The sequence below is a fragment of the Pseudodesulfovibrio karagichevae genome, from assembly GCF_041414475.1.
GTDB classification, from domain to species: Bacteria; Desulfobacterota; Desulfovibrionia; order Desulfovibrionales; family Desulfovibrionaceae; genus Pseudodesulfovibrio; species Pseudodesulfovibrio karagichevae.
Window position 1 is genome coordinate 1 of the sequence record NZ_JBGLYH010000026.1, and the last position, 49,396, is coordinate 49,396.

Annotated in this window: 48 protein-coding genes; 30 read left to right on the forward strand and 18 right to left on the reverse strand. The window is 65.2% G+C overall.

The genetic code is table 11. The annotated features are described in order from the left end of the window. Window positions 1-62: 62 nt before the first annotated feature. Genes AB6M95_RS10370 through AB6M95_RS10420 form a run of 11 tightly spaced genes read right to left on the reverse strand, consistent with a single transcriptional unit; the run spans window position 63 to window position 8,943 of the window. Window positions 63-518 carry an amphi-Trp domain-containing protein gene (locus AB6M95_RS10370; RefSeq protein ID WP_371386674.1) on the reverse strand — a complete coding sequence of 152 codons (456 nt, stop codon included), beginning with the start codon at window positions 516-518 and terminating at the stop codon, window positions 63-65. Then, window positions 515-1,270 (reverse strand): ParA family protein, encoded by a 756-nt coding sequence (locus tag AB6M95_RS10375; RefSeq protein ID WP_371386675.1) that lies wholly within the window; start codon window positions 1,268-1,270, stop codon window positions 515-517. The genes AB6M95_RS10370 and AB6M95_RS10375 overlap by 4 nt, the downstream gene beginning before the upstream one ends. Window positions 1,271-1,286: 16 nt before the next feature. Beyond that, window positions 1,287-1,472, reverse strand: coding sequence for a hypothetical protein (locus tag AB6M95_RS10380; protein ID WP_371386676.1), 186 nt, complete (start codon window positions 1,470-1,472; stop codon window positions 1,287-1,289). Window positions 1,473-1,507: 35 nt separating this feature from the next. Further along, entirely contained in the window at window positions 1,508-2,083 is a 576-nt protein-coding gene (locus AB6M95_RS10385; protein WP_371386677.1) for an amphi-Trp domain-containing protein, read from the reverse strand. Between the two features lie 26 nt (window positions 2,084-2,109). Then, complete coding sequence (locus AB6M95_RS10390; RefSeq protein ID WP_371386678.1) at window positions 2,110-3,294, reverse strand: GAK system CofD-like protein; 1,185 nt, start codon at window positions 3,292-3,294, stop codon at window positions 2,110-2,112. A gap of 11 nt (window positions 3,295-3,305) precedes the next feature. After that, complete coding sequence (locus tag AB6M95_RS10395; RefSeq protein WP_371386679.1) at window positions 3,306-4,403, reverse strand: HprK-related kinase B; 1,098 nt, start codon at window positions 4,401-4,403, stop codon at window positions 3,306-3,308. After that, window positions 4,400-5,272, reverse strand: coding sequence for a GAK system ATP-grasp enzyme (locus AB6M95_RS10400; protein ID WP_371386680.1), 873 nt, complete (start codon window positions 5,270-5,272; stop codon window positions 4,400-4,402). The genes AB6M95_RS10395 and AB6M95_RS10400 overlap by 4 nt, the downstream gene beginning before the upstream one ends. 19 nt (window positions 5,273-5,291) lie before the next feature. After that, window positions 5,292-6,944: a phosphate signaling complex PhoU family protein gene (locus AB6M95_RS10405; protein ID WP_371386681.1), complete on the reverse strand. Its 1,653-nt coding sequence runs from the start codon at window positions 6,942-6,944 to the stop codon at window positions 5,292-5,294. A 4-nt stretch (window positions 6,945-6,948) separates the two neighbouring features. After that, on the reverse strand, window positions 6,949-7,215 hold the full coding sequence (locus AB6M95_RS10410) for an amphi-Trp domain-containing protein (protein WP_371386682.1): 267 nt from the start codon (window positions 7,213-7,215) through the stop codon (window positions 6,949-6,951). A gap of 18 nt (window positions 7,216-7,233) precedes the next feature. Continuing rightward, complete coding sequence (locus AB6M95_RS10415) at window positions 7,234-8,394, reverse strand: hypothetical protein (RefSeq protein ID WP_371386683.1); 1,161 nt, start codon at window positions 8,392-8,394, stop codon at window positions 7,234-7,236. Window positions 8,395-8,418: 24 nt separating this feature from the next. Further along, on the reverse strand, window positions 8,419-8,943 hold the full coding sequence (locus AB6M95_RS10420) for a GAK system XXXCH domain-containing protein (protein WP_371386684.1): 525 nt from the start codon (window positions 8,941-8,943) through the stop codon (window positions 8,419-8,421). Window positions 8,944-9,136: 193 nt separating this feature from the next. Between AB6M95_RS10420 and AB6M95_RS10425 the strand changes: the two genes are divergently transcribed. Next, window positions 9,137-10,864 carry a bifunctional metallophosphatase/5'-nucleotidase gene (locus tag AB6M95_RS10425; protein WP_371386685.1) on the forward strand — a complete coding sequence of 576 codons (1,728 nt, stop codon included), beginning with the start codon at window positions 9,137-9,139 and terminating at the stop codon, window positions 10,862-10,864. Window positions 10,865-11,361: 497 nt separating this feature from the next. Here AB6M95_RS10425 and AB6M95_RS10430 read toward each other — a convergent pair whose 3' ends face one another. Continuing rightward, on the reverse strand, window positions 11,362-12,351 hold the full coding sequence (locus tag AB6M95_RS10430; protein WP_371386686.1) for a Gfo/Idh/MocA family protein: 990 nt from the start codon (window positions 12,349-12,351) through the stop codon (window positions 11,362-11,364). Between the two features lie 108 nt (window positions 12,352-12,459). Between AB6M95_RS10430 and ppnP the strand changes: the two genes are divergently transcribed. The 11 genes from ppnP to AB6M95_RS10485 all read left to right on the forward strand — a co-directional run bounded on the left by ppnP (window position 12,460) and on the right by AB6M95_RS10485 (window position 23,132). After that, on the forward strand, window positions 12,460-12,774 hold the full coding sequence (gene ppnP, locus AB6M95_RS10435) for a pyrimidine/purine nucleoside phosphorylase (RefSeq protein ID WP_371386687.1): 315 nt from the start codon (window positions 12,460-12,462) through the stop codon (window positions 12,772-12,774). Window positions 12,775-12,783: 9 nt separating this feature from the next. Next, a complete protein-coding gene (locus tag AB6M95_RS10440) occupies window positions 12,784-13,194 on the forward strand; it encodes a hypothetical protein (protein WP_371386688.1) in 411 nt (136 codons plus the stop codon). 60 nt (window positions 13,195-13,254) lie between these two features. Next, window positions 13,255-14,004 (forward strand): substrate-binding periplasmic protein, encoded by a 750-nt coding sequence (locus AB6M95_RS10445; protein WP_371386689.1) that lies wholly within the window; start codon window positions 13,255-13,257, stop codon window positions 14,002-14,004. 194 nt (window positions 14,005-14,198) lie between these two features. Beyond that, window positions 14,199-15,263: a UDP-glucose--hexose-1-phosphate uridylyltransferase gene (locus AB6M95_RS10450; protein WP_371386690.1), complete on the forward strand. Its 1,065-nt coding sequence runs from the start codon at window positions 14,199-14,201 to the stop codon at window positions 15,261-15,263. After that, the gene (locus AB6M95_RS10455) at window positions 15,263-16,573 is read left to right on the forward strand and encodes a galactokinase (RefSeq protein WP_371386691.1); all 1,311 of its coding nucleotides are present in this window, start codon (window positions 15,263-15,265) and stop codon (window positions 16,571-16,573) included. The genes AB6M95_RS10450 and AB6M95_RS10455 overlap by 1 nt, the downstream gene beginning before the upstream one ends. Continuing rightward, complete coding sequence (locus AB6M95_RS10460) at window positions 16,570-17,598, forward strand: LacI family DNA-binding transcriptional regulator (RefSeq protein WP_371386692.1); 1,029 nt, start codon at window positions 16,570-16,572, stop codon at window positions 17,596-17,598. Before AB6M95_RS10455 ends, AB6M95_RS10460 begins: the two co-directional genes overlap by 4 nt. Then, window positions 17,589-18,641 carry an aldose epimerase family protein gene (locus AB6M95_RS10465; protein WP_371386693.1) on the forward strand — a complete coding sequence of 351 codons (1,053 nt, stop codon included), beginning with the start codon at window positions 17,589-17,591 and terminating at the stop codon, window positions 18,639-18,641. The genes AB6M95_RS10460 and AB6M95_RS10465 overlap by 10 nt, the downstream gene beginning before the upstream one ends. Before the next feature lie 35 nt (window positions 18,642-18,676). Then, window positions 18,677-19,774 carry an ABC transporter ATP-binding protein gene (locus AB6M95_RS10470; protein WP_371386694.1) on the forward strand — a complete coding sequence of 366 codons (1,098 nt, stop codon included), beginning with the start codon at window positions 18,677-18,679 and terminating at the stop codon, window positions 19,772-19,774. Between the two features lie 79 nt (window positions 19,775-19,853). After that, window positions 19,854-21,110 (forward strand): ABC transporter substrate-binding protein, encoded by a 1,257-nt coding sequence (locus AB6M95_RS10475; RefSeq protein WP_371386695.1) that lies wholly within the window; start codon window positions 19,854-19,856, stop codon window positions 21,108-21,110. A gap of 75 nt (window positions 21,111-21,185) precedes the next feature. After that, entirely contained in the window at window positions 21,186-22,304 is a 1,119-nt protein-coding gene (locus AB6M95_RS10480; protein WP_371386696.1) for a carbohydrate ABC transporter permease, read from the forward strand. After that, window positions 22,305-23,132, forward strand: a complete 828-nt coding sequence (locus AB6M95_RS10485) for a carbohydrate ABC transporter permease (protein WP_371386697.1) — start codon at window positions 22,305-22,307, stop codon at window positions 23,130-23,132. It abuts the gene before it with no gap. A gap of 436 nt (window positions 23,133-23,568) precedes the next feature. On the opposite strand, the gene AB6M95_RS10490 is transcribed toward AB6M95_RS10485, so the two are convergent. The 5 genes from AB6M95_RS10490 to AB6M95_RS10510 all read right to left on the reverse strand — a co-directional run bounded on the left by AB6M95_RS10490 (window position 23,569) and on the right by AB6M95_RS10510 (window position 26,844). Beyond that, window positions 23,569-23,697, reverse strand: a complete 129-nt coding sequence (locus AB6M95_RS10490; RefSeq protein ID WP_371386698.1) for a hypothetical protein — start codon at window positions 23,695-23,697, stop codon at window positions 23,569-23,571. A 143-nt stretch (window positions 23,698-23,840) separates the two neighbouring features. Then, entirely contained in the window at window positions 23,841-24,533 is a 693-nt protein-coding gene (locus AB6M95_RS10495; RefSeq protein WP_371386699.1) for a tetratricopeptide repeat protein, read from the reverse strand. 193 nt (window positions 24,534-24,726) lie between these two features. Then, window positions 24,727-25,194 (reverse strand): TadE family protein, encoded by a 468-nt coding sequence (locus AB6M95_RS10500; RefSeq protein WP_371386700.1) that lies wholly within the window; start codon window positions 25,192-25,194, stop codon window positions 24,727-24,729. 14 nt (window positions 25,195-25,208) lie between these two features. After that, a complete protein-coding gene (locus AB6M95_RS10505; RefSeq protein ID WP_371386701.1) occupies window positions 25,209-26,516 on the reverse strand; it encodes a pilus assembly protein TadG-related protein in 1,308 nt (435 codons plus the stop codon). Further along, the gene (locus AB6M95_RS10510) at window positions 26,443-26,844 is read right to left on the reverse strand and encodes a TadE family protein (RefSeq protein WP_371386702.1); all 402 of its coding nucleotides are present in this window, start codon (window positions 26,842-26,844) and stop codon (window positions 26,443-26,445) included. Before AB6M95_RS10510 ends, AB6M95_RS10505 begins: the two co-directional genes overlap by 74 nt. Window positions 26,845-27,107: 263 nt before the next feature. Here AB6M95_RS10510 and AB6M95_RS10515 point away from each other — a divergent pair, with 263 nt between their 5' ends. The 17 genes from AB6M95_RS10515 to AB6M95_RS10595 all read left to right on the forward strand — a co-directional run bounded on the left by AB6M95_RS10515 (window position 27,108) and on the right by AB6M95_RS10595 (window position 47,085). Beyond that, on the forward strand, window positions 27,108-28,493 hold the full coding sequence (locus AB6M95_RS10515) for a sigma-54-dependent transcriptional regulator (protein ID WP_371386703.1): 1,386 nt from the start codon (window positions 27,108-27,110) through the stop codon (window positions 28,491-28,493). 464 nt (window positions 28,494-28,957) lie between these two features. Then, window positions 28,958-29,140, forward strand: coding sequence for a Flp family type IVb pilin (locus AB6M95_RS10520; RefSeq protein WP_371386704.1), 183 nt, complete (start codon window positions 28,958-28,960; stop codon window positions 29,138-29,140). 141 nt (window positions 29,141-29,281) lie between these two features. After that, on the forward strand, window positions 29,282-29,830 hold the full coding sequence (locus AB6M95_RS10525; protein WP_371386705.1) for an A24 family peptidase: 549 nt from the start codon (window positions 29,282-29,284) through the stop codon (window positions 29,828-29,830). A 12-nt stretch (window positions 29,831-29,842) separates the two neighbouring features. Beyond that, a complete protein-coding gene (gene cpaB, locus AB6M95_RS10530; protein WP_371386706.1) occupies window positions 29,843-30,655 on the forward strand; it encodes a Flp pilus assembly protein CpaB in 813 nt (270 codons plus the stop codon). Window positions 30,656-30,666: 11 nt separating this feature from the next. Beyond that, a complete protein-coding gene (locus AB6M95_RS10535; RefSeq protein WP_371386707.1) occupies window positions 30,667-32,097 on the forward strand; it encodes a type II and III secretion system protein family protein in 1,431 nt (476 codons plus the stop codon). Between the two features lie 21 nt (window positions 32,098-32,118). Beyond that, window positions 32,119-32,403 carry a hypothetical protein gene (locus AB6M95_RS10540; RefSeq protein WP_371386708.1) on the forward strand — a complete coding sequence of 95 codons (285 nt, stop codon included), beginning with the start codon at window positions 32,119-32,121 and terminating at the stop codon, window positions 32,401-32,403. 175 nt (window positions 32,404-32,578) lie between these two features. Then, window positions 32,579-33,772, forward strand: coding sequence for a CpaE/TadZ family protein (locus AB6M95_RS10545; RefSeq protein WP_371386709.1), 1,194 nt, complete (start codon window positions 32,579-32,581; stop codon window positions 33,770-33,772). Continuing rightward, the gene (locus tag AB6M95_RS10550) at window positions 33,769-35,193 is read left to right on the forward strand and encodes a TadA family conjugal transfer-associated ATPase (protein WP_371386710.1); all 1,425 of its coding nucleotides are present in this window, start codon (window positions 33,769-33,771) and stop codon (window positions 35,191-35,193) included. The genes AB6M95_RS10545 and AB6M95_RS10550 overlap by 4 nt, the downstream gene beginning before the upstream one ends. A gap of 3 nt (window positions 35,194-35,196) precedes the next feature. Then, a complete protein-coding gene (locus tag AB6M95_RS10555; protein ID WP_371386711.1) occupies window positions 35,197-36,171 on the forward strand; it encodes a type II secretion system F family protein in 975 nt (324 codons plus the stop codon). A 10-nt stretch (window positions 36,172-36,181) separates the two neighbouring features. After that, window positions 36,182-37,138, forward strand: coding sequence for a type II secretion system F family protein (locus AB6M95_RS10560; RefSeq protein ID WP_371386712.1), 957 nt, complete (start codon window positions 36,182-36,184; stop codon window positions 37,136-37,138). Between the two features lie 22 nt (window positions 37,139-37,160). Further along, entirely contained in the window at window positions 37,161-38,525 is a 1,365-nt protein-coding gene (locus AB6M95_RS10565) for an SPOR domain-containing protein (protein WP_371386713.1), read from the forward strand. A 181-nt stretch (window positions 38,526-38,706) separates the two neighbouring features. Next, window positions 38,707-40,854, forward strand: a complete 2,148-nt coding sequence (locus AB6M95_RS10570) for a hybrid sensor histidine kinase/response regulator (protein ID WP_371386714.1) — start codon at window positions 38,707-38,709, stop codon at window positions 40,852-40,854. Window positions 40,855-40,986: 132 nt separating this feature from the next. Next, entirely contained in the window at window positions 40,987-42,225 is a 1,239-nt protein-coding gene (locus tag AB6M95_RS10575; protein ID WP_371386715.1) for a glycerophosphodiester phosphodiesterase family protein, read from the forward strand. A 201-nt stretch (window positions 42,226-42,426) separates the two neighbouring features. After that, window positions 42,427-43,233: a protein phosphatase 2C domain-containing protein gene (locus tag AB6M95_RS10580; RefSeq protein ID WP_371386716.1), complete on the forward strand. Its 807-nt coding sequence runs from the start codon at window positions 42,427-42,429 to the stop codon at window positions 43,231-43,233. 52 nt (window positions 43,234-43,285) lie between these two features. Continuing rightward, entirely contained in the window at window positions 43,286-44,314 is a 1,029-nt protein-coding gene (locus AB6M95_RS10585; RefSeq protein WP_371386717.1) for an extracellular solute-binding protein, read from the forward strand. A gap of 7 nt (window positions 44,315-44,321) precedes the next feature. After that, window positions 44,322-45,377, forward strand: a complete 1,056-nt coding sequence (locus AB6M95_RS10590) for an ABC transporter ATP-binding protein (protein ID WP_371386718.1) — start codon at window positions 44,322-44,324, stop codon at window positions 45,375-45,377. Window positions 45,378-45,384: 7 nt separating this feature from the next. Beyond that, complete coding sequence (locus AB6M95_RS10595; RefSeq protein ID WP_371386719.1) at window positions 45,385-47,085, forward strand: ABC transporter permease; 1,701 nt, start codon at window positions 45,385-45,387, stop codon at window positions 47,083-47,085. On the opposite strand, the gene AB6M95_RS10600 is transcribed toward AB6M95_RS10595, so the two are convergent. After that, window positions 47,082-48,344, reverse strand: coding sequence for a cyclic di-GMP phosphodiesterase (locus AB6M95_RS10600; RefSeq protein WP_371386720.1), 1,263 nt, complete (start codon window positions 48,342-48,344; stop codon window positions 47,082-47,084). The two genes, AB6M95_RS10595 and AB6M95_RS10600, sit on opposite strands and share 4 nt — an antisense overlap. Before the next feature lie 281 nt (window positions 48,345-48,625). Here AB6M95_RS10600 and AB6M95_RS10605 point away from each other — a divergent pair, with 281 nt between their 5' ends. Next, window positions 48,626-49,114 carry a hypothetical protein gene (locus AB6M95_RS10605; RefSeq protein ID WP_371386721.1) on the forward strand — a complete coding sequence of 163 codons (489 nt, stop codon included), beginning with the start codon at window positions 48,626-48,628 and terminating at the stop codon, window positions 49,112-49,114. Window positions 49,115-49,396: the final 282 nt, after the last annotated feature.

The window sequence follows — 49,396 nt, forward strand, 5'->3', positions numbered from 1 at the left end:
GGGAGGAAAGAACCCTTTTCAAAGGGTTTTTCCTCCCCTTCCCCCGGCCGCCGGAGGCGAAACTAGTCGCCGGATATTTTGAGGGATTCGGCCTGGGAGCCGTCGTCGAGCCATTCAAGCTCGATTTCGCATTTGGCCTTGTCCTTTTTGCGGGCGAGCTTGAGTTCCACCTGCATGGTGTCGGGCACGCCGAGGACCAGGGTGCCTTCCTCGTTTTCGGCGCGGATGACGCCGGATTCCAGGGAGTCGGCCAGGTCCCTGAGATAGGCGACGACCTGATAGGTGTCCATGGTCTTTTCAATTTTGATCTTGCCTTTACCCATTGTCGTTTCCTCGTTGCTCCCGGCGGCCGCGAACAGGGGGGTGCGCGGGGCGGTTGTCCCGGCGTCCTTCGCGGCGTCGGCCGGGGCGGGTTGCGTGGTTTCGCCGGACGGGCGGTTCGCCGTCATCACGGGGGCCGGGGCCGCGTCGGGGGTGACCCAGTCCAGGGGGTTGGCCCCGAGTCTCTCGTCGCTCATGGAGCACCTCTGCGGAGCAGCTCCAGGGCCAGGTTCCGGTAGTCGGCGGCCCCGTGGCTGCGGGGTTTGTAGGTGAAGATGTCCTGGCCGAAACTGGGGGCCTCGGCCAGGGAAATGTTGTCGCGGATGGTCGTTTCCAGCAGGGCGTCGCCGAAGTAGTCCCTGATCTTGCGCCGGATCTCCCGGTTGAGCTTGCGGGTCTTCTGGTAGCGGGTCATGAGGATGCCGGACAGGGCCAGGCCGGGGTTCCAGCCCTCGCGGATGGCCTTGACCGTCTCCATGAGCTTGCCCAGGGATTGCAGGGCCAGGAATTCCGGCTGCACCGGCACGAGCAGTTCGCCCGCCGCGACCATGGCGTTCAGGGTCAGCATGCCGAGGTTGGGCGGGCAGTCGATGATGGCGAAGTCATGGTCCGAAGCCTGGGAAAGGGCGTCGCGCAACCGCGTCTCGCGGCCCTGGACCGAGGCCAGGTCGACCTCGGTCCCGGCCAGGGCCACGGAGGCGGGCACCACGTTCAGGGGGCCGACCTCCATGGTCACGGCGTCGAGCGGGCATTCGCGCATCAGGACCGCGCCCATGGTCCGGGGCAGTTGGTGGGCCATGATGCCCAGGGAATAGGTCAGGTGCGCCTGGGGGTCGAGGTCCAGCAGCAGGACGCGCCGGTCCTGGCGGGCCAGGGCGGCCCCCAGGTTCACGGCCGTGGACGTCTTGCCCACGCCTCCCTTCTGGTTCAGTACGGCGATGATGCGCATGGGGCTCCGTGCCGGTCTAGTGCGTGGTCTGCAGGGTGATCTTCTTGATGACGTACTCCCGGCCGTAGCGGCTGGTCAGGGCGTTGATCCGTTCGAGTATCCTGTCGCGCTCGGCATCGAGCATCTCGGGATTCTCCTCTTCGATGCCGAACAGGTCGGCAACCTCGGTCCATTCGAAACACTGGTCCTGAGTTTCAGTCATTGTCGTTTCTCCACAATGCGCCTGGGCGCCGTGTGTTATTTGTTCCCGGCGGTTTTGGCCGGTGCTTTCTTGGCGGCGGGCTTCTTGGCCGCGCCTTTCTTGGCGGGCGCCTTCTTGATCGCGGTCTTTTTGGCGGCGGTCTTGGGGGCTGCCGCCTTCTTGGACGCGGCGTCCTTGGTTTCGGGTTTGGGGCTGGCCTCGGCCTTGGCCGGGACTTCGGAGGCGTTCTTGGCGGGCGTCCTGGCCGCTTCGGTCCTGGCGGGAGCCATGGCGGGCGTCTTGGTCGCCGGGGCCTTGGCTTCGGGCTGCACCGCGGGCGCGCCGCCCTCGGGCTGGACAGCGGGCACGGTTTCGGGCCGGGTGTCGCCGATCTTCAGGTCCCCGCCCGAGGCCTCGCTCCAGCTCAGTTCGAAGGCGATCTTCTGCTTGTCGTTCTTGACCTTGGCCTCCACCTTGATGCCCACCTGGGCCGAAGGTTTCATGACCACGTGCTCCTCGCCGCTCTCGAGCACGATGGTGCCGGACCGGAAGCTCTTGGCCAGGTCCTCGATGTAGGACACCGCGTCCTTGTACTCCAGGACCTTCTTGACACTGATCTTCTGCTTTTCCACGTTCGCAACCTCCTTTCGGTTGGCCGTCAGCAAAGCGACAGCAAAAATTCGCTCAAGACGCGCCCGTCGATGTCCGGGGCGCTCCGTTCCGTGACGAGCGGGCCGTCTATCACCGTGAAGCCTCGCTGTTCGAGGCGTTTTCTGTCGATGCCGCCCGCGTATTCGCCGCGTTTGGCGTCCACCAGGACGTAGCCCAGGACCTCGCCGTCCCCGGCCCCGGCGTCGGCCCGGAGGTGGCGGCACAGGACGTCGGCCCGGTCGGCCACGGACATGCCCGGAGTCTCGGGGTCCGCGCCCGTGGACGGAACGAACACCTTGGGGCAGGTATTGGCGGCCACGGCCCGGCCCACGCCGTCGGCCAGCAGGTTGGCCACCACGCTGGAATAGAAGCTCCCCGGCGGGTAGCAGATCAGGTCCGCCTTGCCGATCCATTCCTTGACCTTGTTGCGGATGGCCGTGTGCACGAGCTCCGTCGAGTCGAGGTCGGAGGTCAGCCAGATGTCCTCGATGGGCGAGGCGAGCGCGGCGGACTCCTTGCCGGTGATCAGGTGCTGGCCCACGATGGTCTGGCCGTCCTGAAGGCGTACGGCCAGGTGCAGGTCCCGGTTCACGGTCGGGCGAACCACGCCGCAGACCTGGACCAGCTTGGAGAAGAGATAGATGACCGGGTCGAGCTGGCGGCGGTTGGACAGGTATCCGGCGGTCAGAACCAGGTTGCCGATGGACGCGCCCCTGAGGTTGAAGTCGACGGGCATGCGCTCCAGGAATTCGTAGAAATGGTTGCGGATGATCTTGCGCATGGGGTCCGGAATGCGCCGGACCAGGGGGTGCACCCCGGCGGCCATGGCGTCCAGCTCGCCGCGCAGGGCGTCGCGGTCCCCGTCCTTGGGCAGCCGGTGGGTGAACAGGTTGTAGATCTCGGGGTTGCCCTTGATGGACTGGTCGGCCAGGGCCATGAGCCGGTTGCGGATGTCGCCCACGGCGGGCATGGCGAAGGCCTTGCGGATGATGGCCGAACTGCCGCCCGAGTCGAACGGGGTGATCAGGTGGATGGAGTTGTGGGTGTAGCGGATGAGCGCCCGGGAGGTGTCGCGCAAGGCCGTGCCGCCGCTGAAGAAGAGCACGGACGGCCCGAGTTCGGGGGCCCGCCTGAACTGCTCCAGCTTGCGGGGGTCCGGGATGGTGACGTCCCTGGTGACTCGAATGCGCACTGTCGGCTCCGTCAGTCGGCCGGTAGACGGCCGGTTTCCATGAAATGCAAGCATACATCGGAAGCGCGGTCAAAGTCCACGCCTCCGGAGATTTCGATGAGATTCGTCAGGCCCAGCAGGTCGGCGTAGGCCTCGATGGACGGGGCGGCCCGGCGGGCCGGATCGTCGGGCAGGTAGAACAGCCCGGTTGACTTCATGAACGCGGGCAAAAGGTCCGTGCGGTCCCTGGGGTCCACCAGGCGTGCGCGCATGGGCGAGCCGTCCCGCCGCCAGTTGAGGATGACCAGCGCGTCCATGGGGCAGCGCAGCTCGAACCGGCCCGGTCCGTAGCACTCGTCGATGAGCGCGTCGTACTTGTGTTCCAGCTGCCACAGCTCGTCCTGCGGCATGGCCAGGAACTTCTCGCGCAGGCCCGGCTCCACGATGCAGTGCAGGTCCGGGTTGTTCAGGGCCGTGCCGGGGTTGATGCGCGGCTGCTTGGCCACCCCGTACATGACCAGCCCCGCGCCGTTCCGCTCGACCATGACCCGGTCGTTGGAGATGAAGGTCGTGCCCCGGCTCATCAGATGCAGGGCCAGGGTGGACTTGCCCGCGCCCGAGAACCCGGCCAGGGAGATGCCCCGTCCGCCCGAGCGCACGCCTGCGGCGTGGCCCAGGAACCCGCCCTGGTTGAGCTTCCACTCGATGAACCGGTTGTTGATGAAATTGATGACCTGGTTGGAGTTCGCCAGGCACGGCCCCACGGCCACGTTCTCGCCCTGGCCGAAGAGGAAGTGCATGCCGGTCAGCCGCTTGCGGACCACGCGCCCGTCGGGCAGGTCGATCCACTCCTCCTTGATCTTGGTCTTGCCGGGGTCGGGCCGCTTGGCGGTGAAGGCCAGGTCGCACTCCGGGGCCGGGTCCTCGTGGGCCGAGACGACGATCTGCGCGTCGCCCGGTTCGGCCAGGAATTCCTTGAAATAGTCGGCCAGGGCGTCGTTCAACTCGTCCGTGGAACTCAGGACCCGGATGCGGCAGCCGCCGAGGTCCAGGAAGAGTTCGCGGTCGGCCGGACAGGCCGTCTTCACGGCCTCGGCCAGCTCCCTGCGGGTCGTGCCGGTCAGCTTCATTTCAGTTTCTCCATGACGTAGTCCACGTAGCGCGCGGCGGCGTCGATGCCGCTGGTCTCCTGGATGCCCCTGAAGCCCCCGAACACAGAGACCTCGAAAACGTACGGGCCGTCGTCGGTGATGGCCACGTCCACGCAGGTGAAGTCGAGATTGAAGTCGGCCTGGGCCCTGCGGGCCAGTTCGATGATCTCGGGCGCGGGTTCGTAGGCCCGGTACTTGCCGCCCGAGGCCGTGGTCGTGTTCCACGCCCCGTTGGTCTTGCACCGGGCGTAGGTGGTCAGGTACTCGCCGCCCAGAAAGGCGATGCCCAGGTCCAGGTCGCCCAGGTCGATGGTCTTCTGGATGTACATGATCGGGTTTTCTGCCCGGTATTCCTCGATGGCCGCCCGGGCGTCGGGCCCGTTTTTCAGCACGGACATGCCGCGCGCCTTGGAGGTGTAGAGCGGCTTGAACACGGCCTCGCCGTAATTTTCAAGGGCCACCAGGGCCTGGTCCACGGACTCCGTGACGGTCGTGGGCGGCATGGGGATGTCCTTGAGCTGGAGCGAGATGGTGCAGGACAGCCGGTCCAGGGCGCGCAGGATGGCGTAGGGCGAACTGAATATCTTCAGCCCCTTCTCGTGCAGGTAGCGCAGGATCTCCAGCCGGTCCAGGAGGTCCGGGGAGTAGCGCGCGCCGATCTTCTTGATGATCAGGGCGTCGAAGTCCCGCAGGTTACGCCCGTCGTAGAAGGCGTCGCCCGAAGGCAGGTCCAGGCGCACGTCCTCCATGTTGATGAGCACGCGCTCACCGCCGGTCTTTTCGGCCACGGTGTCCGCCAGTTTCTCGGAGGACCAGCCGCCCTCGATGCCAATGACTCCTATCTTCACGAAACGGCTCCTTGCTTGCCTAGTAGTAGAGGATGTCTTCGGGCAGGGAGAACTGCTCCCAGGCCCCGCCCCGGTATTGGTCGATTTTTTCCAGCAGGAACATGGACCGGTTGTACATCTCCTTGGCGAACTTGAAGTTCAGCTCGAACCGGGTGGAGGTGTAGAAGCTGCGCGCCAGGGCGAAGGCCAGTCTGGCCTGGACCGTGCGGTCGCCGTGCCGCTGGGCGAATTCCCGGATGAACCCGTAGAAATGCTTGATCACCGAGTTGATCCGCTGCCGGTGGTAGCTGTCGAAGATGGGCATGCGGAAGTTGGAGACCATGAACACCGAGGCGTCCTGGATGTAGTCGAAGTCCCGCGAGCGGTACAGGTCGATGTAGTGCACCTGCTGGGCCTCGTGGTTGTAGACCACGTTGTTGATGTTGAAATCGCCGTGGATGAAGACCGAGAAGGGCGCTTCCAGTTCGTCCTCGGCCTCGGCGCAGGCCGAGAGCAGGGCCTCGGTGGAGCGGACCTCGGAGGGGCCCAGGGACTTGGGGGTGCGCCAGAACTCGGGGTGCGTCTGGAGCACGCCCTCCAGCCGGGACTGGATCTGCCACATGTAGTTGGTCTTGATGGGCAGCTCGACCATGGTCTTGGTCCAGGTCTCGAGCACCGTGTTTTCCAGGATGAACAGGGCGTTGCGGATCAGTTCGTCGTCGCCGGACAGGACGACCTCGTCCAGGGTGCAGCCGTTTAAAAACTCCACCAGCATGGACCCCTTGTCCGCGTCCTCGTGGAAGCCGTAGATATCGGCCACCAGGTCCGGGAAGAGCTGCTTCCAGCGCTGGATGGACTCCCGCTCCTTGCGGATCTTCTCCAGGTTGCCCTCCTTGTAGATGGACCCCTGCTTCTTCTCCTCCGAGGTCAGCTCGGCCTCGCGCTGCTCCACCTTGCCGATGCGGCAGCCAGAGCGCGTGCCCCAGATGGCGCTGAAGTCGATGTCGGAAAAGGAATCGCTGAACCCGGACTTGGACAGGGTCTGCTGCAATGCCTCGAACTGCTCGATCTTGATGCGCTCGCCGAGCAGGGAGAAGATGACCGCCTCGCCGATGTTCAGCAGCGCGTCGCCCACCCGCTCGAAATAGCGGAAGATGAACAGCACCGTGACCAGGCTTTGGGCGTCGCGGCCCATGCCCATCTCGTTCATGACCCGGTCGAAGCGGACCTTGTACACGTCGTCGAGCATGGGCTCGGCCTTGCAGATGTACAGGGCCTTGGACATGTCCTCGTCGTGGAAGGCGTCCAGGATGGCCCCCAGCCGGGAGAGCATGATCTCGAAGACCTCGGTGTAGTCGTAGCGCTGCACGAAGGACTGGTCGTCGAGATACTGCATCTGTTTGACGATGTTGACGAAATAGTCGGCGATCTTCTCGAGGTTCACGCAGATGACCTGGATGGCGCGGATCTTGTTGAGCTGGCGCTTGTCCAGGGACTGGTCCGAGTGGATGCGCGAGTAGCACTTGTTCTCGATGATCGTCTTGAGGTTGTCGATGTAGTCGTCGCGCGAGGTGATCTTGGCGTACCGCTTGCGCGACGGGGCATCCATGAACTTCTGCGTGGAGCGGGCCTGGTTTTCCACCTCGAAGACGATGAACTTGAAGTTCTCGTCCAGTCCTTCGAATGTCATCATGGGCTCAGCGTACCTTGAGGAAGGCGTCTTCGGCCGGTTGGATGGAGGGGGCGTCCTTCCAGGACACCTTGATGGAGAGCTTGTTCTCCGCCCCCTTCTTCCTGGCCTTGACCGTGAAGTTGAGCAGTCCCTGCGGCGCGAGGTGGATCTCATCGCCGTTGGTGGACAGGTCGATGGAGTGCTTCTCGAAGCCCTCGATCAGGGATTCGAGGAATTCCTTGATGGACTCGCAGTCCTGGAGCGAATCGAATACGAATTTTTCTTCCGACATGGGGGTGTCCTTGCCTGCCTATCCCGCCAGGCGGGCTTTGTACTCCTTGATCACAGAGCGTCTGGAGATGTTGTTGACGATGAGCTTCTTGCGGATGCGCAGGTCCTCCCAGGCAGGTTGGTAGCCAATCTCGCGGATCGTCTTTTCCGGGTCCTGCTGGTCCTCGGGCTTGGTCTTCTCGCCCATGTGGCAGTCATCGCCCATGAAGATGAGCTTGTCTCTGCCCGACGTGCGCCGTTCGTTCTGTTCGTTGACCACGGAGATCAGAAACTCCGTGTATTCCCGCGACTGGGGATTCCAGACCTCGATGCCGTCCACGTCGTAGTTGCGCAGCAGGATGGGCCAGAACTGTTCGGGGTGGGGGATGACGATGCAGCCGCCCAAGGACCGGACCTCCTCGATGACCTCGCTGGCCCGATAGAAAAAGGAGAGGTCGAACCCTTCCTTGACCAGCTGCTTGACCGCCTTGAGATACGCCTGGACACGGTCGGCCACGGTGTCGCCGAGATCATTGCGCATGGTGTCGAACCAGTTGCGCAAGAGCTTGTTCTTGACCGACAGCCGGGGCACGTCGGTCCAGTGCTTGTCCAACAATTGCTCTATCTTGGAGACGTTGATGCGCACGAAATCGATAAGTTCCCGGTCGGCGCCCGTGGACTTGGCCGCGCGTTCGATGCGCGCCGCGTCCGGCTTGGTGATGGTGTGCATGAATTCGAACAGCTGGCCCGAGCGGTACTTGAAGGTGTGGGCCAGCATGGACTTGAGCACGCCCGCGTCCTTCACCCGCTCGTTGGCGAAGTGGAGCAGCAGCTGCACCTTGCGGTTGAAGCCGGACGAGAAGCAGTCCACCTCCACCCCGGTGTAGCCGTCCCAGCTCATGAGCTGGTTGTGCTGGGTGGGTATGAGCAGTTCGTCCGTGCGGTTGGGGAACAGGGCGTCCACCCGGGCGCGGATGTGCTCCATGGGCACGAACTCGGGGTGCCAGTGGGCGGCCAGGACCACCTCCTGGCGCACGTACACGTTCTTGGGCGCGATGATCTGCTCCACCTGCCACGGTTCGAGGTCCGTGGAGACCACCTCGAAGAACCGCTTTTCGTCGGCTTCGGTGATCTCCTCGGTGACCTCCACCGGGATGGTCCGGCAGTCGCACGCCTTGGGTTCGGTCTTGATCAGTTTCATGGGTGTGATTCGGGGTCGGGTGTTTCAATCGTACTTGGCGTGGCAGCGGCTCTTCTCGTGAACCAGCGCGTCCACGGCCGCGTGCATCCTCTCCAGGTCGCCGGATTCGAAGGCGGCCTTGAACTGCGCGCACACGTTGGTGAAGCTCTCGTAATACTCGTCCCCGTAGCCGGGGTAGGTGACCATCAGGTCCGCGTCGGCCAGGAAGGCGTCCACCGCCTCCTTGGGCGGCACGCTGCCGTCGTGGATCATCTTGACCAGTATCTTGAAGCTGCCGCGCATGCGTTTCTTGAGGTCCTTGTACTTGGGCAGGACCAGCTTGCCGTCCTCGCCCACGACGTCGGGGGCGCACGGCTTGGCCGCCTTGAACTTGGCCTTGAGGCTGATCTGCCCGAACTCGTTCTTCACGCCGATCTTGATCTTGCGGAAGTCGTCCACGCAGGCGAACTCGTCGTGGCCGCCGTTCTCCACGGCGTCGGCCAGTTCGCGGAAGAAGGCGGCCAACTCCTTGGGATCGAGATACCTGCTGATGCTCATGTCGTTGCTCATGGAAAATCTCCCTTTGGAAATGAGTGTTACGACCATACCGGGAAAACGCGGCGCAATTCAATGCGCGTCGCGGAATTGTCACAATTGTTCACACAGGGGACCACACCCCGGCAGGGGAGCCGCCAGCCCGTCCCCCGGCCATTCCAATTTGCCGGAAATACTGGTACCCAAAACGGAATAGCCGGAGGTTTCCATGATACGCCTTATTGCCCGACTTGTCCTGGCCGCCGCCATTTTCTGCTGCCCGGTCACGGCCCGCGCCCTTGACGTCACCCTGCTGCACGTCAACGACTCCCACTCCTACCTGGACGCCACCGCCGACAAGATCGCCCCGCAGGGCGTATCCACCTACGCCTCCCTCGGCGGCTGGACGCGCCTCACCCGCGCGGTGGCCGCCGTCCGCGCCGAACAGGCCAACGTCATCCTGCTCCACGCGGGCGACGCGGTGCAGGGCGGCCTCTACTACATGAAGTACGGCGGCAAGCCCGAGATGGAGTTCCTGGACCGGCTCGGCTTCGACGCGCTTGCGCCGGGCAACCACGAGTTCGACCGGGGCCCGGCCTACCTGGCCGGGGTTCTCGGCTACACCAGGGTCCCGGTGGTCTGCGCCAACCTGGACGCTTCGGCGGTCCCGTCCCTGGCCGCGCGGGTCAGGCCCTACGTGATCGTCAAGCGGGGCGGGGGCCGGGTCGGAGTCATCGGCCTGATCACCCCGGAGACCAAGCTCCTCTCCAGCCCCGGCGACGTGCGTTTTTCCGACGTGGTCCACGCGGCCACCCTCATCGTGCGCGAACTCGAGGCGCGCGGGGTGAACAAGATCGTGCTCCTGACCCACGTGGGCTATGACGAGGACATGCGGCTGGCCGCGACCATACCGGGCGTGGACGTCATCGTCGGCGGCCACTCCCATACCCTGCTCGGCAACCCCGACGGCATCGAAGCCATGGGGCTGCGTCCGGCCGGGGCCTACCCCACGGTGGTCAAGGGCGCGGACGGCAACGACGTGTACGTGGTCACGGCCTGGAAATGGGGCCGCGTGCTCGGCCGCCTGGACCTGACCTTCGACGACGCCGGCCGCGTCACCAAGGCCGAGGGCAAGCCCACCCTGATCCTGGCCGACAGCTTCAAACGCAAGAACGACGCAGGGCAGAAGATCGAGGTCCAAGGCGCGGACCGCGACGCGCTGCTCGCCTTCATCGCGGCCAACCCCGAGGCCGCCGTGGTGCCCGCCGACCCGGCCGCGCGCAAGTTCCTCGGCCCGTTCAGCGAGGGCGTGGAAGCCATGCGCACCGAGGTCATCGGCGAGGCCGTCCTGCCCCTGCCGCACATCCGCGTGCCCGGCGTGACCGACTCCGGCGAATCCCTGCCCCGGGGCAGCCTGATCGCGCCCCTGGTCTGCCAGTCCATGCTCGCCCGGCTCAAGGCCACCGGCGAACCCGCCGACATCGCCCTGCAGAACGCGGGCGGCGTGCGCGAGTCCGTGGACCAGGGCGACATCACCGTGGGCATCGCCTATACCCTTATGCCCTTCAGCAACACCCTGGTCCTGCTCCGCCTCACCGGCGTGCAGGTCCGCCAGGCCCTGGAAACCGGCGTGGACCGCGGCGAGGGCGCCTTTCCCTACGTGGGCGGGGCGCGCTACACCGCCGACATGCGCCAGCCCGAAGGCCGCCGCGTGCTGTCCATCGACACCCTGGACCACCAGGGCAACTGGACCCCGCTCGATCCGGCGCGCACCTACCGCCTGGTGACCAACTCCTACCTCGCCTCGGGCGGCGACGGCTACACGGTCCTCAAAGACGCCGCGTCCAGCTGCGACACCGGCTTCGTCGATGCCCAGGCCTTCATCGAGTACGTCCGGCAACAACGCATGCTCAAACCCCTGCCCACCACCGGCGTGACCTACATCCCTGCGAAGTAGGAAGATGCCTCCGGCGGCTGGGGGAAGGGGAAGGAAAACCCTTTGACGCAGGCCGTCCATGGCCTGCGCCCCTTCGGGGTCGCGCCTTATCAGGCGCGGTCCAAATCTGCTGTCCTGCAGATTTGTGAAAAGGGCTTTTCCTTCCCCTTCCCCCAGACCCCCATCCCCATCCTTTCCTAAACTTCTTGTGTGCCTTCGGCAGGGACGTGCGGGAGCGGGGTGGTGTGCCCTTGCGTGGGCGGAATGGTCGGGCGCGGTGGTGCGGTGTCCCGAAGATTTTGCACCGGGCGTCCATGGTGATCGGAGGGCCGCCCGGCGCGAACCCTTCGGGATGGTTGCCCACGCCGCCAGAAAGTGCGCGGGTCAAGGAATATGGAGAGGGCGGCGTCTTGAACCTGGGCGGAAAGCGAGTCCACTTCTCGCGCTGTCACCATCCGCGTAGCGGCACAAAAAGTTTAGGAGGGAAAGGGGGATGGGGGGCCGGGGGCGACACCTGGTCAGCAGTTTTCCCAGTGGTCCGATTGGGCGCTTTTGAACAGGGCGTCCACAGTGTGTTGGTTGGCGAAGGTATCCATGATGGAGATGGGCACGGGTTTGTCCTCGAGCACGGCCTCGGCGAAGGCGTCGGCCTGGAGGGTGTACTGGTCGCAGGCGTCGAAGGTGATGGTTCGCGTTTCGCCGTTCTGTTGGAGGAGGATTTCGGTGGGCGCGTCGGGCGGGGCGTTGAACGGGATGATGATCTCGATGCGGCCTTTTTCGCCCAGGACGTTGACCCGCTGGTAGGGGGCCAGCTGGGTGGAGCAGGTGAAGGTGGAGAGCCTGCCGCCGAAGTCGAGCATGCCCGAGAAGGTCCGGTCCGTGCCGAACTCGGGGTCCTTGTCCATCCAGCCGAAGGCGCGTCTGGGCTGGGCGTTGAACAGGAGCCGGGACAGGGAGACCTGGTAGCAGCCGATGTCCATGAGCCCGCCGCCGCCCATGTCCGCCTTGTTGCGGATGTTGTCGGGGTCGGCGTTGAAATAGGAGAAAAAGGACTGGATCGAGGTCGGCTTGCCAATGGCCCCCTGGTCGACGAGCCGCTTGGTCTCCACCCATTGGGGGTGGAAGCGGTACATGAACGCCTCCATGACCTTGACGCCGGGATCGAGGGCCGTGGCGTTGATCAGCCGGTTGACCTCGCCGTCGTTCAACCCCATGGGCTTTTCGCAGAGCACGTGCTTGCCCTTGGCCATGGCCTTGAGGGTCCACTCCACGTGCAGGTGGTTGGGCAGGGGGATGTAGACCGCGTCGATGTCCGGGTCGGCCAGCAGTTTCGCGTAGGAGCCGTAGGCCTTGGGGATGTTCAGCTCCTCGGCGGCCCGACGGGCGGCCTCCTCGTTGCGCGAGCAGATGGCCGTGACCTCGCATCGCTTTGCCCGCTGCATGCCGGGAATGACTTTGGTGCGGCCGATCCTGGCGGTGGACAGCACGCCGATGCGGATTTTGTTCATGGGCTCCCCCAGGGTTGACGGTGATTGCCGCCACCCAGTATAAACGGATTCCGTCACCACGCAAGCGCGGATATCCCCGCGACCAAGTCAACAACAACCGGAGAGAGCATGACCGCATTCGCCAACGTGACCATCAGCAAAAAGGCCAACATTTATTTCGACGGCAAGGTAACCAGCCGGACCATCACCTTGAGCGACGGCAGCGTGAAGACGCTCGGCATCATGCTGCCCGGCGAATACGAGTTCGGCACCGAGAAGCCGGAGTTCATGGAGATCACCGCCGGAGAACTGTCCGTCCAGCTGCCCGGCTTCAACGACTGGGTGACCGTGGCCGCGGGCCAGAGCTTCAACGTCCCGGGCGAGGCCAAGTTCCGCCTCAAGGTCAGCACCGTGACCGACTACTGTTGTTCCTACCTGGACTAGGGGGTAACCGTGTCCGATCAAGGCCGGAGAATCGAGTTTGAAGGCAAGGGCCCCTATCTGTTCCAGGTACTGTCCGATCCGCCCGAGGCCATGCTGCTGGAGGACCACGAGGTCTGCCTGTTCCAGTTCGGCCAGCTGTACCTGCCCGTGGCCCTGTCCGCGTGCGGCCCCATGGCCGAGGCCCTGACCGAGATGTCGCAGTCCGCGTCGGGCCCGGCGCGGGAGGGCATGATCCCATTGCAGTTCGACCTGTCCGAGACCCTGGAACTGCCTCCCCTGACCGGCGTTGCCGGGACGAGTTTCCAGCACGACGACGTCATCTATCTGGACGTGCGCTTCGGCGAGGCGGAGGCGCGGCTATGCTTCTCCATCCTGGCCGCCGCGGTCATCGGCCAGGTCCTGTCCCAGGTGGGCAGCTAGCGGACCTGGACCATGGCCCCGGCACGGCATCCCCGGGACAGGCGGTTTCGGCCGCGCCGCATGGCGTGGCTGGCGTTGTGCCTGTTCCTGTGGGTGGCCCCCTGCCGGGCCCAGGACCTTCCCGCCTCCATTGTCCTGACCAGCGGGGAGTGGTCCCCGTTCTTTTCCGCCACCCTGCCGGGCGGCGGGTTCGGCAACCGCGTGGTCCGCGAGAGCTTCGCCCTGGAAGGGATCAAGGTCGACTTTCAATTTCTTCCCTGGCGGCGCGCCCTGGAGACGGCCGCCCAGGGTCCCGCCGTGGGGTCGGCCGGGTGGCTGCCTCTGGAGGAGCGCAAGAGGCGGTTCCTGTTCAGCGACCCGATCTTTAAATCCGCCAGGGTCTTTTTCCACCTCAGGGACTTCCCCTTCGCCTGGCGCACCGTCGAAGACGTGCGCGACCTGCGGGTGGGCGTCACCCTGGGCAGCGCCGAGGAGTTTCCGTTCAAGGATGTCATGGCCGCCGGACGGGGCAAGCTGGACGTGGCCGTATCCTATGTGGCGGGCATGAAGATGCTCATTGCCGGACGAGTGGACGTCTACGCCTGCAACAAGGCCGTGGGCCTGTTCGTCCTGGCCAACAGCATCGACTCGGGCGTGGACCGGGTCGTCTACAATCCCCGGCCGATCTTCACCGAGACCAACCACCTGATCATCAGCCGCCGCCTGCCCTTTGCCCGGGAGCTCGTGGACCGGTTCAACGCGGGCCTGCTCAAGCTGCGCCGAAGCGGCCGGTACGACGAGATCAGGCGGGATTATCCCGGCCTGGACTGACCTTCCCGTACCTCCCGCCGGGGATGATTTTTCCCCTGCCCCGGTTGACAAGGTGACGTTTCTGTGATCTTTTTTCAGGCGCACCGCAAACGTTTGCGGCAACGTTTGCGGTACCATTCGCGCAGGACTCGGGGGCCGGGAGTTTTGGGAAAGACTTCCTCTCCGGGGCGATCATCCAGGTCTGAGGGGAAGGCATGTTTTTCGAGGATCATCCGCACAGGCGGCTGAACCAGCTCACCGGCGAGTGGGTCCTGGTTTCGCCCCACCGCACCAAACGGCCCTGGCAGGGCCAGCAGGAACCGCCCGACCGGGCGACCCTGCCTTCCTATGACGAGCACTGCTACCTTTGTCCCGGCAACGGCCGGGCGGGCGGCGCGGTCAATCCGCAATACACCGACACCTTCGTGTTCACCAACGACTTCGCGGCGCTCCTGCCCGAGGAGCCCGAAGCCGGGCTCGCGCCCCAGGCGGACGGCCTGCTGGTGGCCGAGGCCGAGACCGGCACCTGCCGGGTCCTTTGCTATTCCCCGCGCCACGACCTGACCCTGGCCCGCCTGGGCGCGGACCAGGCCGCCCGCGTGGTGGACGTGTGGTGCGACGAGTTCGCGCACCTGGGCTGGCGCGAGGACATCGGCTACGTCCAGATCTTCGAGAACCGGGGCGCGGCCATGGGCTGCTCCAATCCGCACCCGCACGGCCAGATATGGGCCACCCGAAGCGTGCCCATGTACCCGGCCGCCGAGGACCGCCGTCAGGCCGAACACCTGCGCGACAAGGGCAAGTGCCTGCTCTGCGCCTACCTGGAGACCGAACTGGCGCGGGGCGAGCGGATCATCTTCGAGAACGACTCGTTCGCGGCCCTGGTGCCGTTCTGGGCCCTGTGGCCCTTCGAGGCCATGATCCTGCCCAAGGCGCACCTGGCCAACATCCTGGAGATGACCCCGGCCCAGCGCCGCGACCTGGCCGACGCCATGGTCCGGCTGAACGTGCGCTACGACAATCTCTTCCGGACCTCGTTCCCCTATTCCATGGGCATCCACCAGGCCCCGACCGACGGCGGCGAGCATCCGCACTGGCATTTCCACCTGCATTATTATCCGCCGCTGCTGCGCTCCAAGTCGGTCAAGAAATTCATGGTCGGCTACGAGATGATGGCCATGCCCCAGCGCGACCTGACCGCCGAGTCCGCGGCCGCCCGGCTGCGCGAGCAGTCCGAGGTCCATTACATGGACGCTCCGGGTTCCGGAGAGGGCGCGTAATGGACACCGCGGCCGCATACGCCGAGGCCCTGCGCCGGGGAGCCCTGGACCCGGTCCTGACCAGGCTGTACCGGTCCGTGGACATCGCCGCCCAGCGCGACCGCTATCTCGACCTCCTGGACTGCTTCGAGTCCCGTGTCGGCCCCGGCCCGGCCGCTCTCATCCTGGCCCCCGGCCGGACCGAGCTGGGCGGCAACCACACCGACCACAACCTCGGCGTGGTCCTGGCGGCCGCCGTGCATTTCGACTGTCTGGCCGTCGCCCGACCCAGCGACGGGAACATGGTCCGCATCCAATCCAAGGGGTTCGACGAGGAGATCGTCGTGGACGTCAGCGACCTCGCGCCCCGGCCCGGAGAGAAGGATACCTCCATGGCGCTGGTCCGCGGGGTGGCCGCCGGGCTGGCCGAATCCGGCCGCAAGGTGGCCGGGTTCGACGCCTGCGTGAACGGCGAGGTGCCCATGGGCGCGGGGCTGAGCTCCTCGGCGGCCTTCGAGATCCTGATCGGGCGGATATTCAGCGAACTGTTCAACGACGGAGAGTGCACCCCCCTGGAGCTGGCCGTGGCGGGGCGTGCGGCGGAGAACGACTATTTCGGCAAGCCGTGCGGGCTCATGGACCAGCTCTCCTGCGCGGCCCAGGGCATCCTGTCCATCGACTTCGCGGACCCGGCCCGGCCCGTGGTGCAAGAGGTGGACTTCGACTTCGAGGGAACCGGCTACCGGCTGGTTGTGGTCGACACCGGCGGCAGCCATGCGGACCTGACCCCGGACTATGCGGCCATTCCGGACGAGATGGGGCGGGCCGCCAGTGCCCTGGGGCAGACCCACGCGCGCGGGTTGACCGTGGACGCAGTCCTGGCCCATGCCGCGCGCATCCGCGAGGCCGCCGGGGACCGGGGCGTGCTCCGGCTGATCCACTTCATCGAGGAGACGGAGCGGGCCGCCGAACAGGCCGAGGTCCTGGCCGCCGGGCGCATGGACGACTTCCTGAATCTGGTCCGCACATCCGGCGACTCCTCCTGGCGGCTGTTGCAGAACTGCATCTCGGCCACCGACCCCCTGGACCAGCCCATCCCCCTGGCCCTGACGCTGACCGAGCGGTTCCTGCACGGCGAGGGCGCGTGCCGCATCCAGGGCGGCGGGTTCGCCGGGACCATCCAGGCCTACGTGCCCGCAGACCGGTTCACGGCCTACACGGAGTTCATGGAGGAGATTTTCGGCCGGGGCGCGGTCATGCCCCTCAAGGTCCGCCGACCCGGCTTCGAGCGTATTGCTCTCGACATGATCGGCGGGGAGGGCGGCGCATGAGCCAGTTCACCCTCAAGGACCTGGCCCGCAAGCTCGGCGTGTCGCCGTCCACGGTGTCCCGCGCCCTGCGCGGCCACCCGGACATCAGCCCGGTCACCAAGCAGCGAGTGGCCGAGGCGGCCGAGAAGTACCACTACCACCCGAACCAGCTCGCCCAGTCCCTGCAAAAGAAGCGCAGCAACGTCATCGGGGTCATCGTGCCCGCCATTCGGCACCACTTTTTCTCCAACGTCATCAGCGGTATAGAAGAGCTCGCCTACGACAACGGCTACACCATCATGGTCTGCCAGTCCAACGAGACCCTGGCCCGCGAGATCCTCAACGTCCAGGCCCTGGTGGCCAACCGCGTGGCCGGGCTGCTCATCGCCATTTCGTCGGAGACCACCGAGTACGAGCACCTGGCCAGGGCCATGCGCCAGCACGTGCCCCTGGTCCAGTTCGACCGGGTGGTCGAGGAGCTGGACACCGGCAAGGTGGTCGTGGACGACTACGCGGCCTCCTTCGGCGCGGTGGAGCACCTCATCGAGGCCGGCTACCGGCGCATCGGGCACATGGCCGGACGGGAGGGCATCGCGCTCAACCGCAAGCGGTTCGAGGGATATCGCGACGCGCTCGAAGCCCACGGCCTGCCGCTGGAGGAGAAGTACCACCTCCAGGGCGGATACCGCGAGGAGGACGGGCGCGCCGGAGCAGAGCGTTACCTGGCCATGGGCGAACTGCCCGAGGCCATCCTGGCCATCAACGATCCGGTGGCCGTGGGGCTGCACACCCGGTTCAAGGAAGCCGGGGTGCGCATCCCGGAAGACGTGGCCCTGGTGGGCTTTTCCGACACCCCGGCGGCGGCGCTCATCGATCCGGGCCTGACCACGGTGCACCAGCCCGCCTTCGACATGGGCCGGACCGCCGTGTCCCTGCTGCTGCGCCAGTTCAACGAGGGCGCGGACTTCGTGCCCGAGACCGTGGTGCTCGCGACCGAGCTGCGGGTGCGGGGCAGTTCCGCCCCGAGGAGGGGACTATGCAACTGAGCTCGCGCCCCTTCGGCACGACCAGCGACGGCGCCCCGGTGGAGCTGTACACCCTGGCCAACGCGGCGGGCATGGAGGCGGACATCGCCACCTACGGCGGCGCGCTGGTCCGGCTGACCGCGCCCGACCGGAACGGGAACATGGCCGACGTGGTCCTGGGCTACGACACCCTGGACGGCTACCTGGACGACCAATGCTATTTCGGCCGCCTGGTGGGGCGGGTCGCCAACCGCATCGGCGGGGCGCGCCTGGTCCTGGACGGCCGGACGTACGAGCTGGACCGCAACAACGGCCGCCACCACCTGCACGGCGGGGCGGGCGGCTTTCACAGCCGGGTCTGGCAGGCGGACCCCATCGAGACCGAGGCCGGTTCCGCGCTGGTCCTGACCTACGGGAGCCCCGACGGGGAGCAGGGCTATCCCGGCAACCTGGCGGTCACGGCGGTCTGCACCCTGACGGACGACGGGCTGCGCCTGGACTTTTCGGCGGCCACGGACAAGGCCACGGCGGTCAACCTGACCGCCCATCCCTATTTCAACCTGAGCGGACGGCCGGGCACGGACTGCCTGGGGCACATCCTGACCATTCCGGCCCGCCGCTGCCTGGAGACGGACGGGGAGCTGATCCCCACCGGCTGTCTGACCGAAGTGGTCGGAACCCCGCTCGATTTCACGGCCGGGGTTGCCATCGGCGCGCGCATCCGGCAGGATTCCCTGCCCCTTGCGAACGGCCATGGCTACGACCATTGCTACGTGCTCGACGGACGGGCCGGACTGAAACAGGCGGCCTCGGTGTTCGAGCCGGTCTCGGGCCGGGGCCTGGAGGTCTGGACCACGCAGCCGTGCGTGCAGTTCTATTCCGGCAATCACATCCCGGAAGGGTTGCCCGGCAAGGACGGCGCGGTCTATGGTGAGAGGGCCGGATTGTGCCTCGAGCCCCAGGGGTTCGTGGACGCGCCCGGGCACGCGGCCTTTCCCGAGGTCACGCTGCGGCCCGGCGAGGCGTACCGGCAAACGATTTTGTACAGGTTTTTCGTGAAGTAGCGCAGCATGCGCACAGGCAAAAAGAGACGGTCAACATGGCGAACGTGCAATTGAAGAAGGTGGTCAAGCGGTACGGCGACGTGGAAGTGGTCCACGGTATCGATCTCGACATCGAAGACAACGAATTCATCGTCCTGGTCGGCCCGTCGGGCTGCGGCAAGTCCACGGTGCTGCGCATGATCGCGGGGCTGGAGAAGATTTCCGACGGCGAGGTGTTCATCGGCGACCGGCTGGTCAACCAGGCCTCGCCCAAGGACCGCAACGTGGCCATGGTCTTCCAGAACTACGCCCTGTACCCGCACATGTCCGTGCGCGACAACATGGGCTTCTCGCTGAAGATGCGCGGCCAGGGCGCGGACGAGATCGCCGCCAAGGTCGACGAGGCGGCCCGGGTCCTGGAGCTGACCCCGTATCTCGGCCGCAAGCCGTCCGAGCTGTCCGGCGGCCAGCGCCAGCGCGTGGCCATGGGCCGGGCCATCGTCCGCCAGCCGGACGTCTTTCTGTTCGACGAGCCGCTGTCCAACCTGGACGCCCAGCTGCGCACCCAGATGCGCATGGAGCTGCGCAAGATGCACCTGAAGCTGGCAACCACGACCATCTACGTGACCCACGATCAGATCGAGGCCATGACCCTGGCCGACCGCATCGTCATCCTCAAGGACGGCTACATCCAGCAGGTGGGCACGCCTATCGACGTGTTCGAGCGGCCCGTCAACGTGTTCGTGGCCCGGTTCATCGGCAACCCGCCCATGAACATCCTGGAGGGAATCTTCCGCGTGGAGGACGGCCGCCGCTTCGTCCAGGCCGGTCCATCCCGGTTCCCCGTGGTCGACGGCCAGGGCGGGCACTTTCAGGACGGCGCGCCCGTGCTCGTGGGCATCCGTCCGGACTCCATCAAGATGGGCGGCCACATCCGGAAACTGCCCGAGGAATGGATGTGTCAGGGCGAGGTCGTGGTCTCCGAGATTCTCGGCGGCCACTCCCACCTGGAGATCGTGGTGGACGGCAAGAATGAACTCCTCGCCGAGGTCGAGGGCCGCGTGGTGGCCCATCCCGGCGAGATCGTGCCCATCGGGTTCGAGTTCGACCGGATGGTCCTGTTCGACCCGGAGACAAAGGAAGCGGTTTATTAAATTTGCGGTTTAATAACTGTTCAATTTAATTGATACTTGATTGGATGAAGTTGAGTTTGCAAACCTTTAGGAGGTACGTATGAAAAAGGCTTTTGCGAAAATGTTGATCGTGTTTGCGGCCGCGCTGCTCATCGGCGCTCCGCAGGCGGCCCAGGCCAGCGATCTGAAGGGTGAGTTGGAGATCTTCTCCTGGTGGGCCGGTGACGAAGGTCCGGCTCTGGAGGCTTTGATCGACATCTACAAGAAAGAGAATCCCGGCGTGAAGGTCATCAACGCTACCGTGACCGGCGGTTCCGGCGTCAACGCCCAGGCCGTGCTCAAGACCCGGATGCTCGGCGGCGAGCCGCCGGATTCCTTCCAGGTCCACGCGGGCCAGGAGCTCATCGGCACCTGGGTCAAGGCCGACCGCATGGAAGACCTGACCCCGCTGTTCAAGGAGCAGGGCTGGATGGACGTCTTCCCCGAAGGGCTGATCAAGCTCATCGGCACCGACAAGGGCATCTGGTCCGTGCCGGTCAACATCCACCGTTCCAACGTCATGTGGTACATCCCGGCCAATCTGAAGAAGTGGGGCGTCGAGCCGCCCAAGACCTGGGCCGACTTCCTGGCCATCGCGCCCAAGCTGAAGGCCGAGGGCGTGGTGCCCCTGGCCCTGGCCCAGAACTGGACCGCCAACCACCTGTGGGAATCCGTGGCCCTGGCCTCCATGGGCGCGGACAACTGGGACGCCCTGTGGGCCGGCAAGCTGTCCTTCGACTCCCCCGAAGTGGTCAAGGCCTGGGAACTGTTCGGCAAGGTCCTGCAGTACACCAACGATGACGCCTCCTCCCTTTCCTGGCAGCAGGCCACCGACATGGTCGTGGACGGCCGCGCCGCCTTCAACATCATGGGTGACTGGGCCGCGGGCTACATGTCCACCACCAAGAAGCTCGTGCCCGGCGAAGGCTACGGCTGGATCGCCTCCCCCGACACCGCCGGCACCTTCATGTTCCTGGCCGACTCCTTCGGCCTGCCCAAGGGCGCTCCGCACCGCGCCAACGCCATTGCCTGGCTGAAGGTCCTGGGCTCCAAACAGGGCTCCGACGCCTTCAACCCGCTCAAGGGCTCCATCTCGGCCCGCAAGGACTCCGACCTGTCCAAGTACAACGCGTACTCCCAGTCCGCCGCCAAGGACTGGAACAGCGACCGCGTGGTCGGTTCCCTGGCCCACGGCGTTGCCGCCAACGACACCTTCAAGAACGGTTTCGCCTCCATCATGGAGATGTTCCTGAAGACCAAGAACCCCCAGGCCGCTGCCAAGGCGTGCGCTCAGCTCGCCAAGAAGGCCGGCATCTAGTTTGAGAATATGAACCAGCCGCGCCGCGCCGGGAACCGTCCCGGCGCGGCACGGCCCGACCAACCGGACTTGCTTATGCGGGAAGCCTCGCTCGACAAATTGAAAGCGTTTCTGACGCTCCTGCCGTCCATGATCCTCGTCGGCGTCTTCGTCTACGGGTTCATCGGCAACACCATCTGGACCTCCATGACCGACTGGGGCGGCACGGGCGCGATGGCGCTCGACCCGGAGAAGCACTTCGTCGGCCTGGAGAACTACATCGACCTGTTCACCGGGTTCCTGGGCGGCAATTTCCGCCAGGACCTGGTCAACGCGGTCTACTATTCGGTCATGCTCCTGGCCGGGGCCGTGGGGCTCGGCATGTTCATCGCCATCCTGCTCGACCAGAAGCCCAAGGGCGAGGACCTGCTGCGGACCATCTTCCTGTATCCCATGTCCCTGTCCTTCATCGTCTCCGGCACCATCTGGCGCTGGCTGCTCGCCCCCCAGGGCGGGGTCAACGTCCTGCCCAAATATTTCGGTTTCGAGCCGCTGACCTTCAAGTGGCTGTCCAGCCAGTCGGCCATCCTGGTCTTCAACTGGCAGGACATCCTGCGCATCCTGGCCTACGTCGCCGCCTTCGTGCTGATCATGGTCGGCGTGTTCATGCTCAGGAAGGACCAGGCCAAGGCCGTCAAGCGCTGGCTGTTGCCCGGCATCGTGCTCGGGACCCTGGTCTGGGTGTTCGGCGGGCTCATCCCGGACGCCCTGTTCATGGAGGAGGAGCACGGCTTCAACCTGGCCACGCTCGGCATCATCATCGCCACCATCTGGCAGTACTCGGGCTACACCATGGCCCTGTACCTGGCCGGTTTCAACGGCATCTCCCAGGACCTGCGCGACGCGGCCATGCTCGACGGCGCGTCCCAGGTCGGCTACTACCGCTACGTGGCCATCCCCATGCTCAAGCCCATCACCATCTCGGCGGTGATCATCCTGTCCCACATCTCGCTGAAGATGTTCGACCTGATCTTCGCCATGACCGGCCCGGACAACGCGGCCACCGGCCACCCGGCCCTGAACATGTACCTGACCACCTTCCGGGGCAACGAGTTCGCCAAGGGCGCGGCCATCGCCATCGTCCTGTTCCTCATCGCGGCCATGTTCATCGTGCCCTACCTCATCGGCCAGTACCGGCAGCAGGGGAGGCGCTAGATGACCGCCCGCAAATTCACCCTCGGCAACGTGTTCCTGTACGGAACTTTGGCCCTGCTGGCCCTGTTCTTCCTCATGCCCGCCTACATGGCGGCCGTGACCGCCCTGAAGATGCCCTCGGACATCAACCTGCCCACAGCCTGGGAATGGCCGACCGTGGTCAACTGGTCCAGCTTCTCCCAGGCCATCGCCAAGCTCAAGCCGGACTTCATCAACTCGATCATCCTGACCATCTGCGGCACGGCGGGCTCCACGGTGCTCGGCTCACTCAACGGGTACGTCTTCTCCAAGTGGAAGTTCAAGGGCTCGGACGTGATCTTCACCCTGTTCCTGTTCGGCATGTTCATCCCGTACCAGGTCATCCTGATCCCGCTGTTCCAGACCCTTCGGGCCATGAACCTGTACGGCGGCCTGCCCGGCCTGATCCTGGCGCACATCGTCTACGGTCTGCCGATCACCTCGCTCATCTTCCGCAACTTCTACGCCCAGATTCCCACGGCCCTGATCGAGTCGGCCCGGCTGGACGGCGCGGGCTTCTTCTCCATCTACCTGCGCATCGTCTTCCCCCTGTCCATCCCCGGTTTCGTGGTCACCTCGCTGTGGCAGTTCACCCAGATCTGGAACGAGTTCCTGTGGGGCATCTGCCTGACCCGCCACACGTCCAATCCCATCACCGTGGGGTTGGCCAACCTGGCGGGCGGTCAGGCCGTCACCTGGAACCTGCCCATGGCCGGCTCCATCCTGGCGGCATTGCCCGTGTTGGCCATCTACATCTTCTTGGGAAGGTACTTCATACGAGGCCTCCTGGCCGGTTCCGTGAAGGAGTAGAGTGGAGGGCGGCTTCCGATAGCGGGTCATCTGCACATTTCTCCTGGGGGGCTTTCATCCTCACGTAGACGGCTACGCTGCGGTGAAAGCCCCCCAGGAGAAAATGCACAGCTGACCCACTCTCGAAAGCCTATTCTGAGCGCGGGGGACTGAGCCGCTGTCGGGTGCTGTGCACCCGAATCGCTCCAGAGAGAAGAACATGAGGTTCCCGGTTCATTGTTGAGCCGGGAACTTTTATTGTGCGTCCCGCCCGCGAAGCGGATAGAAAAAGTTTAGGAAGGAAAGGGGGATGGGCGGCCGGGGGAAGGGGGAAAGGAAAGCCCTTTTCAAAGGGTTTCCTTTCCCCCTTCCCCCGGCCGCCGGAGGCATTGCCAAATGAAAAGCCCCGGACGGGTGTCCGGGGCTTTTTTTGGTGTATCTGTTTGTTCAGGGGGTCCTAGTTGCGATCGCGGTCTTCCTCTTCGGAAGAACGTTCGTCCTTGCTCTCGGAGACGTTTTCGTCCCACAGCCCGCAGGTGGTGTCGATGCAGGAGAGGCACGGTCCGGGATAATCCATGTTGGGCATAGCTGCCTCCAGGGTAGGGGTATGAATGGGCCCGGCATCAAAGGCCGAGCTGATTACACATGAACATATGTTGTAAATAATTACAAACGAGCGTTTGGCAAGGCTGGAGGCCCAAAAAAAATGGGGCCCGGGAGGCGGGCCCGCTAGGCGTGTTTTCGGCAGTATTTGAGGAACTTCTGCGCCTCGACAAAGGCGGGGTTGATCTTCAGCGCCCGTTCGAGGTTGGTCACGCAGTGGTCGTTATGCCCCTTTTCGAAGTAGACGCGGGCCAGGTTGAAGTAGACGTTTTCGTCGCTGTCCACGATTTCGAGGGATTTCTCGTAGTAGCGGATGGACTCGTCATAGTGGCCGTTCTTGCGCAGGGAGATGCCGAACGTGTTGAACTTCTGGCGGAACTCGAAGGTGAACGCCTCTTCCAGGCCGAGCAGGGTGTCCAGGACCTTCTTGAGCTTATCGAAGTCCTTTTTCTCGGAATAGACCTCGCCCAGGCCGTAGTTGGCCTCGATGTTCCTGTCGTCGATCATCAGGGCCTTGAGGAACTGGCGCTCGGCCTCGTCCAGATCGCCTTTGACAAAGGCCTCCTGGCCCATCTCGATCTTGCGCCGGAGGGTCTCCAGGGCCGGGACGGTGTGCAGCCGGTAGTACGACGGTTCCGGGGTGTACTGCCGAAGAAAGTCCAGCTCGCTGAGGACGCTGCGCACGCCCGAGGGGACATGATGGGCGTTGAGGGGCTGGATTTCGAACTGCTCGGGGGAGAGTTGGCGGGCGTACCAGTAGGTGACGTTGTCGTGTCTGACCGAGGTGCCGCCGGTGCCCACGTCGGCTTCGAGTTGCAAAGAGTACACACCGAGAATAGCCGGATAATCGTCCACGGCTCAAGACTCCCTTGTTGATCGATCTTAATTCACCAACCGAGTGAAAAGTAATGCAGGTCAAGGCATATATCAATACTTATTATTGATCGGACTTGTGGTGAAGACCGGAAAAAGGCCCTCGGAAGGGCCTTTGGGGTTCCATGGGCAAACCGGATCAGTCGCATGGCTTCCACGGTTCGTTGACCTTGCGGTCGAACCCCCGGAGCGGGATGGAGTCCGGCAGCAGGGGGGCGACCAGAGGGGTGAACGGCTCGTAGTTGTAGACTACGGCCACCTCGGCCAGCTGGCAGGGAGCGCCCGGGTTGTTGTCGATGCCGTCGCCCGAGGCCTGTACGTCGGGCCAGGAGCGGACGGATATCTTGATGTTGGATTGTTTCAGGGTGCTCAGCCCGGCCTGGGTGGCCTTGATGATGTCGTTCAGCCGGGTGCCTTCTTCCTCCCCCCGGCCGGTGGCCGCGAAGCGCGCGCCGATCTGGGCGGCCTTCTGCACGGTCACGTAGGCGTAGACGGCGTTGCCGCCTTCGATCACGGCCATGACGAGCATGAACATGATGGGCAGGATCAGCGCCGTTTCCACGGCGGCCAGTCCGGCGCGGCGGGTCTTGTTGCGGTTCTTGTGCATGGCTCAAACCTCCCTTAGAGCAGGCGCCAGCCGAGCTGCTTGCCGATCTGCTTGAAGATGTCGGGAATGTCGTACACGGACGGGGCGTCGAAGTAGTGGTCGTCGGTCCCGGCCTTGCTCGAGGCGATCGCCTTCATCAGGTTGATGTCGGTGTTGTCGGAAGAGCCGAAGCGGATGGCGAAGATCTCGATGCCCGCGTTCTTGGCCGCCTGGGCCTCGGCGAGCATGTCCGTGTTGAGCACGCCGCCGTCGTTGCAGTGGGCGGTGTCCACGCCCATGCCGTAGTATGCGTTGGTCCAGTAGTTGTTGGGCCGGTAGCTGGCGCGGTAGGGACCGCCGCACTCGCCGTCCTCGGTGTCGCCGTCGGTCAGCACGATCATGATTTTGCGGAAGTCCTTCTTGTCCCCGGCCTGGGTGAAGGGCGCTTCCGGGGTGAGGATGTTGCGCCCCCACTTGAGGCCCTCGGAGATGACCGTGCCCGAGGCCGCGCCCGTGGCGGTCTGGGAATCGATGGCGCTGATGATCCTCTGCTTGTCCTTGCTCAGGGCCAGGACCGGCGGGATCTCGGAACAGGTGTCCAGGGAGATGTAGTTCCGGTAGTAATAGGGCAGGGCGTAATACTCGTCCATGAACTCTTCGTTGATGCCGGTGTTCAGCGAGCCGTCCGCGTTGAGGCAGCCCTTGGGGTAGCTGTCCACGGCCTCGCCCAGGCGGATCTTGCCCCGGAAGGGCACCAGGCCGACCTTGGTGTCCGGGGCGGCCCCGTCCGGGATGAGCAGGTCGGTCAGTTCCCTGGACGCCTGCTTGACCATGTCGATGGGCGTACCTTTCATGGAGCCGGAGTTGTCGATGACGAAGACCACCTCAAGCTTGTTGAAGCCCGCCATGGCGTTGGCCTCCACATACTTGTCGGTCATGCCGAGGACCTCCATGAGGAGCATCTTGACCTCGGCCCGGGCCGTAACCTTGACGCTGCGGATTTCGGTGCCCGCCGAGATGTTCGTGACCTCGGCCGAATCCATGTTGGCCGCGACCATGTCCGTGACGGCCTTGCGGACCACGCCCTTGGACAGGTCCGGGTCGAAGGGCAGCTCCAGGCTTCCGGCCAGTGCGCCCGCGTCCACGGCGGCCTGCAACTTGGTGTGGGTCATGTACATGTTGCCCATGTCCACGGCGATGCCCGCCACCCCGAGCAGGATGGGGAGCAGCAGGGCCATGAAGGCGCTGGTCGAGCCCCGGCGGCGTTCCCTAGGGAAGCGGCATGGTTGTCTGCGCGACGAACGTGAGGGCGTTGCCGTTGCCGAACAGGCCTTCGCGGCCATCCTGCGCGCTCTTCGATCCGAAAAGTTCGTAAACATAGGAAACCTCTACTGTGACGGTTTTGGCGTCGGGGTCGGTGGTCACGTTGGTGGACAGTTTGCCGGGATCGAGATCGGCGACCACGGCGGCCACCAGGGCCTCCACGTCGGCGGTCTCGCCTTCCATGAGCACGCGGCGGGCTCCCTCGCGGCTGGCTTCCACCAGGGAGGAGTAGGTGTGCATGGCGTTGCCGCCCTCCACCATCAGCAGGATCAGAAGCGCCATGACAGGGAGCAGCAGAGCGAACTCCACTGCGGCCATCCCCCGGCGTCTTTCGTCTCTCTCTCTCATTCCCGTTCTCCTTGCAGTCCAAAAATGGCCCGGCGGAAGGCCGGATATCCCATTGAAGCATTGTGCGTGCCAAGGCCGAATGAGGGGGGTGGAAAAGCGTATGCAACAGCTTGTCCGGCCGGGATAAATTTTTTTTGTGACCTATTGTACGAAACGTGCGTAATAGGTCCGGCCGAACGGCTTTATCTATTTTTTGTGGATAAGCGTCCCCGATTCATGTAGGGTGCCCTCACGCGGGAACAACACCATCAGGGAGCAGACCTGTGGCCGAGAAAATACTTGTGGTCGACGATGACCGCGCCTTCCAGGGCATGCTGGTCGAAGCGCTGGCCGACAAGGGCTATGTGGTGGAGACCGCGGCGAGCGCCGAGGAGGGCATCAAGAAGGCCGGGGCCTCCGCTTTCGATCTCATCCTGCACGACATCCAGCTGCCCGGCATGTCCGGGCTCGAGGCGCTGAAGCACCTGGCCGAGGTGGCCCCCGGCGTGGACGTCATCGTCATGACCGGCTACGGCTCCAAGGAGTCCGGGGTCACGGCCATGCAGCAGGGGGCCTACGACTATTTCGAGAAGCCGTTCTCCCTGCGCGAGATGGAGGTGGTGGTCCGGCGCGCCCTGGAGAAGCGCCGCCTCCAGGTGGAGCTGGCCGAGCTCAAGCGGCACGGCGGGTCCAGCCCGCTGCACAACATCATCGGGCACAGCGCGCCCATGATGGCGGTCAAGGAGCGCATCAGCCGGGTGGCCGAGCTCAACGCCGACGTGCTCATCATGGGCGAGACCGGCACCGGCAAGGAGCTGGTGGCCGACACCATTCACGCTCTGTCCACGCGGGCCAAGGCCCCGTTCGTCAAGATCAACTGCGCGGCCATCCCCGAGAACCTCATCGAATCCGAACTGTTCGGCCACGAGAAGGGGGCCTTCACCGGGGCCACCTCCATGAAGCAGGGCAAGTTCGAGCTGGCCAAGGGCGGCTCGCTCATGCTCGACGAGATCGGCGACATGCCCCTGCACCTGCAGCCCAAGCTGCTGCGCGCCGTGGAGCAGAAGCAGGCCGAGCGCGTGGGCGGGGCCAAGCCCATCCAGTACGACGTGCGCATCATCGCGGCCACTAACCAGGAGCTGGAGCAGCGGGTCCGGGACGGCGGGTTCCGCAGCGATCTATACTATAGACTGAACGTGGCCACCCTGATCCTGCCCCCCCTGCGCGAGCGCAAGTCCGACCTGCCGCAGTTGGCCGAGTTCTTCCTGGACCGGGCCAACCGCCGGCTCGGCACGGACATCACCGGGGTCTCCTCCGAGGCCATGGAGATCTTCTTCAACTACGACTGGCCGGGCAACGTGCGCCAGTTCGCCAACGCCGTGGAGCGCGCGGCCATCTTCTGCACCTCCACCCGGATCACCCCGGCCGAGGTGGACCAGGCCTTTTCCAACACCCGGCCCGCCGCGGACAGCGGGGTGTACATGCCCACCGGTGAGGGGCTGCCCCTGAAACAGGCCCTCATGGAGTACGAGAAGACCCTGATCCAAAACGCGCTGAGAGCCTGCGGCGGGGTCCAGACCGAGGCCGCGACCGCCCTGGGGGTGTCGGCCAAGAACCTCTGGAACAAGCTCCGCAAACACGGCATCGATCCGGTATTGTTCAAGAAATAGCCTGAAACCCTGCCTTCGCCCACCCCCCTTGCGGTCTCCGCCGAGGGGAGGGCATCCATATTTTGTGGTCTCGCCACATCCGGAAAATCCCCTGTGCAAGGGGATTTTCCTGTCTTTTCGCCCGGAAGGACCGGGTCCAGCCTCGGTTGCACAAGTCGATCTACAAAAAATAGACTGCTGTAATACATTTAATTTACGGGGAAAATTGAATTATGGCGATCCCGGCGGCGTTGGGACTGCTCCATAATTAGTGTATTTTACGCTTCGAGAAAGGGCGACGGGTCGCGTCCGGCACGGCCCATTCGCTGGTTTGCAATTTTTATTTCAAACGATGACGGCGGGTTGTGAATAAATTTTTCAAATGCTTTTCGGCGGTGGCACACGGGTTGCTTTATGGTGGGCGTGGCTGGTGCTGAAAGGCACAACAAAAAATTTAGACCCGAATTTAAACCAAGGAGAACGACATGACCAAGCTGATGAACCTCATCCGTGACGAAGAAGGCGCTACCGCCATTGAGTACGGCCTGATCGCCGCTCTGATCGCCGCCGGTATCGTGGCCGCCACCAAGGCCCTGGGCGACCAGGTTGTGAGCACCTTTAGCTACATCACCACCAAGATGTCCGAGGCCACCACCACCGGTAGCTAGGATCGAAATTAATGCTAACCGTTTAACGGAAGCAGCCAGAGCAGCCGAACCGGGGCTTTCGGGATGGTCCCGCAAGCCCCGGTTTTGTCTCCGGGGGAAAGCGGAGACAACAAGCGGCCGACTCGGCACCTCGGGGGAACCATGGATATTCTCATCGTCATCGCACTCGCGATCGCATTGCTGACGGCCGCCGTCACCGACATCCGCAACCAACGCATCTACAATTGGCTGACCTTCCCGCTCATCATCGCGGGATTCGCCACGCACACCGTGTTCGGTGGCTTCGCCGGGCTGAAGTTCGCCGCGGGCGGCTTCGCACTGGGGTTCGTGGCCATGGCCGTTCCGTATTTCCTGGGCGTCATGGGCGCGGGCGACGTCAAGCTCATGGCCGGCATCGGCGCCTGGCTCGGCGTGGAAGCGACCCTGGTCGCCTTCCTCTTCACCTGCATCGCCGGTGGAGTCTACGCCCTGTTGGTGCTGGCCTTCAATCCGAGCATGTGCAAGACGGTCCTCCGCAACATCGCCTACACCTTCCTGGTCTTCATCGGCACCCGCCAGTTCAATTTTGCCTCTGCCGACGAGCAGCAGGTCCTGCCCCGGCTGTGCTACGGCGTGGCCATCACCGTTGGAACCATCGGCGCCATGGGCATCTACGCCTGGGAGTCCGGTTCCATCTTCGTGGGTTATTAAAAGGAGGGTCCCATGAGCAAGTCAAAGAGAGCCCTCATACAGATCACCTTGTCCCTGATTCTCGCGATCATCGCGGGCGTGATCATCTTCAAGTGGACCAGCGGCGTGAAGCGCGCCGCCCCCGTGGCCGCCGTCGAGGAGACCGTGCCCGTGGTCGTGGCCAAGGCCGATCTGGAACGCGGCGTCAAGCTGACCGGGGACATGCTCGAGGTGCGCCAGTTCACCAAGGCGTCCCGCCCCTCCGGCGCTTTTGCCGAGACCGGGCAGGTCGAGGGCCGGGTGCTCAACCAGGCCATGGGCCAGGGCGACGCCCTGACGCCCATCAAGCTGGCCGACAAGTCCATCATGGGCGGCGGCGTGTCCGCGCTGATCACCCCGGGCAAGCGGGCCATGGCCGTCAAGGGCAACGAGGTCATGGGCCTGTCCGGTTTCGTCCGTCCCGGCGACCGGGTGGACGTCATCGTCTCCCTGACCGTGGGCCGCGACGAGAAGCCGGTGACCAAGCTGGTCCTGGAGCGGGTCAAGATCATCGCCACCGGAACCCAACTGACCCCGCCCAACGAGGAAGGCAAGACCGCCTCGGTCGGCGTGTACACCCTGGAGCTGACCCCGGCCGAGTCCGAGCGGCTCGCCCTGGCCTCCACCCAGGGGACCCTGAATTTCGCCCTGCGCAACGAACAGGACATGGACGAGGTGCGCACCAACGGCACCACGGTGCCCGGCACCCTGGCCGCCCTGCGGCCCCGGCAGCAGGTCCGCCAGACACGGCGCAGAGTGGACATCGAAGTCATCACCGGCACGAACCGCTCGTCGGTCAAGTTCTAGGGGCGGGCGCCATGAAGAATACGCGAACCATACAGTATACCCTGGTCGTCCTGCTCGCTTGCCTGGTCGTCCTGACCGCCTCCGTGGCCTGGGCCCGCGTGGTCCGGTCCGACAAGCCCGACATGATCTCCATGATCGTCGGCGAGTCCACCGTGATCACCACGGACAAGGCCGTCAGCCGCATCTCGCTCGGCTCGGACACCGTCTGCTCCATCGTGGTCATCTCCCCGAAGCAGATCTACCTGACCGCCAACGAGATCGGCGCCACCACCCTGACCCTGTGGGCCGGGGACCAGGTCTCCGAAATCTACGACATCTCCGTGGACCCGGACACCACCCGGCTGAAGCGGATGATCTACGACCTGCTGCCGAATGAGAACAACATCCGCGTGTTGACCAACGGCGGGGTCATCACCCTGTCCGGCTACGTATCCAGCACCGAGAGCCTCTCTTCCGTCCTGGCCATGGCCGAGGCCGCGTCGCCGGGCAAGGTGGTCAACCTCCTGACCGTGGACGGCATCCAGCAGGTCATGCTCGAGGTGCGCGTGGCCGAGATGTCCCGCTCCGTGACCAAGCGGCTGGGCATCAACTTCGCGGCCATCGGCTCCAATTTCTCCATCTATTCGATCATCAACAACCTGACGAGCTACAACGCGGACAAGGGCTATTTCGAACGGACCGACAACGTCAACTTCACCGGCAGCTACCGGACCGGCAACACGAGCCTCTTCGGCATGATCGACGCATTGAAGGCCAACGGCCTGATCCGCGTCCTGGCCGAGCCGAACCTGACCTGCGTATCCGGCGAGTCCGCCGAGTTCCTGGTGGGCGGCGAAATCCCCCTGCCCATGCCCGGCGCCCTCGGCACCGTGGGCATCGTGTTCAAGCCCTTCGGCATCGGGCTCAAGTTCACGGCCACGGTCCTGTCGTCCGGGCGCATCAACCTTCAGGTCAACCCCGAGGTGTCCGAACTGGATTATTCCAAGGTCCTGAGCGTGGACGGCTACGAGATTCCCAGCCTGACCACCCGGCGGGCCAATACCGTGATCGAGCTCGGCGACGGGCAGTCCTTCGCCATCGCCGGGCTGATCAGCGACTCCCTCAAGGAGAACAGCAGCAAGTTCCCCGGACTGGGTGAAGTCCCGGTGCTCGGCAGCCTGTTCAGCTCCAAGGACTTTACCTCGAAGAAGACCGAACTGGTGGTCCTGGTCACCGCCCACCTGGCCAAGCCGTTGGACAGAAACGCCATGACGTTGCCCACCGACAACTTCCAGGTGCCCGACGACAAGGAATTCTACCTCATGGGCCTTCTCGAAGGGCACACCGACAAGGCCGGGAAGGACTCCGGGGACAAGGCGGGCAGGGTTGCGGAGAGCAGCAGCGCAGTGGTCCGCCCCGAAAACGGATTCGACGGACAGTTCGGCCATTCCTGGCCGCGCTAAACACTAGGGATGGGAGATGGTATGCGTAATATCCTCATTTATCTCGGTATGATCGGGATTATGTTGCAGGCCGGTTGCGGGACGATGTACGAGCCCGAGCCCTCCGCGCCCGCCTTCGGGAGTTCCGTCTACGGCATCGTGGCCAACCAGACCGCCGATCCGAGTGCGGGCCAGTCCGACGCTCCCGTGGTGGGACTGGACGGGCGGTACGCCGCCAAGGTGGCCGAAAACTACAACAAGGGCCCCAGGGACAAGACCGAGCGGAACCGGCCCTCCATGTTCGGCGTCGTGGACACCAAGTTATGAGCGGCCGGGAGCGCTGCGGATACCGGCGTGAGCTGGCGCCGGCGCTCCTGATGCCGTCCGTGCTCGTCATCGACGTGACAATGTTTGAGAATTTTCGGTCCGACGGGGAAAGCGGGGGTCAGCCGACCGCCGTAGTCGTGACCGATTAGGAAAGGATAGGGGGAAAGGGGGAACCATGAACAACAGAGTGATACACATATCGCTGGCCGTCATCGACAAGGAGCAGCGCGATCGCCTGGAAAAGATGATCGCCGCCAATCCCATGGTCCGGCTGGTGGGCGAGGACGCCGAGGAGATGGGCGTGCTCATCTACGAGCCCGGCGACTCCGTCGAAGAGGACATGCCGCACATCATCCACGCCCTGGAATCGGGGCAGGCCGAGGACGTCTACCTGGCCGGCAACGTGGCAGACCCCGAGATCCTCATCCGGGCCATGCGCAGCGGCATCCGCGAATATCTGAAGTTCCCGGTGGACGAGAACGACCTGCGCGCCGCGGTCGTGCGCACGGCCATGCGCCTGAGCCTGGGCGTGGACGACGGCGACAAGGGCCGCATCTTCACGGTCATGGGCTGCAAGCCCGGCGTGGGGACCACCACCCTGGCCGTGAACATGGCCTGCGCCCTGAACGAGCGCGCCCCCGGCCGCACCGTGCTCTTGGACCTCCGTCCGCCCATGGGCGAGATCCCCTATTTCCTGGACCTCAAGTACGACTACACCTGGGGCGACCTGGTGGCCGACATCTCCCGGCTGGACGCCACCTACCTGCGCAGCGTCATGGCCGAGCACGAGTCCGGCCTGCACGTCCTGCCCGGCCCGGCCTCGGGCGAGCGGCCCGACGAGCACACCCTGTTCCTCATCCTGGAGCAGCTCCGCCACAGCTACGACTTCGTGGTCGTGGACGCGGCCACCCCGGGCGAGGACGAGCTGCCCAAGGAAGTGGAGCTGGCCGATTCCATATTGATGTCCATGCAGCTTTCCCTGCCGTGCCTGGCCCGCGTCTCCCGGCTGACCGATTCCATCGGCGGCCAGGATCCGGACGCGGACCGGCGCATGCGCCTGGTGGCCACCCGCGTGGCCCGCAACAGCTCCATCGGCGTGTCCGAGGCCGCCGAGGTCCTGGGCCGCGAGATCGCCTGGTCCATCCCCGAGGACGGCGAGACCGTGCTCTCCGCCATCAACCAGGGCACGCCCCTGGTCCAGGCCTACCCCAAGTCCGTGTCGGCCAAGGCCGTGCAAGCCCTGGTCAAGGACCTGGCCCCCAGGGCAGGCAAGGCCCGCAAGGGGCTCTCCCTGCCGTTTTCCTCGCTCTTCCGCAAGAAGGGCAAGAGCGCGGACGCCAATGAAAATCTGGCAGGAGCGACCTTATGAACCTCGCGGAAAGACTGAACCGAAACGCGGCCAAGCGCACCGCCCCGGCGGCCGCGCCCGTCACCACCGCCAAGGCCGGCCCCAAGCCCAAGGCCAAGCCCCAGCCCCAGGCCCCCAAGGTCGAGGCGGCGGAGCACTATTTCGACCTCAAGACCCGCATCCACGACCGGCTCATCGACATGATCGACCTCTCCCTCCTGGACTCCCTGAGCGAGCCCGAGATGCGCAGCGAGATCGCCAAGGTCACCGAGGGGCTGCTCTGGGGCGAGTTCCGCAACGCGCCGCTCAATCTGGCCGAGCGCAAGCGCATGCTGGCCGAAATCCAGGACGAGGTCATCGGCCTCGGGCCGCTGGAACCCTACGTCCAGGACCCCACGGTCAACGATATCCTGGTCAACGGCTACAGGCAGGTCTACGTGGAGCGCTCGGGCAAGCTGGAACTGACCCAGGCGCGGTTCAAGGACGACGGCCACCTGCGCAAGATCATCGACCGCATCGTCTCCAAGGTGGGACGGCGCATCGACGAGTCCCAGCCCCTGTGCGACGCGCGCCTGCTCGACGGCTCGCGCGTCAACGCGGTCATTCCGCCCCTGGCCATCGACGGGCCCTCGCTGTCCATCCGCAAGTTTTCCAAGGACCCGCTGGAAGTGGCCGACCTGATCGGTTTCAATTCCCTGACCCCGGAGATGGCCCTGCTGATGAAGGGCATCGTCCAGACCCAGCTCAACGTGCTCATATCCGGCGGTACCGGCTCGGGCAAGACCACGCTGCTGAACTGCCTGTCGCGCAACGTCCCTGAGGACGAGCGCATCGTGACCATCGAGGACGCGGCCGAGCTGCAGCTCAAGCAGGAGCACGTGGTCCGGCTGGAGACCCGCCCGGCCAACATCGAGGGGCGCGGCGAGATCACCATGCGCGACCTGGTCAAGAACTGCCTGCGCATGCGCCCGGACCGCATCATCGTCGGCGAGGTCCGTTCGTCCGAGGCCCTGGACATGCTCCAGGCCATGAACACCGGTCACGACGGCTCCCTGACCACCATCCACGCCAACACTCCCCGCGACGCCCTCATGCGTCTGGAGACCATGATCTCCATGGCCGGGCTGAACCTGAACCCCCTGTCCATGAAGCGCTACATCTCCTCGGCCATCGACGTCATCATTCAGGCCACCCGCATGGTGGACGGCACCAGAAAGGTCATCTCCATCCAGGAAGTGACCGGCATGGAAGGGGAGATGATCACCATGCAGGAGATCTTCGCCTTCGAACAGACCGGGATGACCGCCGACGGCAAGGTGGACGGCTACTTCACCGCCCGGGGCATCCGGCCCAAGTTCGCGGCCAAGCTGGAGCGCATGGGCTTCCCGTTCCCCATGGAAACGTTCAACGTCACCCCCAGACCCGTGAAGACCAAGGAGTAGGCCATGTCCATGACACTGATCATCGCGGCCGTGGCCGTGCTCATCGTCTTCCTGCTGGTCATGGGTATCGGCTCGCTGATGCAGTCCGGTTCGGACAAGGCCGAGCGGCGCGTCAAGGACCGCCTCCGGGCCATGGCCCTGACCGCCGACATCGACGCCGCCTCCGTGGACCTGGTCCTGCGCGAGGCCGCCATGAGCGAGGTGCCGCTGTTCAACCGCCTGCTCGAGAGCATGCGCTGGTCCACCAATCTCAGCCGGTTGCTGTACCAGGCCGACGCCAAGGGTTCGGCGGGCGTGTACCTGCTCGTCTGCATGCTCCTGGCCGTGGTCGGCTTCTACGCCGGGTCCTTCTCGGGGCGGCTGTGGGTCTCGGCGGCCGGGGCGATCATGCTCGGCTACATCCCCGTCTGGACCCTGCAGGGCAAGAAGCGCAAGCGCATGAACCGGTTCCAGAAGCAGCTGCCCGAGGCGCTGGACCTCATGGCCCGCGCGCTCAAGGCCGGGCACACCTTCGGCGGCGGCATGCGCATGGTGGCCGACGAGTTCGACAGCCCCATCGGCCCCGAGTTCGGCAAGACCCTGGACGAGATGAACTACGGCATGGACGTGGACCGCGCTCTGAGCAACCTCCAGGACCGCGTGGACTGCCCGGACCTGAAGTTCTTCGTCGTCTCGGTGAACATCCAGCGCGAGACCGGCGGCAACCTGGCCGAGATCATCGCCAAGATCGCCGCCCTGGTGCGCGAACGGTTCGCCCTGTTCGGCAAGATCCGGGTCCTGTCCGCCGAGGGCAGGGTGTCCGCCTACATCCTCATCGCCCTGCCGTTTCTGCTGACCGGCATCCTGTACGTGATCAACCCCGACTACGTCAGCCTGCTGTGGACCCGCGAGCTGGGCCAGAACATGGTCTGGGGCGCGGCCATCTCCATGGTCTTCGGCTGGGTCATCATCCGCAAGATCATCCAGATCAAGGTGTAGGGAGGCGGCCATGGACATCCAGATCATTCCCCTGTTCGCGGCGGGCGTCGGCTTCGTCTCCGTGCTTCTGGCGGGTTACGGCCTAATCGGCTACCTGGGCGGCGCCAGCGAATCGGCCCGGCTCAAGGAGCGGGTCTCGGGCACGGCGGTCAAGCGCTCGGACGCCCTGACCGCGCCCCTGGGCAATGCGGTCAAGGGAGCCGTGGACTTCTTCGGGCGGCTGGGCACCAAGATCGGCCCCACCGAGACCGAGGAGATCGACAAGGGCCGCCTGCGCCTCATCCAGGCGGGCATGCGCAAGCCCGATTCGTACAAGATTTTCCAGGGCCTCAAGGGGTTCATGGCCGTGGGCCTGGCCGGCGGCTTCCTGCTCGTCCGCTTCCTGTTCCTGGACGACATGTCCCTGGCCATGACCAGCTTCGGCACGGTCCTGCCCGCCGTGCTGGGCGTGTACGGGCCCGAGTACTGGCTGACCCGCAAGATCAAGAAGCGCAAGATGGCCGTGAGCGACGAGCTGCCCGACGCCCTCGATCTCCTGGTGGTCTGCGTGGAATCCGGCATGGGGCTGGACCAGGCCGTGGACCGCGTCTGCCATGAGCTGCGCAACTCCGGCCCGGTCATCAGCTCCGAATTCAAGCTGCTCACTCTGGAGCTGCGCGCGGGCAAGTCCCGCATCGAGGCCCTCCGGTCCCTGGCCGAGAGGGTGGGGCTGGACGACCTGAACAGCCTGACCTCCCTGCTCATCCAGGCCGACGCCTTCGGCATCAGCGTCGGCCGGACCCTGCGCGTGTACTCGGACGCCATGCGCGTCAAGCGCTCCCAGCGCGCCGAGGAAAAGGCCGCCAAGATGCCGGTGCTGCTGCTTCTTCCACTCGTGGCGTTCATCCTCCCGTCCCTGTTCGTGGCCATCCTCGGACCGGCGGTGATCATGAGCATGGACATGTTCCTTCAGATGAACAGCCACTAGGGCGAAAGCCAAGGAGACCATCATGAGAAAGCTTTTTATCATCGCCGTCACCCTGTTCGCCGGGGTCGCCCTGTCCGGCTGCGTGGGCAAGTCCCACGACGACAAGACCTTCGACCAGCTGGCCTACGGGGAGCAGTCCTCGGTCAACCTGACCAGCGAGCAGCACGAGCAGGTCGGCGACGGCTACGTCCGCCGCAGCAAGCCCGAAATGGCCCTGGTCCACTTCAACAAGGCCATCGAGCTGGACCAGAACAATCTCGACGTCCGGGTCAAGCGCGGCAACCTGCTGGTCGCCCAGGGGCTGGACGAGCAGGCCCTGGCCGAATTCACCCAGGTCCTGGAAAAGGACCCCGACCACGCCATCGCCAACGAGGCCGCGGGCTGCGTGTACTTCCGGGCCGGTCTGTACGACGAGGCCAAGACGCACCTGAACCGCGCCGTGGCCCTTAACCCCATGCTCTGGAAGGCCCACAATTTCCTGGGCATCATCCATGACCGCGACCGGGACTACGACATGGCCGCCAAGGAATTCGCGGCCGCCCTGGAACTGCACCAGGGCAACGGCGTGGACGAGATCTACAACAACCTGGGCGTGGTCCACATCGCCCGCAAGCAGTACGCCGAGGCGGTGGAGACCTTCCGCCGGGCGCTTCAGGCGGGCGGCGTGTCCGCGCGCACCTACAACAACCTGGGCCTGGCCCTGGCCCGCATGGGCCGCCTGGACGAGGCCCTCGAATCCTTCAAGTACGCCGGCGGCGAAGCCAAGGCCAACAACAACCTCGGATACGTCCTCCTGACGGAGAACCATCCCGCCCAGGCGGTCCCGTATTTCGAGAAGGCCATCGAGCTCTCCCCCAACTACTACGTGAAGGCCGCCGACAACCTGAAGCGCGCCCGCCTGGCGGCCCGCTTCCAGGACGTCGCCGCCACCCAACTCAGCGGTTCCACCCCGAACCCTCTGCTTCGTCAGTCCTTCCCCGACTCGAAGCAGAACCCCGGCGAGCCTGCGGCATCTCCCGCGTCCGCAGGCTCGCCTCCCCCCTCCACCAAGGCCGTCAAGGCGGCCTTGGCGGAGCCGGCGAGGGGTTCCGGGGATCAGACCATAATTCCCCATGACAGGACCTACGGGCTGCACGTCAGCTCCTGGCGCGACCGGGACAGCGCCGCCGACCACTGCGAGAAGCTCCGGAAGCAGGGGTTCGAGACCTGGATCAACCAAGTGGACCTCGGCGACAAGGGCGTCTGGTATCGCGTCCTGGTGGGCAAGTTCGGCTCGGTCAAGGAGGCCCAGGCCGAACGGCCGGACGTCCTGGCCATCCTGAACCTGGACAGCGCCCCGGTCTTCGAGCGCGCGGCCCCCGGGCCCGTGATCTCGGCACAGCTCTAACAACGGCACGAATGTCTTGAATGGCACCGGCCCGCCCGTCACCCCGGATCGCCAGCGCGTCGCTGCCGGTCCGGGGTGTCCGCGTGGAGGGGGGAACCTTCCCTTTTTCGGTGGATTTCCGTATGGTTCCCTCTAGGGCATGGAGCCCGATCAGCGCCCGAACAGACCGGGGAGAATCAACTTGGCAGCCGACCGCACCCAACGCTTTCGCGTCCTCGCCGTGGACCATGACGAGTCCATGCTCACGCTCTACCGCGACATCCTCTGCTTCGAGAGCGAGGAGCCGTCCGCCCTGGAGGCGCTGTTTGGCGACGACGCCCGGCTGCCGTCCCGCGAGGAGATCGACGAGGACGCGGCCCGGCCGGTCTTCGAGGTGGTCCAGGCCCCGGGGGCCAGGGGCGGCCTCAAGGCCATGGACCGGGCGATCGAGGCGGGCGAGCCGTTCGCCATCGCGCTGGTGGACATCCACCTGTCCGACCTGGGCGAGGAGCTCCGGGGCATCGACCTGGCCGAGGCCCTGCGGTCCCGCGACCCGCACGTGGAGATCGTGCTCCTGTCGGCCCGCCACAAGGTCCCCCTCAAGGAATTCAACAAGCGGGTCCAGCCGCCCGAGAAGCTGCTCTACATCCAGAAACCGTTCCGCTCCCCCGAACTCAAGCAGATCGCCCTGTCCCTGGGCTCCAAGTGGGACGCGGAGAACCGGCTGCGCGACCTGAACGAGACCCTGGCCTCCAAGATCGAGGCCCGGACCAGCGAGCTCAACGCGGCCAACCGGCGGCTGCGGCTGGACATCGCCAAGCGCGCGGCGGTCCTGCGCGAGCTCCAGGCCTCGGAGCAGCGCTACCGGCTGCTCTTCGAGCAGAACATCACCGGCAATTTCGCGGCGGACCCCGAGGGCCGCATCCTGGACTGCAACACGGCCTTCGCCGAGATGTTCGACTTCCGCCTGCCCGACGACGCGCTGGGCGCGAACATCCTCGACCTCTGGGACAGGGCCGGGGGCGGGGAGTCCCTGCGCACCCTGCTGGCCGCCAACGGGCGGGTGTCCAACCAGGAGGTGACCTTCACGCGCGGGGTGCTCAAGCGGCACCTGCTGGTCAGCTGCGACACGGTGGCCGAGGGCGAGGGCGGCCAGGCGGAGCTGCGCGGCTACCTGTTCGACATCTCCGAACCCAAGCGGCTGGAGGACCAGCTGCGCCAGTCCCAGAAGATGGAGGCGCTCGGCACCCTGGCCGGGGGCATCGCCCACGACTTCAACAACATCCTCGGCGTCATCCTGGGCTACGCCGAGATCATCGAGTCCGGGGCCGAGCCGGATTCCGGCCTGGCGCGGCGCATCGGTGAGGTTTCCCGGGCGGGCAGGCGGGCGCGCGACCTGGTCACCCAGATCCTGAATTTTTCCCGCCAGGGCCCCCAGGAGCGGCACGCCATGACCCTGACCCCGCTGGTCAAGGAGGCGCTGAAGCTGCTGCGCTCCTCGGTGCCGAGCAACGTGGCCATCTACACCCGGCTCCAGACCGGCCGCGACCAGGTCATGGCCGACCCGACCCAGATGCACCAGATCCTGCTCAACCTCTGCGGCAACGCCTCCCAGGCCATGCAGGATACGGGCGGGACCATGACCATCACCCTGGCCGACGTGTCCCCGGACGACCCCGTGGTCCCGCCCGAAGACCTGGGCAAGGCCGAGCGGTTCGTGCGCCTGACCGTGGCCGACAACGGGCCGGGCATCGACCCGGACGTGGCCGAGCGGGTCTTCGACCCCTTTTTCACCACCAAGAAGCAGGGCGAGGGCACGGGCATGGGGCTGGCCATGGTCCACGGCATCGTCAAGCGCCACGACGGCTACCTGGAGCTGGAGAACAGCCCGGGCCGGGGCGCGGCCTTTCACGTCTTCCTGCCGCGCAGTTCCGAGCTGGCCCGGCCCGAGGCGGACATCCCGGCCGACCTGGTCTTCCGCGAGGGGCGCATCCTGTTCGTGGACGACGAGAAGCCGCTCACGGACATCGGCCGCGAGATGCTCGAATCCATCGGCTTCGAGGTGGTCACCCGGACCTCGTCCATCGAGGCCCTGGAGGCCTTCAAGTTCAAGTCGGGCGACTTCGACCTGATCATCACCGACCAGTCCATGCCGAACATGACCGGCATGGAGTTCGCCCGCGAAGTCCTCAAGATCCGGCCCGACATCCCGATCATCCTGTGCACCGGCTTCTCGGACGCCGTGTCCTACGAGCGGCTGCGCGACATCGGCATCGGCGACTTCATCATGAAGCCGATCCTCAAGCACGACCTGATGGCCTCCATCGGCCGCCTGCTGTCCGGCAAGTAGCGGCCCCCCTCCGTCACCGAAATTCCTCCCGCCCGCCGCGCTCCCGCAATGCGCGCGATTCCCGCCGCGTGCTATGTTCCGGCGGATGTCCTGCACACCGTCCGAACCTCTTACCGCTTTTCGGAGGATACGATGCGCTTTAAAACACTGATCGTCGCGGCCGCGGCCTGTCTGCTGGCGTCCGTGGCCGGGGCCGTGGCCGGGGAGAACATCCAGGTCGGCCCCCGGCCCTACTACCTGATCGAAAACATGGACGACGGCCCGCTCAAGGAGTCGCTCAGGATGTGCGAGGAGAGGCCGCTTCGGCGGACCGCCTTCTCCATCGGCCACCGGGGCGCGCCCATGCAGTTCCCGGAGCACACCAAGGAGAGCTACGAGGCCGCCGCGCGCATGGGCGCGGGCGTGCTCGAGTGCGACGTGGCCTTCACCAAAGACCGCCAACTGGTCTGCCGCCACTCCCAGTGCGACCTGGCCACGACCACCAACATCCTGGCCATCCCCGAGCTGGCCGCCAAGTGCTCCAAGCCGTTCACGCCCGCCAAGGTCGACCCGGCCACGGGCGAGGTCCTGGAACCGGCCACGGCCATGTGCTGCACCAGCGACCTGACCGTGGACGAGTTCAAGCGTCTCAAGGGCAAGATGGACGCCTTCAACCCGGCGGCGGCCACCCCCGAGGAGTTTATGGGGGGCACCCCGGCCTGGCGTACGGAGCTGTACACGGCCACGGGCACGGTCATGACCCACAAGGAGTCCATCGCCCTGTTCAAGAAGCTCGGCGTGAAGATGACCCCGGAGCTCAAGACCCCGAGTGTGGCCATGCCGTTCGACGGCGACTACACCCAGGAGAAGTACGCCCGGCAGATGCTCGACGAGTACCGGCAGGCGGGCGTGGACCCGTCCATGGTCTTTGCCCAGTCCTTCCGCCTGGCCGACATCCTGTACTGGCTGAAGAACGACCCGGACTTCGGCGCGCAGGCCGTGTTCCTGGACGAGGACGGGCTCAAGGGCTTCAACCAGGACAAGCCCGAGACCTGGGCCCCGACCCCGGCCGAGCTGGCGGCCGACGGCGTGAAGATCGTGGCCCCGCCCCTGTGGGTCCTGGTCACGGTGGAGGACGGCAGGATCGTGCCCTCGGCCTACGCCAAGGCCGCCAAGGCCGCCGGGCTGAAGATCATCACCTGGTCCCTGGAGCGCTCCGGGCTCCTGGCCGACGGCGGCGGCTGGTACTACCAGTCCGTCAAGGACGTGGTCCGCAAGCCGGGCGACATGTTCACCCTGGTGGATGTCCTGGCGCAGCAGGTGGGCGTCATCGGCATCTTCAGCGACTGGCCCGGTACCGTGACCTACTACGCCAACTGCAAGGGGCTTTAGCCTCGCACCCCGTCTACCTTCCGGGGCCGGAGCGGACTCCGGCCCCGTTCGTCTTTTGGGGCCGTGAAAGCCTGCGTGAAACCGGGGGATTACACGGTGCTATCGAGTCCATCGATATGGGCTCATACTCAATAGACGGTATCAATTTGACAGAATGGTGACGCCGGTACCAGTGTGACAGGGACCGGAAAAGGACAACCCATGAGAATCGATACCGTTTTTGAGCAGGGAACCGGCCTGCTGAACGAGGACTTCCTGGTGGTGGACAAGAACCTGTTCGGCGTGTTCGACGGGGCCACCAGTCTGTCCCCGGCCCGCTTCGGCCACGGCCTGACCGGGGGGTGCCTGGCCTCGACCATTGCGGGGAGCGCCTTTCGCGGGAGCGACCGGCCCCTCGAGGAGCTGGCGGACAGGGCCAACCGGGCGATCATGGACGCCATGCTCAAGCACGGCGTGGACCTGGACGACCGGGCGAACCTGTGGTCCACCAGCGCGGCCGTGGTCCGGGTCGCGGAGGACCGCTTCGAGTGGGTCCAGATCGGCGACTGCCTGGTCATGACCCTGCTCGAAGACGGCTCCCACCGGGTGCACTGCGCCGAATTCAACCACGACCTCGAGACCCTGACCATGTGGCGGGAGGCGTCCTGCGAGAGCGAGGGCGCGGTCCTCGACGTCATGCACGAGCAGATCGTCAAGGTCCGCCGGGGCATGAACGTGACCTACGGCGTGTTCAACGGCGAGCCCGCAGCCATGGATTTCCTGAACGCCGGGTCCCTGCCGCTTGACGGGGTCACGGACATCCTGCTCTTCACCGACGGCCTGTTCATCCCCAAGCGCGACCCCGGCGAGCGGGAGAACTTCGACCTGTTCGCCGAACTGTTCCGCGCGGGCGGGCTCAAGGGGGTCCGGGACCACATCCGGAGCACGGAGGCGGGCGACGCGGCATGCACCCGCTATCCCCGGTTCAAGGTCCACGACGACGTGGCGGCCATTTCCATAGCGCTGTAGGCCCGGCGGAGCCCGCGGCGGAACCATACTGCAACCGATTTGGAGGAATGCGATGAAACGGATTTTCTGTCTGCTGTCGAGTCTGGCGCTCGTGGCCCTGTGCGCCTCGGCCGCGCTGGCCGGGAAGCTCGAGGACAAGGTGGTCGTTTACTCGACCCACGGCGAGTCCCTGCTCGAAGCGGTGGCCGACGCCTTCGAGGCCAAGACCGGCGTGGCCGTGGAGTTCCTGAACCTCAAAGGCGAGCTGGCCGACCGGGTCCGCGCCGAAAAGGCCAACCCCCAGTCCGACGTCATGTACGGCGGCCCGTCCTCGGTCTACCAGGAGCTGCAGGCCGAAGACCTGTTCGAGCCCTTCACGCCCACCTGGGCCGCCAAGGTCAACCCCCTGTTCAAGGACAAGGACGGCTACTGGATCGGGACCATCCAGACCCCGGTGCTGCTGTTCTACAACACCGAGATGCTCACCGCCGCCGAGGCCCCCAAGGACTGGAAGGACCTGGCCGACCCCAGGTACAAGGACCTGCTGGTCTTCCGCAACGCCCTGTCCTCGTCCGCCCGGGCCACCTATTCCGCCCTGTTGCAGCAGTATGAGAAGAAGGGCGAGCTCGACAAGGGCTGGGCCTTCCTCAAGGCCGTGGACGCCAACACCAAGCGCTACTACGGCAGCGGCTCCCTCCTGTTCCAGGCCATCGGCCGCAAGGAGGCCGCCATCAGCTTCTCGGTGCTCAACGACATCATCGACAACATGACCAAGAACAAGATGCCGCTCCAGTTCATCGACGCCGAGAGCGGCTCCCCGGTCATCACCGACGGTATCGCCGTGATCCGGCACGCCAGGCATCCCGAGGCGGCCAAGGCCTTCGTGGAGTTCGCGGGCAGCGCCGGGGTCCAGGCCATGCTGGCCCGGAAGTTCAACCGCATGCCGACCCTGCCCGACGCCCTGGCCGACGCCCCGGCGTGGATGGGCAAGGTCAAGTTCAAGGCCATGGACGTGAACTGGGGCGAGCTGGCCTCCCGCCAGTCGGCCTGGATGCAGAAGTGGGACGCCGAGGTCAAGGACTCGGCCAAGGACAAGAAGTAGCCCCGCCATGGACGAAGTCGTCCTCCGGGGGGTGACCAGGACCTTCGGCGCGACCACGGCCTGCGCCGATGTGGACCTCACCGTGGCCCGTGGCGAGCTGTTCACCTTCCTGGGGCCGTCCGGCTGCGGCAAGACGACCATTCTGCGCCTGATTGCGGGGTTCCTGACCCCGCAGTCGGGCGTCATCCTGCTCGGCGGCCGGGACATCACCGGCCTGCCGCCCGAAAAGCGGGAGGTGGGCATGGTCTTCCAGAACTACGCCCTGTTCCCGTACCTGACCGTGGCCCGCAACGTGGAGTACGGCCTGCGCGTGCGCCGCCGGACCAGGGCGGAGATACGCGCCACCGTGGGCCGCTATCTGGACATGGTCGGCCTGTCCGGGTTCGAGGACCGGCGCATCGACGAGCTGTCCGGGGGCGAGCAGCAGCGCGTGGCCCTGGCCCGCTCCCTGGCCGTGGAGCCGCGCGTGCTCCTGCTCGACGAGCCGCTGTCCAACCTGGACGCCCGGCTGCGCGACCACACCCGCGAGGAACTGCGGAACCTCCAGCGCGAGCTGGGCATCACCACCATCTTCGTGACCCACGACCAGAACGAGGCCCTGACCCTGTCCGACCGCATCGCCGTGTTCGACAATGGCCGGGTGGTCCAGACCGGCACCCCGGCCGAGATCTACGGCCGTCCGCGCAACGGGTTCGTGGCCGGGTTCGTGGGCGACACCAACCTCATCGAGGCGGCCTGGCGCGACGGCCTGGCTGTGGCCCCCGGCGGGCAGGCCATCCGCGCCGAGACCTCCGGGCCGGGCCGGTACGTGGCCATACGGCCCCAGGACGTGCGCCTGTCGCCGCCCGACGCCCCCGCGTCCCCCGGCGACGACAACGTGTTCGAGGGGTATGTTGCGGACGCGCAGCTCAACGGGGTGTGGATCGACTACCAGGTCCGGGTGGGCGAAACGGTGCTGCGCGCCGCCGCTCTGAACACCGTGGCCGACGGCTTCGCGCCGCGTCCGGGCGACGCGGTGCGCGTGTCCTTTGCGGCGCGGGCGGCCATGGTCCTGGAGGAGTAGGGCGGCCATGCGCGTGGACAGGCGGCGCCTTCCCCTCTGGCTGCTCACGGCGGCCCTGGCCTGGTTCCTGACGGGCTTCATCCTGCACCCGGCCCTGTCCACGCTGCTGGTCAGCCTGGCCCCGGGCGAGGGCGCGGGCGGGACGTTGAATCTGTCGCGTTACCTGGCCTTCTTTTCCTCCGCCACGGGCCTGTCCGTGCTGTGGAACTCCGTGGTCCTCGGGCTGTTGACCGTGCTGGCCTGCGGGGTGACCGGCACGGCGCTGGCCTTCTTCGTGCACTATTTCGAGTTCCCGTTTCGCGGGGTGGTGGACAAGATCCTGCTCCTGCCGGTGATGATGCCTGGGATCATCATCGTCTTCGCCTTCGTCCAGCTCTACGGCGAGAGCGGGCTGGTGACCAAGACCGTGGAGACGTGGCTGGGCCTGGAGGCCGCGCCGTGGGACTTCGCCGGGCTGCCGGGCATCCTGTTCGTGCACACCTACACCCAGTACGTCTATTTCTACATCGCGGTCTCCCTGGCCATCCGGCACATCGACGGCTCGGTGGTGGAGAGCGCGCGCAGCCTGGGCGCGTCCCGACTCCAGGTCTTCACCTCGGTCATCCTGCCGTTTCTGACCCCGGCCCTGATCACCTCGGCGGCCGTGACCTTCATGACCGGCATCGGCTCGTTCACCGCGCCGAGCATCATCGGCGGGCCGTACAAGGTCCTGACCACCCAGATACTCCTGGCCAAGGCCAACAACTACATGGGCGTGGCCGCCGTGCAGGTGGTCGTGCTGACCGCCATCTCGCTGATCTTCTTCGCCCTGCTGCGGTGCTACGAGCGGGGCAGGCTGTTCGCGGCCCAGGTCAAGGGGACGCCCATGCACCCGGTGCCCGTGCGCAATCCCCTGGCCCGGTACGCCATGCTGGGCGCGGCCTGGTTCCTGGTGCTCATGGTCGTTCTCCCGTTCGCGGCCATCGTCCTGCTCTCCTTCGTGGACTCGGCCTCCTGGATGGTCAGCATCTACCCCCAACACTTCTTCCTGGACAACTTCGAGGCGGTCTTCACCCGGGCCCGGAAGTTCCGGCCGTTCCTGAACAGCGTGAACATGTCCCTGCTGGCCGCCCTGGGCTGCCTGGTGGTGGCCGTGCCCGCGTCGTTCATCATCGAGAAGACCCGCATGAAGTTGCGCTGGCTCATCGAGTTCCTGGTCATCCTGCCCTGGGCCATGCCCGCCAGCGCCATCGCCGTGAACCTGATCAACGCCAACAGCACGCCCAACGTCTTCGCCTTCAACGCCATCCTGCTCGGCTCGTACTTCCTCCTGCCGCTGGGCTACTTCATCAAGTCCCTGCCCATCGTGGTCAAGATCGTCCACGTCTCCTTCCAGAACCTGAGCTCGACCCTGTTCGAGGCCTCGTCCAGCCTCGGGGCGAGCCGGTTTCAGACCCTCCGGGGCGTGGCCCTGCCCATGCTCTCGCCCGGCCTGCTGGCCGGGTTCCTGCTGGTCTTCGTCAACAGCGTGGGGGAGTACACCGTGTCCGCCTTCCTCTACACGGCCTCGAACAAGCCCATGTCCATCGCCATGGTCAACGCGATCTTTGAATACGAGATAGGGCTGTCCATGGCCTACGGCACGCTGCTGCTGGTCCTGACCGGGGCGCTGAGCGTGGTCATCGGCCTGGTGCGGCGGGACGCCTTCGTCCGGTGGCGGGAGGGCTAGGAGCCGGGTTCCACGTAGTAGGTGATGCGAGTGCGGGGGGAGAGATATTCGAGCATTTCCGGGGTGAGCTGGGCCAGACGGATGGATTTTTCCACACGCAGGTCCGGCTCGTCGGCCAGGTCCACGATGAGCGCTTCCCGCTTGGGCACATCCGGATCGTAGAGCATGACGCTCGGGTTGAGCTGATTCTTGGGATTCACGGCCATGACCATGCCCACCTCGCCGTTGGACAGCTCCACCACGGTGCCCGGCGGGTACACGCCCAGGCAGCGGATGAACAGGGCGAGCAGCTCCACGTCGAAGAGATGCTTCTGCTGGCCGAACATGAACGACAGGGCCAGGTACGGGGTCAGGGACTCCATGGGGTCGGGCCGGTTGCAGTGGTTGTCGTAGGCGTCGGCGATGGCCACCATGCGGGCCAGGCGGTTGATGCCGTCGCCCTTGAGCTTTTTGGGGAAGCCCGATCCGTCCATGCGTTCGTGGTGCTGGGCCACCACCCTGGCCGCGTCGCGCGGAAACACGTCGATATCCGCCAGCATGGCCGCGCCGTACACCGGGTGCTGCTCCAGCAGCTCCTGCTCGGGCCGGGTCAGCTCGCCCCGCTTCTTGAGCAGCTTCTTGGGCAGCCGCTCCTTGCCGATGTCGTGGAACAGCGCGCCCAGTCCGAGCACGAGCAGCTCCCGCGCGTTCAGCCGGGCCTCCTTGCCCACGATCATGGACAGCACGGCCACGTTCATGGGGTGGGAATAGGCCGACTCGCTCCGGTCCACCACGTTCATCAAGTGCAGGGTGGACTCGCGGTCGTCCAGAAAATAGTCGGTCAGGCGCGACACGAAATCCGCCGCCGCCACGGCCGCCTCTGCCTGGCCCGCGACCACGCCCTTGAGGATATCGTTGAAGGTCTTGATGCAGGTGTTGAAGCGCTTCTCGCACAGGGCGATGCGCTCCTTCTTCTGCTTCAGCCGCCGGGTGCGCTCCTTCTTGACCGCCCACAGCCGGTCGATGACCTCGCGCGGGACCGGCTTCTCGGCCACGGGAACCCCTTGCTCGGGCTTGGCCGGAGCGGCTGGCAGGACGTCCGATTTCTCTGGAATGCAAATGACATGGGTGATGCCCAGACTCTTTATCAGGGAGATCTGGTCCGCGTCCTTGACCTTGAAGTTGCTGAACAGAAACGGGTGCTCGAACCAGCTGGTTTTTTCCAGCCGGATGAAGACGCCCGGTCGGAGCTGGTCCACCGAGATGCGGATTTCGGGCATGTTTTGCTCCGTCATGATGAGGCAACATACAACAACGGCTTGTATCCCACAACCGTTAAGGATTGAAGTAATCAATTAAAACGCTTGATTAAAAAGATTTCGTAGCGATCAAGGCCGGGGTTGTTGAAAAGTAGCGCCGGTCGCGCGTATGGAGCCCTGCGGAGCCGAAATGAAGCCCTGAAAAGAATTGCCAAGATTATTGAAATGGTTTAATCGTCAATTTGCTGGTTGTGTTTTCCACATACTTTCATGTTGGAAAAATTGACTTTAAGGCGGTTTTTATGCCACAAAAGGCAGGCTCCGGGAAACGCTTTCCGGTCGGGTTTTTTGCCGTATTCTTTTTCCTCGTTGCCGTGACCGGGGTGGTCTATTTCCAGACCGACCTGTTCCGGCCCGGGGCGTCCGGGCGCGGACTGTCGGGCCTGGTGTCCGTCCGGGGCTCGGTCTCACTCGAACAGCTGGCCCTGTCCGCCCAGGAGATCGACGACATCAACCAGGCCGTGGCCAAATACCGCGACTCCTTCTCCAAGGTGAACCTGATCGTGGATACCGTGGGTCACGTGGACAAAATCACCCCGAATACGGTCCTCGTCTTCGCCGTGGAACTGCAGACCAGCGGCGACCTGGTGGTCAAGTCCTGGAGCCGCAAGATCCCGCGCGACAAGATGGTTTCCCAACTGGTCGGCTACATGGGCAAAGCCGCCAGCGAATACAAGGAATTCAAACGGTTCCCCGACGTAAAACAAAACTTCAAGACCCTCTACATCTAGCCGCCTCCGGCATCGTATCGATGCACGCAAAAGGGGCCCGGACATTGTCCGGGCCCCTTTTGCGTTGCCTCCGGCGGCCGGGGCGCTGCCCCCGACCCCGCCAGGGAACCTTTTGAAAAAGGTTCCCTGGACCCTCCCAAACTTTTTGTGTGCCTTCGGCAAGGGCGTGCGTACACGACGGGCCGTGCCGGGAGTTTCAAGAAAAAGAAAGCGTTCGGCGCAATCTCCCTCCGCGAAGCGGCACCAAGAAGTTTAGGAAGGAAAGGGGGATGGGGGTCCGGG

What these genes read in the sequence shown, in the direction of transcription:
- AB6M95_RS10605 (WP_371386721.1), top strand. Translation starts at nt 48,626, where the DNA reads ATGCCACAAAAGGCAGGCTCCGGGAAACGCTTTCCGGTCGGGTTTTTT.
- AB6M95_RS10380 (WP_371386676.1), bottom strand. Translation starts at nt 1,472, where the DNA reads ATGACTGAAACTCAGGACCAGTGTTTCGAATGGACCGAGGTTGCCGAC.
- AB6M95_RS10520 (WP_371386704.1), top strand. Translation starts at nt 28,958, where the DNA reads ATGACCAAGCTGATGAACCTCATCCGTGACGAAGAAGGCGCTACCGCC.
- AB6M95_RS10500 (WP_371386700.1), bottom strand. Translation starts at nt 25,194, where the DNA reads ATGCACAAGAACCGCAACAAGACCCGCCGCGCCGGACTGGCCGCCGTG.
- ppnP (WP_371386687.1), top strand. Translation starts at nt 12,460, where the DNA reads ATGACCGCATTCGCCAACGTGACCATCAGCAAAAAGGCCAACATTTAT.
- AB6M95_RS10535 (WP_371386707.1), top strand. Translation starts at nt 30,667, where the DNA reads ATGAAGAATACGCGAACCATACAGTATACCCTGGTCGTCCTGCTCGCT.
- AB6M95_RS10485 (WP_371386697.1), top strand. Translation starts at nt 22,305, where the DNA reads ATGACCGCCCGCAAATTCACCCTCGGCAACGTGTTCCTGTACGGAACT.
- AB6M95_RS10480 (WP_371386696.1), top strand. Translation starts at nt 21,186, where the DNA reads ATGCGGGAAGCCTCGCTCGACAAATTGAAAGCGTTTCTGACGCTCCTG.
- AB6M95_RS10555 (WP_371386711.1), top strand. Translation starts at nt 35,197, where the DNA reads ATGTCCATGACACTGATCATCGCGGCCGTGGCCGTGCTCATCGTCTTC.
- AB6M95_RS10550 (WP_371386710.1), top strand. Translation starts at nt 33,769, where the DNA reads ATGAACCTCGCGGAAAGACTGAACCGAAACGCGGCCAAGCGCACCGCC.
- AB6M95_RS10465 (WP_371386693.1), top strand. Translation starts at nt 17,589, where the DNA reads ATGCAACTGAGCTCGCGCCCCTTCGGCACGACCAGCGACGGCGCCCCG.
- cpaB (WP_371386706.1), top strand. Translation starts at nt 29,843, where the DNA reads ATGAGCAAGTCAAAGAGAGCCCTCATACAGATCACCTTGTCCCTGATT.
- AB6M95_RS10430 (WP_371386686.1), bottom strand. Translation starts at nt 12,351, where the DNA reads ATGAACAAAATCCGCATCGGCGTGCTGTCCACCGCCAGGATCGGCCGC.
- AB6M95_RS10395 (WP_371386679.1), bottom strand. Translation starts at nt 4,403, where the DNA reads ATGAAGCTGACCGGCACGACCCGCAGGGAGCTGGCCGAGGCCGTGAAG.
- AB6M95_RS10445 (WP_371386689.1), top strand. Translation starts at nt 13,255, where the DNA reads ATGGCGTGGCTGGCGTTGTGCCTGTTCCTGTGGGTGGCCCCCTGCCGG.
- AB6M95_RS10415 (WP_371386683.1), bottom strand. Translation starts at nt 8,394, where the DNA reads ATGAAACTGATCAAGACCGAACCCAAGGCGTGCGACTGCCGGACCATC.
- AB6M95_RS10560 (WP_371386712.1), top strand. Translation starts at nt 36,182, where the DNA reads ATGGACATCCAGATCATTCCCCTGTTCGCGGCGGGCGTCGGCTTCGTC.
- AB6M95_RS10505 (WP_371386701.1), bottom strand. Translation starts at nt 26,516, where the DNA reads ATGGCCGCGAAGGCCTGTTCGGCAACGGCAACGCCCTCACGTTCGTCG.
- AB6M95_RS10450 (WP_371386690.1), top strand. Translation starts at nt 14,199, where the DNA reads ATGTTTTTCGAGGATCATCCGCACAGGCGGCTGAACCAGCTCACCGGC.
- AB6M95_RS10460 (WP_371386692.1), top strand. Translation starts at nt 16,570, where the DNA reads ATGAGCCAGTTCACCCTCAAGGACCTGGCCCGCAAGCTCGGCGTGTCG.
- AB6M95_RS10540 (WP_371386708.1), top strand. Translation starts at nt 32,119, where the DNA reads ATGCGTAATATCCTCATTTATCTCGGTATGATCGGGATTATGTTGCAG.
- AB6M95_RS10595 (WP_371386719.1), top strand. Translation starts at nt 45,385, where the DNA reads ATGCGCGTGGACAGGCGGCGCCTTCCCCTCTGGCTGCTCACGGCGGCC.
- AB6M95_RS10410 (WP_371386682.1), bottom strand. Translation starts at nt 7,215, where the DNA reads ATGTCGGAAGAAAAATTCGTATTCGATTCGCTCCAGGACTGCGAGTCC.
- AB6M95_RS10490 (WP_371386698.1), bottom strand. Translation starts at nt 23,697, where the DNA reads ATGCCCAACATGGATTATCCCGGACCGTGCCTCTCCTGCATCGACACC.
- AB6M95_RS10585 (WP_371386717.1), top strand. Translation starts at nt 43,286, where the DNA reads ATGAAACGGATTTTCTGTCTGCTGTCGAGTCTGGCGCTCGTGGCCCTG.
- AB6M95_RS10600 (WP_371386720.1), bottom strand. Translation starts at nt 48,344, where the DNA reads ATGCCCGAAATCCGCATCTCGGTGGACCAGCTCCGACCGGGCGTCTTC.
- AB6M95_RS10475 (WP_371386695.1), top strand. Translation starts at nt 19,854, where the DNA reads ATGAAAAAGGCTTTTGCGAAAATGTTGATCGTGTTTGCGGCCGCGCTG.
- AB6M95_RS10510 (WP_371386702.1), bottom strand. Translation starts at nt 26,844, where the DNA reads ATGAGAGAGAGAGACGAAAGACGCCGGGGGATGGCCGCAGTGGAGTTC.
- AB6M95_RS10470 (WP_371386694.1), top strand. Translation starts at nt 18,677, where the DNA reads ATGGCGAACGTGCAATTGAAGAAGGTGGTCAAGCGGTACGGCGACGTG.
- AB6M95_RS10525 (WP_371386705.1), top strand. Translation starts at nt 29,282, where the DNA reads ATGGATATTCTCATCGTCATCGCACTCGCGATCGCATTGCTGACGGCC.
- AB6M95_RS10405 (WP_371386681.1), bottom strand. Translation starts at nt 6,944, where the DNA reads ATGATGACATTCGAAGGACTGGACGAGAACTTCAAGTTCATCGTCTTC.
- AB6M95_RS10590 (WP_371386718.1), top strand. Translation starts at nt 44,322, where the DNA reads ATGGACGAAGTCGTCCTCCGGGGGGTGACCAGGACCTTCGGCGCGACC.
- AB6M95_RS10580 (WP_371386716.1), top strand. Translation starts at nt 42,427, where the DNA reads ATGAGAATCGATACCGTTTTTGAGCAGGGAACCGGCCTGCTGAACGAG.
- AB6M95_RS10375 (WP_371386675.1), bottom strand. Translation starts at nt 1,270, where the DNA reads ATGCGCATCATCGCCGTACTGAACCAGAAGGGAGGCGTGGGCAAGACG.
- AB6M95_RS10455 (WP_371386691.1), top strand. Translation starts at nt 15,263, where the DNA reads ATGGACACCGCGGCCGCATACGCCGAGGCCCTGCGCCGGGGAGCCCTG.
- AB6M95_RS10370 (WP_371386674.1), bottom strand. Translation starts at nt 518, where the DNA reads ATGAGCGACGAGAGACTCGGGGCCAACCCCCTGGACTGGGTCACCCCC.
- AB6M95_RS10565 (WP_371386713.1), top strand. Translation starts at nt 37,161, where the DNA reads ATGAGAAAGCTTTTTATCATCGCCGTCACCCTGTTCGCCGGGGTCGCC.
- AB6M95_RS10425 (WP_371386685.1), top strand. Translation starts at nt 9,137, where the DNA reads ATGATACGCCTTATTGCCCGACTTGTCCTGGCCGCCGCCATTTTCTGC.
- AB6M95_RS10545 (WP_371386709.1), top strand. Translation starts at nt 32,579, where the DNA reads ATGAACAACAGAGTGATACACATATCGCTGGCCGTCATCGACAAGGAG.
- AB6M95_RS10420 (WP_371386684.1), bottom strand. Translation starts at nt 8,943, where the DNA reads ATGAGCAACGACATGAGCATCAGCAGGTATCTCGATCCCAAGGAGTTG.
- AB6M95_RS10575 (WP_371386715.1), top strand. Translation starts at nt 40,987, where the DNA reads ATGCGCTTTAAAACACTGATCGTCGCGGCCGCGGCCTGTCTGCTGGCG.